Source organism: Halalkalibacter oceani (genome assembly GCF_023715705.1).
Classification (GTDB): domain Bacteria; phylum Bacillota; class Bacilli; order Bacillales; family Bacillaceae_D; genus Halalkalibacter; species Halalkalibacter oceani_A.
The window spans coordinates 230,686-277,450 of sequence record NZ_JAMBOS010000004.1; the positions used below are offsets into that span (position 1 = coordinate 230,686).

The 46,765-nt window shown below is 47.8% G+C and carries 45 protein-coding genes; 11 read left to right on the plus strand and 34 right to left on the minus strand.

Going from position 1 to position 46,765, the window contains the following annotated elements:
• Window positions 1-96: 96 nt before the first annotated feature.
• The gene (locus M3212_RS06195) at window positions 97-306 is read left to right on the plus strand and encodes a YqzH family protein (RefSeq protein ID WP_251193086.1); all 210 of its coding nucleotides are present in this window, start codon (window positions 97-99) and stop codon (window positions 304-306) included.
• Here M3212_RS06195 and M3212_RS06200 read toward each other — a convergent pair.
• The gene (locus M3212_RS06200) at window positions 294-482 is read right to left on the minus strand and encodes a hypothetical protein (RefSeq protein WP_251193087.1); all 189 of its coding nucleotides are present in this window, start codon (window positions 480-482) and stop codon (window positions 294-296) included. The genes M3212_RS06195 and M3212_RS06200 overlap by 13 nt on opposite strands.
• Before the next feature lie 14 nt (window positions 483-496).
• The gene (locus tag M3212_RS06205) at window positions 497-1,276 is read right to left on the minus strand and encodes an SDR family NAD(P)-dependent oxidoreductase (protein ID WP_251193088.1); all 780 of its coding nucleotides are present in this window, start codon (window positions 1,274-1,276) and stop codon (window positions 497-499) included.
• Between the two features lie 438 nt (window positions 1,277-1,714).
• On the opposite strand from M3212_RS06205, the gene proB reads away from it, so the two are divergent.
• Genes proB through proC form a run of 3 tightly spaced genes read left to right on the plus strand, consistent with a single transcriptional unit; the run spans window position 1,715 to window position 4,917 of the window.
• Window positions 1,715-2,836 (plus strand): glutamate 5-kinase, encoded by a 1,122-nt coding sequence (proB, locus tag M3212_RS06210; RefSeq protein ID WP_251193089.1) that lies wholly within the window; start codon window positions 1,715-1,717, stop codon window positions 2,834-2,836.
• Complete coding sequence (locus M3212_RS06215) at window positions 2,833-4,080, plus strand: glutamate-5-semialdehyde dehydrogenase (protein WP_251193090.1); 1,248 nt, start codon at window positions 2,833-2,835, stop codon at window positions 4,078-4,080. Before proB ends, M3212_RS06215 begins: the two co-directional genes overlap by 4 nt.
• 9 nt (window positions 4,081-4,089) lie before the next feature.
• Window positions 4,090-4,917, plus strand: coding sequence for a pyrroline-5-carboxylate reductase (gene proC, locus M3212_RS06220; RefSeq protein ID WP_251193091.1), 828 nt, complete (start codon window positions 4,090-4,092; stop codon window positions 4,915-4,917).
• A 177-nt stretch (window positions 4,918-5,094) separates the two neighbouring features.
• On the opposite strand, the gene M3212_RS06225 is transcribed toward proC, so the two are convergent.
• Window positions 5,095-6,060, minus strand: a complete 966-nt coding sequence (locus tag M3212_RS06225; RefSeq protein ID WP_251193092.1) for an iron-hydroxamate ABC transporter substrate-binding protein — start codon at window positions 6,058-6,060, stop codon at window positions 5,095-5,097.
• Window positions 6,061-6,251: 191 nt separating this feature from the next.
• On the opposite strand from M3212_RS06225, the gene M3212_RS06230 reads away from it, so the two are divergent.
• On the plus strand, window positions 6,252-7,067 hold the full coding sequence (locus M3212_RS06230; protein ID WP_251193093.1) for an ion transporter: 816 nt from the start codon (window positions 6,252-6,254) through the stop codon (window positions 7,065-7,067).
• Between the two features lie 115 nt (window positions 7,068-7,182).
• Here M3212_RS06230 and M3212_RS06235 read toward each other — a convergent pair whose 3' ends face one another.
• Window positions 7,183-8,553 carry an aspartate kinase gene (locus M3212_RS06235; RefSeq protein ID WP_251193094.1) on the minus strand — a complete coding sequence of 457 codons (1,371 nt, stop codon included), beginning with the start codon at window positions 8,551-8,553 and terminating at the stop codon, window positions 7,183-7,185.
• Between the two features lie 201 nt (window positions 8,554-8,754).
• Window positions 8,755-9,042: a hypothetical protein gene (locus M3212_RS06240; RefSeq protein WP_251193095.1), complete on the minus strand. Its 288-nt coding sequence runs from the start codon at window positions 9,040-9,042 to the stop codon at window positions 8,755-8,757.
• A 179-nt stretch (window positions 9,043-9,221) separates the two neighbouring features.
• On the opposite strand from M3212_RS06240, the gene folE2 reads away from it, so the two are divergent.
• Entirely contained in the window at window positions 9,222-10,106 is an 885-nt protein-coding gene (gene folE2 / locus M3212_RS06245) for a GTP cyclohydrolase FolE2 (protein ID WP_251193096.1), read from the plus strand.
• 218 nt (window positions 10,107-10,324) lie between these two features.
• On the opposite strand, the gene M3212_RS06250 is transcribed toward folE2, so the two are convergent.
• The 19 genes from M3212_RS06250 to cobA form a co-directional block, all read right to left on the minus strand.
• Window positions 10,325-11,347: an NAD-dependent epimerase/dehydratase family protein gene (locus tag M3212_RS06250; RefSeq protein ID WP_251193097.1), complete on the minus strand. Its 1,023-nt coding sequence runs from the start codon at window positions 11,345-11,347 to the stop codon at window positions 10,325-10,327.
• A 30-nt stretch (window positions 11,348-11,377) separates the two neighbouring features.
• On the minus strand, window positions 11,378-12,262 hold the full coding sequence (locus tag M3212_RS06255) for an NAD(P)-dependent oxidoreductase (protein ID WP_251193098.1): 885 nt from the start codon (window positions 12,260-12,262) through the stop codon (window positions 11,378-11,380).
• Window positions 12,263-12,350: 88 nt separating this feature from the next.
• Entirely contained in the window at window positions 12,351-13,412 is a 1,062-nt protein-coding gene (locus M3212_RS06260; RefSeq protein ID WP_251193099.1) for a TRAP transporter substrate-binding protein, read from the minus strand.
• A 107-nt stretch (window positions 13,413-13,519) separates the two neighbouring features.
• Entirely contained in the window at window positions 13,520-14,791 is a 1,272-nt protein-coding gene (locus tag M3212_RS06265) for a TRAP transporter large permease (RefSeq protein ID WP_251193100.1), read from the minus strand.
• 1 nt (window position 14,792) lies between these two features.
• The gene (locus M3212_RS06270; RefSeq protein ID WP_251193101.1) at window positions 14,793-15,287 is read right to left on the minus strand and encodes a TRAP transporter small permease; all 495 of its coding nucleotides are present in this window, start codon (window positions 15,285-15,287) and stop codon (window positions 14,793-14,795) included.
• A gap of 217 nt (window positions 15,288-15,504) precedes the next feature.
• A complete protein-coding gene (locus M3212_RS06275) occupies window positions 15,505-16,731 on the minus strand; it encodes a mandelate racemase/muconate lactonizing enzyme family protein (protein WP_251193102.1) in 1,227 nt (408 codons plus the stop codon).
• 22 nt (window positions 16,732-16,753) lie between these two features.
• Complete coding sequence (locus tag M3212_RS06280; protein WP_251193103.1) at window positions 16,754-17,698, minus strand: D-2-hydroxyacid dehydrogenase; 945 nt, start codon at window positions 17,696-17,698, stop codon at window positions 16,754-16,756.
• 17 nt (window positions 17,699-17,715) lie between these two features.
• A complete protein-coding gene (locus M3212_RS06285; RefSeq protein WP_251193104.1) occupies window positions 17,716-19,017 on the minus strand; it encodes a DUF362 domain-containing protein in 1,302 nt (433 codons plus the stop codon).
• 63 nt (window positions 19,018-19,080) lie between these two features.
• Window positions 19,081-19,764, minus strand: coding sequence for a GntR family transcriptional regulator (locus M3212_RS06290; RefSeq protein ID WP_251193105.1), 684 nt, complete (start codon window positions 19,762-19,764; stop codon window positions 19,081-19,083).
• A gap of 238 nt (window positions 19,765-20,002) precedes the next feature.
• Window positions 20,003-21,205 (minus strand): NAD(P)-dependent malic enzyme, encoded by a 1,203-nt coding sequence (locus M3212_RS06295; RefSeq protein ID WP_251193106.1) that lies wholly within the window; start codon window positions 21,203-21,205, stop codon window positions 20,003-20,005.
• A gap of 76 nt (window positions 21,206-21,281) precedes the next feature.
• Window positions 21,282-23,471, minus strand: coding sequence for a malate synthase G (locus M3212_RS06300; RefSeq protein ID WP_251193107.1), 2,190 nt, complete (start codon window positions 23,469-23,471; stop codon window positions 21,282-21,284).
• 291 nt (window positions 23,472-23,762) lie between these two features.
• Window positions 23,763-24,515 carry an IclR family transcriptional regulator gene (locus tag M3212_RS06305; protein ID WP_251193108.1) on the minus strand — a complete coding sequence of 251 codons (753 nt, stop codon included), beginning with the start codon at window positions 24,513-24,515 and terminating at the stop codon, window positions 23,763-23,765.
• A 98-nt stretch (window positions 24,516-24,613) separates the two neighbouring features.
• Window positions 24,614-26,071 carry an FAD-linked oxidase C-terminal domain-containing protein gene (locus M3212_RS06310; RefSeq protein ID WP_251193109.1) on the minus strand — a complete coding sequence of 486 codons (1,458 nt, stop codon included), beginning with the start codon at window positions 26,069-26,071 and terminating at the stop codon, window positions 24,614-24,616.
• Window positions 26,064-27,428, minus strand: coding sequence for a (Fe-S)-binding protein (locus M3212_RS06315; RefSeq protein ID WP_251193110.1), 1,365 nt, complete (start codon window positions 27,426-27,428; stop codon window positions 26,064-26,066). The genes M3212_RS06310 and M3212_RS06315 overlap by 8 nt, the downstream gene beginning before the upstream one ends.
• A gap of 1 nt (window position 27,429) precedes the next feature.
• On the minus strand, window positions 27,430-28,755 hold the full coding sequence (locus M3212_RS06320; RefSeq protein ID WP_251193111.1) for an FAD-binding oxidoreductase: 1,326 nt from the start codon (window positions 28,753-28,755) through the stop codon (window positions 27,430-27,432).
• Window positions 28,756-29,142: 387 nt separating this feature from the next.
• A complete protein-coding gene (cobT, locus tag M3212_RS06325; protein ID WP_251193112.1) occupies window positions 29,143-30,162 on the minus strand; it encodes a nicotinate-nucleotide--dimethylbenzimidazole phosphoribosyltransferase in 1,020 nt (339 codons plus the stop codon).
• A 15-nt stretch (window positions 30,163-30,177) separates the two neighbouring features.
• Complete coding sequence (locus M3212_RS06330) at window positions 30,178-30,804, minus strand: precorrin-2 dehydrogenase/sirohydrochlorin ferrochelatase family protein (protein WP_251193113.1); 627 nt, start codon at window positions 30,802-30,804, stop codon at window positions 30,178-30,180.
• Complete coding sequence (locus tag M3212_RS06335) at window positions 30,801-31,613, minus strand: sirohydrochlorin chelatase (protein WP_251193114.1); 813 nt, start codon at window positions 31,611-31,613, stop codon at window positions 30,801-30,803. Before M3212_RS06335 ends, M3212_RS06330 begins: the two co-directional genes overlap by 4 nt.
• A gap of 1 nt (window position 31,614) precedes the next feature.
• Entirely contained in the window at window positions 31,615-33,087 is a 1,473-nt protein-coding gene (cobA, locus tag M3212_RS06340) for a uroporphyrinogen-III C-methyltransferase (RefSeq protein ID WP_251193115.1), read from the minus strand.
• A gap of 239 nt (window positions 33,088-33,326) precedes the next feature.
• On the opposite strand from cobA, the gene M3212_RS06345 reads away from it, so the two are divergent.
• From M3212_RS06345 to M3212_RS06360, 4 genes are all read left to right on the plus strand, one after another.
• On the plus strand, window positions 33,327-33,629 hold the full coding sequence (locus M3212_RS06345) for a MerR family transcriptional regulator (RefSeq protein ID WP_251193116.1): 303 nt from the start codon (window positions 33,327-33,329) through the stop codon (window positions 33,627-33,629).
• 175 nt (window positions 33,630-33,804) lie between these two features.
• Window positions 33,805-34,617, plus strand: a complete 813-nt coding sequence (locus M3212_RS06350; RefSeq protein WP_251193117.1) for a divergent polysaccharide deacetylase family protein — start codon at window positions 33,805-33,807, stop codon at window positions 34,615-34,617.
• Between the two features lie 3 nt (window positions 34,618-34,620).
• The gene (locus M3212_RS06355) at window positions 34,621-35,193 is read left to right on the plus strand and encodes a GNAT family N-acetyltransferase (protein WP_251193118.1); all 573 of its coding nucleotides are present in this window, start codon (window positions 34,621-34,623) and stop codon (window positions 35,191-35,193) included.
• 38 nt (window positions 35,194-35,231) lie between these two features.
• Window positions 35,232-37,049, plus strand: a complete 1,818-nt coding sequence (locus M3212_RS06360; RefSeq protein WP_251193119.1) for a S8 family peptidase — start codon at window positions 35,232-35,234, stop codon at window positions 37,047-37,049.
• Between the two features lie 303 nt (window positions 37,050-37,352).
• On the opposite strand, the gene M3212_RS06365 is transcribed toward M3212_RS06360, so the two are convergent.
• The 10 genes from M3212_RS06365 to M3212_RS06410 all read right to left on the minus strand — a co-directional run bounded on the left by M3212_RS06365 (window position 37,353) and on the right by M3212_RS06410 (window position 45,850).
• Complete coding sequence (locus M3212_RS06365; protein WP_251193120.1) at window positions 37,353-37,550, minus strand: DUF3906 family protein; 198 nt, start codon at window positions 37,548-37,550, stop codon at window positions 37,353-37,355.
• Window positions 37,550-39,172, minus strand: a complete 1,623-nt coding sequence (locus M3212_RS06370; RefSeq protein WP_251193121.1) for a nitrite/sulfite reductase — start codon at window positions 39,170-39,172, stop codon at window positions 37,550-37,552. The genes M3212_RS06365 and M3212_RS06370 overlap by 1 nt, the downstream gene beginning before the upstream one ends.
• Window positions 39,173-39,185: 13 nt before the next feature.
• Window positions 39,186-39,791: an adenylyl-sulfate kinase gene (gene cysC, locus M3212_RS06375; RefSeq protein WP_251193122.1), complete on the minus strand. Its 606-nt coding sequence runs from the start codon at window positions 39,789-39,791 to the stop codon at window positions 39,186-39,188.
• 29 nt (window positions 39,792-39,820) lie between these two features.
• Entirely contained in the window at window positions 39,821-40,897 is a 1,077-nt protein-coding gene (locus M3212_RS06380) for an inorganic phosphate transporter (protein ID WP_251193123.1), read from the minus strand.
• Between the two features lie 71 nt (window positions 40,898-40,968).
• A complete protein-coding gene (gene sat, locus M3212_RS06385; protein ID WP_251193124.1) occupies window positions 40,969-42,108 on the minus strand; it encodes a sulfate adenylyltransferase in 1,140 nt (379 codons plus the stop codon).
• A gap of 337 nt (window positions 42,109-42,445) precedes the next feature.
• Complete coding sequence (locus M3212_RS06390; protein WP_251193125.1) at window positions 42,446-43,156, minus strand: phosphoadenylyl-sulfate reductase; 711 nt, start codon at window positions 43,154-43,156, stop codon at window positions 42,446-42,448.
• A 105-nt stretch (window positions 43,157-43,261) separates the two neighbouring features.
• Window positions 43,262-43,405 (minus strand): YezD family protein, encoded by a 144-nt coding sequence (locus M3212_RS06395; protein ID WP_251193126.1) that lies wholly within the window; start codon window positions 43,403-43,405, stop codon window positions 43,262-43,264.
• A 191-nt stretch (window positions 43,406-43,596) separates the two neighbouring features.
• Window positions 43,597-44,379 (minus strand): DUF4097 family beta strand repeat-containing protein, encoded by a 783-nt coding sequence (locus tag M3212_RS06400; RefSeq protein WP_251193127.1) that lies wholly within the window; start codon window positions 44,377-44,379, stop codon window positions 43,597-43,599.
• A gap of 143 nt (window positions 44,380-44,522) precedes the next feature.
• Window positions 44,523-44,798 carry a hypothetical protein gene (locus M3212_RS06405; RefSeq protein WP_251193128.1) on the minus strand — a complete coding sequence of 92 codons (276 nt, stop codon included), beginning with the start codon at window positions 44,796-44,798 and terminating at the stop codon, window positions 44,523-44,525.
• Between the two features lie 128 nt (window positions 44,799-44,926).
• The gene (locus tag M3212_RS06410; protein ID WP_251193129.1) at window positions 44,927-45,850 is read right to left on the minus strand and encodes a TraB/GumN family protein; all 924 of its coding nucleotides are present in this window, start codon (window positions 45,848-45,850) and stop codon (window positions 44,927-44,929) included.
• Between the two features lie 287 nt (window positions 45,851-46,137).
• Here M3212_RS06410 and M3212_RS06415 point away from each other — a divergent pair, with 287 nt between their 5' ends.
• A complete protein-coding gene (locus M3212_RS06415) occupies window positions 46,138-46,533 on the plus strand; it encodes a hypothetical protein (protein ID WP_251193130.1) in 396 nt (131 codons plus the stop codon).
• Window positions 46,534-46,765: the final 232 nt, after the last annotated feature.

The window sequence follows — 46,765 nt, forward strand, 5'->3', positions numbered from 1 at the left end:
AAATGTCCGCAGTTTCTTATTTTGCTTGATTGAACAGCTGGAATCGCTTTATGATGAGGAAAGATAAGCAGACGAAATGGAGAGGATTGGCACGAGATGAAGCCGGAAAAAGCATTTCTTAAAAAGCAAATACGGTCCGTCGCCCGGACGAACACAAATAGTGAAATCGATCTGCCGTTCACTGAAGAGGAAGAAGCGCAGCTCCTGTACCGGATTGGCCAAAAGCTTGAAGCTGAGCCGGCAATGGAGCTGCGCGAGGTGGTGCATGATGTCGTCTATCGTTTTTTTGCTGATCAGGAGGAGTAAAGCCCTTCTTTTTTCATTAACTGTTTGACCTTTACCGTTGGCTCCCAGCATGTAAAGGTGTAGAACGGTTTTGTCTCATAGCCGAGACGAACACAGCGGTAGGCCATGCCACCCTCCTCCTTTTTTTCGGCAGAAAAATGAATACAGGTTGCACAACAATGAAAGCGGTTCTTCATCCTTGCCCCCTCCTTTATTTTTGCCTAAATTGTTTGCCAGCGACCTTCTCGATAAAGCCTGGCATCAGCTGGTAAGCAACCGCTCCCCAATTCATCCAGGCCGGCAAATTCCGCTCGCGCCGCGGCTTATCAAGAAGCTGAAGCGTCGCCTTTGCGACTTCTTCCGGCTTCAGGATCCATTTGTCTATTTTGGCGAGATAGCTGCCTTGCTCGTCAGCCCGGGTAAAGAAAGGCGTCTTGATCGGTCCAGGGTTGACCGCGCTGACCTTAATATTCGTCTCGCTCAGCTCCAGCCGCATTGCATTCGTAAAGCCGAGCACAGCATGCTTCGTGGCTGCATAGACGCTCGCTTTCGCTGTCGCCAGCTTGCCCGCCTGCGAGGCGATATTGATGATATGTCCACGGTTTGCTTCCAGCATAAAAGGAAGCACTGACTTCGTGAACGTAATTAATCCCGTCACATTGACGGCAAACATTTCCTCGATCGTTTCAACTGAAGTATCAGTTAATTCAGCAAATATTCCGAAGCCAGCATTGTTAATCAGGACATCAATTCCCCCGACCTCTTTTATCATATGCGGAATTTGGGCCTCGGTTGTTGACAGGTCGCTTACATCCAGCTGAAAAGCAGCTGCGCTTCCGCCGAGCGCCTCGATCTCTGCTTTTACTTCATTCAGCCGTGTTTCATTTCTGGCCAGCAGGACAACATGCGCCCCGCGTCTTGCTGCGGCAAGAGCCAGCTCCCGTCCGAGTCCGCTTGACGCCCCTGTAATCCAAATCGTTTCTCTCTTCATTTTGATAGTCCGCCTCCTGTTCTTTCCTTTATACTGTTCATCTTACTGGAAATTGAGTTAGACCGCTATTCTGAACCTTATGAATGAGGAAAGGGATAGATAGTAGTTGACTGACAGCTTGTCTTGCTTTTATAATAAATGATAATATCATGTGGCGTTGAAAGAGATTAGTAAATATTGCTCATGTGAACAGAGAGTGACCTCACCGGCTGCAAGGGTCATCACCGCTGACAATATTGAACCTGCTCCAGAGCCTGTCAGCCCGATTGTCCAAGTCGGAAAACGCTGGCCGTCCCCCACGATACGGGTGTAAAGTGGACATGAACAATGTCAACAAAGGTGGTACCGCGGATGAAGCTCTTCCGTCCTTTTTCAGGACGAAGGAGCTTTTTTATTTTTCATTTGTTCAAAAATCGAGCCAGAAACGAGGTGAGCAAGATGAGCAGGCAACGTGTCGTTGTGAAGATTGGCAGCAGTTCATTAACAACGAAGACAGGTGCACTTAGCCTGAAGAAGGTTTCGATGTTTGTCGAGGCCGTCGCCAAACTGAAGCTTGCCGGACATGAAGTGGCCGTGATTTCCTCCGGTGCGGTGGCAGCCGGCTTCTCGGCCATCGGTTACCCGACCCGTCCGGTGACAATTGCCGGCAAGCAAGCAGCGGCCGCCGTCGGGCAGGCGCTGTTGATGCAGGCGTATATCGAGCAATTTTCCAAGTATGAGCTTATTCCCGCCCAGCTATTGTTAACACGCGAGGATTTCGCCGATCAATCCCGTTACAGCAACGCCTATTCAACATTAAATGAATTGCTGAAGCGCGGCGCTATTCCGATCATCAATGAAAATGATTCAATTTCAATTGCCGAACTGACCTTTGGGGATAATGACATGCTGTCGGCCCTCGTCAGCGGCATGATCCACGCCAACACACTTTGTATGCTGACGGATGTCAATGGCTTGTACGATGCCAACCCGAAACTGGAGCCAAATGCAAAGAAAATTCATTATTTGCCGGCGTTGACAGAGGAGCTGATTGCCCTTGCCGGAGAATCAACCTCCAAGGTCGGGACCGGCGGAATGAAATCAAAGGTCAGTGCGGCACAAACCGCCCTGTCGCTTGGCGTCAATGTTTTTATCGGCAAGGCGGATACGAGCGAAACCTTTCTCGATATTCTCGCCGGCAAAGGGGACGGCACCTATATCGGAACCTTCCTGCACGAGCCGGTCATGCCGACGAATAAGCAGTGGATCGCTCTTCATTCACGCTCGATCGCTAAGGTGACAGTCGATCAAGGGGCCGAGGCCGCCCTGCTGATGCGCGGCAAAAGCCTTTTACCCGTCGGTATTACGAGCGTAGAAGGAAGCTTTTCTGTCGGCGATGTCATTGAAGTGTACGGCGAAGATGAAAAGCTGCTCGGCAAAGGAAAAGCGAGCATGACGGTTCACGAGCTAGAGAAATTCCGGGCCGAGAGTCAAAAGGATAAAGAAAGTCGATACAAGCATCCCGTCGTCATTCACCGTGATGATTGGGTACCGTTAAAAAAGGAGATGATGAAGCGATGAGTGAACTTCTTACAAAAGCAAAAGCAGCGCAGGAATGCGCGCGCACATTAAGTCAAAAGACAACTGAACAAAAAAATCAGGCATTGCTCGTGATGGCCGAGCAGCTGCTGGCCGAAAAGGATTATTTGCTTGCGGAAAATGCCAAGGATCTTGAAACAGCCCGGTCTAATGGAACGAGTGCGAGTTTACTGGACCGCCTTACCCTGACAGCACAGCGTCTTGATGAGATGGCAACGGGCCTGAAACAGGTTGCCGAGCTTCCTGATCCAATCGGTGAAAGCCTGAGCACCCATACGCGGCCGAACGGCTTGCACATTGAAAAGGTCCGCGTCCCGCTCGGTGTCATTGGCATGATCTATGAGGCTCGTCCAAATGTAACAGTCGATGCGTCAAGCCTTTGCTTAAAAACCGGCAACGCCGTCCTCTTACGGGGAAGCTCTTCGGCGATTCACTCCAACATCGCGCTCGTTGCCGTACTGCAGCGCGCTTTGGAAAAAGCCGGACTTCCAATTGAGGCGATTCAGCTTCTTGAAGATACGAGCCGCGAAACAGCCTCAGAGATGTTTACCTTAAATGAATATTTGGATGTGCTTATCCCACGTGGAGGGGCGTCATTAATCCAGTCAGTTATTAAAAATGCCTCTGTTCCTGTGCTGGAAACAGGAACCGGCAATTGCCATCTGTTTATTGACCGCAGCGCCCGGCCGGAAATGGCGATTTCGGTTGCTGTCAATGCGAAAACACAAAGACCGTCTGTGTGCAATGCGATTGAGACCATTTTAGTTGAAAAGCAATGGGCCGCTGAGCATGGGACAGAGCTGATTCAGGCGCTCTTTGCTAAAAATGTCACGATTGTCGGCGACAAACATGCTCAGGCCTTTGATAGCCGGATCACTCCAGCCAGTGAAGAAGACTGGGAAACTGAATTTAACGATTTGAATGTCGCCTTGAAGATTGTCAACAGCTGCGAGGAAGCGATTGCCCATATTTATCAGTATGGGACGAAGCATTCGGAAGCGATCATTAGTGAGGATGCGGCAAATGTTGCGCTCTTCCTTAATGAAGTCGACGCGGCGGCCGTTTACCATAACGCCTCCACCCGCTTTACTGATGGTTTCGAATTCGGATTCGGAGCCGAAATCGGGATCAGCACCCAGAAATTACATGCCCGCGGTCCAATGGGACTTGAAGCGCTGACGTCAACAAAATATCTTGTTCGCGGGAATGGTCAGGTGAAAGGCTAGGTGACAGACATGCTCGAACAAAAAACGATCACATTTCTTGGCGCCGGTTCGATGGCGGAGGCGATTCTTGGTGGCCTGATCAGCAAACAAATCGTCGAGCCTGGGCAAATGATCGTCACGAACTTGCAGGATCAGCAAAAGCTTGCCCGGCTCGCCGACACTTATCACGTACACACGACACCGGATCGACTCGATGCTGTCAGACGCGCTGATATTATTATTTTGGCGATGAAGCCGAAGCATGTGAAAGAAGCGCTTGAAGAGGTTCAGACGGCGACTCACCCGGATCAGCTGTTTGTCTCAGTGCTCGCTGGGATTCCAACAGACTATATGGAAAGCCTGCTGCCAGGAAAAGCCAGTGTGATCCGGACAATGCCGAATACGTCGGCGAAGGTCGGAGCATCGGCTACCGCGATTAGCAAAGGCGCCTACGCGAATGACAAGCAGCTTCAAGTCGTCGAGGCTTTATTTGCGGCGATCGGTACAGTCACTGTCGTCAAGGAGGAAAAGCTCGATGCTGTAACCGGCCTTGCCGGAAGTGGTCCCGCCTACTTCTATTATCTGATTGAAGCAATGGAAAAAGCGGCGGTCGACAACGGACTAACAAAGGAAGAAGCGTCCGCGCTGATTACCCAGACTGTTATCGGAGTCGGACAACGTCTGCAAAAAACAGAAAAATCCGCCAAAGAGCTTTATGAAGAAGTCATGAGTCCAAATGGGACGACAGAAGCCGGAATCGGGGTATTACGTGAATATCATATGCAGGACGTGATGGAAAAAGCAATTGCCCAAGCAATTGCCCGTTCCAAAGAATTAGGCGTCGTCTTTCATAATTAAAGGAGGCTGGGACAAAAGGTTGGGTTGTTTTTTTACCTTTTGCCCAGCCTTTAAGCAGTGAGTGGAACCGCCACGATCTTTTAAAGTCCGTTGTGAGTGGATTTCTCACAACGGGCTTGTGGCGTGTGAAGCCATTGCCAAAAGGTCCAAAGCTAGTTTTGTCTCAAGCTCTATTCTTTACTGAGCTGTATCAAGCAGCATCTCAACAATCAGATCGATTTGACCCTTGACCGCGATTGGATCGTACCGGTAAAAGGTATCGAAGTCATTATAAAATAACGTTTCATTTTGCACGGCATCAAGGCTGTTCCAGACGGCCGAGCTTTGCAATTCAGCAAGCGCCTCGCCTTTTTTCTCCGGATCATACGTTGTTAAAAACATATAATCGGCTGCGTATTCAGGTAGAACTTCAAGCGAAATTTGTCCCGTGCCGCTCTTTTCGACTTCCGCTTTAATTTTCTCCTGCATCTTGAGACCTAACGCATGATAGACGGCTTGGCCCGCACGGCCTGCATTCTCGCCAAATACCCACAAGTCGCCTTTATCTGTCAATTCATAAAGGCCAAATGTTGCGTCTTCCTCAATGACGCCTGCCAAACGCTCACGACCTTCTGCTGCCGCTTGCTCAAATTCTTCGAGGAATTGCTCCCCATGCTCTTCGTTACCGACAATATCGGCGAACAGCTTGACTGTCTCTTCAATATTGGTCGCCGTGCCGTACGGGATGTGAATCGTCGGCGCGATTTTTGCTAAATCCTCATAATTATCATCGTACATGACAACAATGAGATCAGGCTGTAGCTCCAGCGTTTTTTCGGCATTTACAGGATAACCGACCTCAACCGTTTCCGTTAAATAGTCTGTCAAAAAAGGATTATCAAATGTCGTCGGCTCCACACCAACAACATTTCCGCCAACAGCGAGAAGCTCCCCGCCGTAATAATCTGTGACAATTCGCTGCGGCTCGCTCGGAATCTCCACCGATCCTTTTACCGTTTCGAAGCTGCGCATGTTGCTGTCGGCAGCCGGGTTTTCTAAAGCATCCTCGTCAGCGGCTTGAGGCTGTTCTGTGTCATCAGAGCCACAAGCGACAACGAGCATCGTCAGCAGCATAAATAAAGCAAGCTGTATGATACGTTTCATTCTCCTGGTCCTCCCCCAATAATCGATAATGGTTCTCATTATCACTAATTGTAGCAATCCCTCTACGGATTCGTCAATCCTTAATAAAAATTCGCGGGATTGCAACACTCGCGGAGAAGAAAAGGTTTTTCCTTCCTGCAATATCTTGTAGAATAAGAACTAGCTTAAAGGAGAAGGAGCTTAATCATCCCATGAGTGAATTATCGTCAACGCCTTTCATTAGAACGATTCAGCAAATCGTTCACCACCGCTTCTTTACAGGAACGATTATTACGTTGATCATGATTAACGCAATTGTCGTCGGGCTGGAAACCTACCCGGCTTTATACAGTCAGTATAAAGAGCTGTTTTTTGCCATTGATTATGTTTTATTATGGATTTTTACGATCGAAATTCTCATGCGTTTGCTGGCGGCCAGACCGACTTCCTCATTTTTCAAAAACAGCTGGAATTGGTTTGATTTAATTATCGTCGCCTCCAGCCATATTTTTATCGGTGCGCACTTTATTACGGTGCTGCGGATTCTCCGCGTTCTCCGTGTGCTCCGGGCGATTTCCGTTATCCCGTCACTGCGCCGGTTAGTCGATGCTTTGCTGCTGACGATTCCATCTCTCGGGAACATTATGATTCTGATGGGGATTGTTTTCTACATTTTTGCCGTGATGGGAACAATGCTTTTCGCTTCGATCGCCCCTGAGTATTTCGGCAATCTTCAGCTGTCCCTGTTAACGCTTTTTCAGGTCGTGACACTTGAATCGTGGGCCAGCGGCGTCATGCGGCCGATTTTCGCGGAGGCATGGTGGTCATGGATTTACTTTGTCCTCTTTATTCTTGTCGGGACCTTTATCATCTTCAACCTGTTTATCGGGGTCATCGTCAATAATGTCGAAAAAGCAAACGAAGAGGAAAAAGCTGCAGAAACAAACAGTGAACTAACAGCCCTCCGCCAGGAAGTCGCCGAATTAAAAACGATGCTGCAAGCCTTAACGAAGGAGAAGAAAGAGTAGAAAGAAGGCCTGTCCAAATGGACAGGCCTTCTCGAATGAAGCAAACTCAAGGATGGCAACGGTTCCGTACTGCGCGCAGACTCCACTCGTTGCTTCTAGGTTGTGTGAATACAACCTATTGCACTGTCTCCCCCGCTCCGGCGAAGAATTCTTCGTAGAGAGCGCGTACAGCACGGTCGGCATCCTCCTGATGGACGCCGAGCACGAGACTGACTTCGGAAGAGCCCTGGTTGATCATCTCGATATTGACATTGGCCCGGGCCAATGCTGCCGTTGCTCTGGCGGAGACACCAACGGTATTATGCATCCCTTCACCGACGATCATCACCATCGCAAAATCCTTCTCGACATACACATCATCGACGCAAAGCTCTTCGCGAATCCGCTTGATGATGCGCGCTTCCATATCGGGCGTCAGCTGATTCTGACGAAGGATGACGGACGTATCATCAATCCCGGAAGGAATATGCTCATAGGACAGGCATTCATCCTCCAAAATTTGCAGCAGTTTACGGCCAAAGCCGACTTCCCGGTTCATCAGGTACTTGCGCACATAAATCGTGGAGAAGCCTTCATCCGCCGCTATGCCGATGACCGGATTCAAAAAATATTCCCGCTCTGAAATAATCATCGTACCGGAGGAAGATGGATTATTCGTATTTTTCACGCAAACCGGAATCCGTTTGCGGAAGGCTGGAATCAGCGCCTCGTCATGAAAGACGGAAAATCCGGCATAGGACAGCTCACGCATTTCGCGATAGGTCATCCGCTTAATCTTGACCGGGTTGGCGACCACATTCGGATTGGCCGCAAAAACCGAATCAACATCGGTGAAATTTTCGTATAGATCAGCTTCCACTCCGGCTGCGAGGATCGAACCGGTAATGTCTGAACCGCCGCGCGGGAACGTGACCAGCTTACCTTCCTTCGAGTACCCGAAAAAGCCGGGAAATACGATGATTTCCTTCGTATCACGCAGCTTCGCCAAATGATCAAACGCTTCCGGCAACACCTGGGCATTGCCTGGCTCGTCACTGACATATAAGCCGGCTTCCTGCGGATTCAAATAAACCGCATTCAGGCCGAGACTTTGAAAATAATTGGCAATCAATTTCGCATTATTGTCTTCACCGCTTGCTTTGATCAAATCCATGAACGATTCCGGCTGATTGCGGTCAAACTCAAGACGCTTTCTCAAATCGGCTTCGATTGTTGCGACAATATCATCGCCCACTCCTAAGCCTGTCGCAATGTCCGCATAACGCGCCACGACAGCCTCCAGCGCGTCCTCCGTATCCCCCTGGCTCAACGCCTCCTCAGCAAGACGTATCAGCAGATCCGTTACTTTCGTATCGGCACTGCTCCGCTTTCCTGGAGCAGAAACGACGATAATTTTTCGCTCTTTATCAGCAGCAACGATATCGGCAACTTTCTTTATTTGCTCCGCGCTCGCAACAGAGGTACCCCCAAATTTTGCTACTTTCATGTTTGCTCTCCAGCTCCTTATTTCAGCATTTCTCTCTACTATCAGTTATTAGAACATTCCAACTATACCATATGTAGATTATCCCGAAAAGACCCACATAATCGATTTTTGCAAGAGATCCAAGGCTCACTGGGCATCAGTACAGATGACATCTTTCTTCCATACAATTAGCTCTTCTGGATAGAGGATACGTACCGATCTCTACTGAAAGATCGCAATCAAAAACGGCTTTCGTTCGGTCGCCAATTCCTGATCCGTACAACTTGATTCACTAAGATAAGATAATTGGCGGGCCTGGGCAAGCGTTGTTTCTTCCAGATTATTGGTCAAATCAGCCTGATCAAAGCAAGCAGGGGCACTATACACTTTTTTTGTATGATCAATGACGACCCGCGCATCCTCTGACGGACCGACTGATACCGGAATCACAAAGCCGAGAATGAGCAACACGACAGCTCCACCTATTAACGCAATTGTCCCTTTTTTCATATTAAACCTACTTTCTTGTCTCTTTTTCCCTTTGTAGTGTAATATGGAGGGAGCGTCAATGCAATACTATTGACTTACTTAGCCGTCTTTCTTACTATTTGAATATTGGATAGAAAAAAAGCGAGGAAACATAAGCTAGGTCCAGATAGAAAACATGAATTTTCAGGAGTGATGAGTAGATGAAACGTTCGTTACCACCAAAGGCTGAGCGTCATCGTCACTTTGGTTCTGTCGATCCGATTGTCGGCAGCAAGCCAACGGACAAAGAGAAGATGCCAGACCTTCAAAATAAACCAGATGATTTTTATTTTCCGATTCAACAGGTTGGCATTTCCAACGTTAAATATCCGGTGATGATTGAAGCGGAGCTTGCACCGACGACGCAGACAACAACGGCGGAGTTCGCATTGACAACAAGCCTCGAACAGGATTTTAAAGGAATTAATATGAGCCGTTTAACCGAACAGCTCCATCTCTTTTTCCAAACCCACCTGCTTTCGGTTGAAACGCTGCGCGAGTTTACAGCGATTTTAGCGAAGGAAATGAAGCAGTCGAGCTCGAACGTTCGCGTGACGTTTCCGTGGTTCTTTACGAAATCAAGTCCCGCTCTGCAAAAGGAAGGGATGGCTCACGCCGACGTGACCTATGATGTCACCTATGATGAAAAACAGGGCTATCAATCGACGATTACCTTAACAGCCGCTGTCACCACGCTCTGTCCGTGCTCGAAGGAGATCAGTGAGTACAGTGCCCATAATCAACGTGGCTTTGTCACCATGACGGTGACGGTCGACGAGGCAGTGGAAACTGACTGGAAGACGGTTTTATTAGAAGCGGCGGAAACAAATGCCAGCTCGATTCTCTATCCAGTGCTGAAGCGTCCTGATGAAAAGGCCGTAACCGAGCACGCTTATGAAAACCCGCGCTTTGTCGAAGATCTGGCTCGTCTTGTCGCCGCCGACCTTTATGAGCACGAGGCGGTAAAAGCTTTTGAAATCGAATGCCGCAATGAGGAATCGATCCATCAGCATGACGCGATTGCCCGGTTATCGTTTGTAAAATAAAAGATCCCCACACAGGGGGACAATGTCATTATATGAATAAAGCAGGAAGGCAGTGTTCCTTTCCTGCTTTATTCAGGTTGAAAATTCGGTTCACCACCGCTCCGCTAACAACCGTATTGCTTTCCTTCCTTCATCCCGATTCGACATTCGGCAATACTTCACTGTCTTTTTCTCTATTTACTCCTCTGTCGGTAGGCTTTCGACCTTCCTTTAGGCTTTCACTGTGTTCCTTTCATTTTTCGAACAGCAGCCAACTTGCTTTCATGCCGGTCGGCATTGACTTCATTTCTCTTTTTCAATTCAGTTTTCAGCCAGGTGAAATACGCTTCGAGTGACTCCCTGAAGTCGGCAGACGGCTTGTAACCGATCTGCTCTTTATAAATGGAAACAAGCGGCCCCCTGATTGGCGCCTGAAGCACGAATGGCTCTGCTCCTTTGCCGACGCGGATGTTGCTTTCGGGACATTTTTGCTGAAGAAATTCAATAATCTCCTGATTGCCGTATAATTGTTCACTGCTTAAATGCACGCATGGAGGTGCCTCATCTGTTTCGAGCAGGCGGACGATCCCTTCCGTCACATCATCAACATAGGTGAAATTGGCGATGAAATCCCGACCTGTGCGCTCTTCTAATTGATTTTCAGTTAGAACTTTATATGTGTAATAAGCAATTGGTCCATTGCTCCAGCGTGGCTCTTTCACTGTCGGTAATGGGCCGAACACCCAGGAGACGCGAATGTTGATCGTTTCCATACCATAATTTACACGGTAGCAATGCAGCAATTCTTCGCTTAGCCGCTTCGTTGTGGCGTACGTATTCATCGGTGTCGCCGGCACCGTTTCATCAATTGGATCGGTTGATGTCTGTTTCCCGAAGACCGAACCGGAGCCGATATAAATGAACTTTTGAATGTGATGAATTCTCGCCAGCTCCAATAAGGTTAATGTGCCGATTGTGTTCGTCTCCACGGCATCAGTGGGATGAGCTTTGCAATACATTCCATTTAAATTAGCCGCTGAATGGATGATCGCATCAAAGCGATGCTTCGCAAAAAGCTCGGTAACAGTAAAATGGTTTGTCACATCCCCTTCTTCAAATTCAATCGAATCACTCCCGTCAAAGAAATCCGTTTCCCGCTCAATCGTTTTATCGAACAGCACGACCTGATGCCCTTCGTGCGCCAGCCTTTTTACCGCATTCGCTCCGATTAGGCCGAATCCGCCCGTAACTAAAATTTTCATCTGTCAAGCTCCTCTCTGTATACGTCTTTATTACTCCACCTCTTCAATATCAGCGCAAATTTGTTTGAAAATAGCCGTATAATCAATGCCTCCCCCGTATTGATCAACCAATCGGGCAAACATCTCTTCTGTTTTCCGTAAAAGCGGCAAATCGAGCCCTTCCTCCTGCGCTTTATCGACAGCAAGACGGACATCCTTCAGCAGCAGCTCTGCCTTAAAGCTTGGAGAGTAGTCACCAGCGATCATTCCAGCTGCCTTATGCTCCAAATGCCAGCAGTTCGCTCCTCCCGACTGCAAAACATCACGCACATGATAAAGGTCGAGCTCTTCCTTTTTGGCAACCGCCAGCGCCTCACTCATCGTCGTCACCGTACCGGCGACCATGATTTGGTTACAAATTTTCGTTGTTTGTCCGGCACCGCTTCCTCCCATATAAGTAACCCTTCCCCCTAATACGTCGAGGACATCCTTCACTGCATCAAAATGAGGCCGATCGCCCCCAACCATAATGGATAAGGTGCCTGCTTCCGCTCCCGTCCGGCCCCCGCTCACCGGGGCATCGATAAAGCCGACTCCTTTTTCCTGGAAAGCCTCGTGGATTTCTTTCGTGACCTTTGGCGAGATACTGCTCATATCAATCACGATCGTCCCCGGTGCTGCATAGTGAATCACCGCCTCTGCGCCATCTGTTAAAGCTGCTTTGACATGAGGAGAATTCGGAAGCATCGTAATCACAATCTCATTTCGTTCGACCAGCTGTTCAATCGTCTGCGCTTCTTTCGCACCTTGTCTGACCATTTCCCTGACCGGCGATTCCACCAAATCAAAAACGGTTACATCATAGCCAGCTTGTATTAAATTACCTGCCATTGGTTTTCCCATAATCCCCAATCCGATAAACGCGATTTTCTTCATGCCCTCTCTCCTTGTCTCTTCGTTTTACAGAAGAAAGCCAGAAGTCACAATTTCTCTCACTTCCAGCCTTTTCTTCTTATCAGAGCCGCTACTCCGCCGCTCGAATCCGCTCGACGAGGTCCGGTGCCCACTCACCTTCAAATTGTTCTACGATGTTGCTCTCCTCAAGCTTTCTGGCGAAAGCATCACGGTCAACGTCATCAATAATCGTCGTTCCGTCATCGATGATCTGCTGTCTGTAGACTTCCTCGTTTTCTTTGACGAGCTGCTTCTGATAAGTACCGGCTTCTTCAATTGCTTCAACGACCTGCGCCTGCATCTCTTCAGGGAAGCTTTCAAACGTATCATTGTTGATGACAACGACCATCGGCGCAATTAAATGCTGCGTCGTCATCACATAATTTTGCACCTCATGCAGCTTCGATGTATAAATCATATCGAGCGGGTTTTCCTGGCCGTCAACTGTTCTTTGCTCGAGCGCCACGTACAATTGATCAAATGCCATCGGCGTCGGGTTGGCGCCAAGAATTTTCCACGCTTCCACCACTAATGGAATTTCGGGAACTCTCAGTTTCATTCCATTTAAATCTTCCGGCGACCGGATTTCCATATTGGCCGTCAAGTTCCGCGGCCCGCGGTGCCAGTAATCCAAAATGCTCGAATTAAGTGACTCGTTGATCGCTGCATTAATTTCATCGCCGACTTCTCCGTCAAGCACGCGATCCAAATGGTCGGTGTCCTTAATTAAAAACGGCAATGACAAACCGCTGTATTCCGGAGCGAACATCCCGAAGATCGCATCGCCGGTGATGACCATATCGACGGTTTGCAGCGACATCCCCTCAAGCAAATCGCGTTCACCGCCGAGCTGGGCATTGGCGAAAATGTTTACCGTCAGCTCCCCACCCGTTTTTTCTTCAATCAGTTCCTTGAACTTCCGCGCGCCTAAATCCGTCTCACTGTCCGTCGCGTTAATATAGCCGATATCAATCGAGTAACTGCCGCCGCCTTCAGCCGGTGCTTCCTCTCCCTGATCACCGCTGCCCGCACCTGGCTCCGCTTCCGTCTGAGTGTCGGAGCTTCCGCCACAGGCAGCAAGCAGCAAGGCAAAGAGCAAGGCCATACCAATAAAGAAAAATTTCGCTTTCATCATGAACCCTCCTTAAATTGTATAAGCAGCAAGGAATAAGCGCAGTGAGATGACTTCACAAAACCCGGCACCCCTCCTTTCAATAGCAGGTCTTCGTAAGTTTAGTTTTACAGAAGGTTCGGCAGCCAAAGACTAATCACCGGTAAAAACGTTAATATGAGCAGGTTAATAATCAGGACGAGTAAGAAAGGCAAAATCCCTTTCGTAATTTCTTCGAGTGAAATCCCGGCGATCCGGCTTGAGATGAACAAATTGACGCCAACTGGCGGTGTCACCATTCCCATCGCTAAATTGACGATCATAATAATGCCGAAGTGAACCGGGTCGACGCCAAACGTTAATGCAACCGGCAAAAGAATCGGCGCTAATATAATAATCGCCGCACTCGTCTCAAAGAACATACCGATAAAAAAGAGAAACAGATTGACGAGCAGAAGGAAGATAACTTTACTAGTCGTGAAATCGGTAATAAGCGAAGCCGCTTGCTGCGGAATCATCCCCTTTGTCATAATCCAGCCAAACAGTCCGGCAGCCGAAACAATGATCATAATAATTGCTGATAGAACAGCTGATTCTCCGAGGATTGGCAGGAGATCCTTCAATTTAATTTCTTTATAAATCCATAAGCCGACGATCAGGGCATAGACAACTGATACGGCCGCAGCTTCTGTCGGTGTGAAGATTCCTCCATAGATCCCGCCTAAAATAATGACAGGCATCAGCAAGGCCAGCGTCGACTCCTTCAAAGCGACCCATTTATCCTTCCATGTCGTCTTGACATCGTTCGGATAGCCTTTGATTTTGGCAAGGATCGTAACGGTAATCACGAGCAGCAGCCCGATAATCAGCCCGGGAATAATCCCGGCCAGAAACATTGCACCAATCGACGTTCCGGTTGACACCCCGTAGAGAATCATCGGAATACTCGGCGGAATAATGACGCCCAGCTCCCCGGAAACGGCCTGGGATGCGGCGGCAAACCGCTTGCTGTAGCCCTTCTTGATCATCGCCGGGATAAGAATCGCTCCTAAGGCGGCAACAGTTGCCGCACTGGAGCCGGAAATCGCCCCAAAGAGCATCGAGGCGACGATTGTCACGACTGCCAATCCACCTGACAGATGCCCGATAAACGCTGATGCCAGATTGACGAGACGCCGTGAAATTCCTCCGGTCCCCATGATTTTTCCGGCCAATACGAAAAAGGGCACCGCCAGCAGCGCAAAGGAATCAATCGAAGTAAACATCCGCTGAATTAATAATTCAAACGGCAGGTTTCCATCAATAAGAATCGCGACGATAGAAGAGAGGCCAAGGGAAAAAGCGATCGGGACACTCAGCAGCATCAGCACAAGCAAAGTAATAAACATAAAGAGCGCCATCTCACTCTCCCCTTTCTTCTACTTGAAACGTGCGGATCAGCACACTGAATAAGTTCAATAAAATCAGAAATCCACCGACCGGAATCGCTGCATACGGGATCCACATCGGAAGCCGCAATGCTGTCGAGCGCTGAACAGCGACTTCCTGAACCATGCTGAAGCCATAAATGATTAAATAGAGACAAAAAACAATTGAGAAAAAGAGAACCATGACTCGGAAAGCCTTTTCGATTTTTTCCGGAATGAGCTGCATAATCGCCTCAACAGAGATCAGCTCCCGTCTGCCTGCCGCAATGCTCGCTCCGAGAAAGACAGACCAGATGCTAATATATTTCGTCGCCTCTTCAGTCCAGCTTAACGATTGGTTGAGCGCGTATCGGTAAAAAACTTGCGTACAAATAAAAAGCGTCATCACGCCAAGTAAAATCCCGACAAAGATCAGCATCCATTTGTTCAGACGCTCCATAAAACTGACATACGGTTTTAACAGCTGCATCTTCACCACTCCCCTTCTCTAAATTCTCCCAATGGTCCAGGCCGCCAGCAACAAGGAAGGCGCTTACTTTGCGAGGAACACGATCTACTACCATACTACTTGTATCTATATGCACCCTTGGGCGAAATCTTTCAAAAAATCGATTCGCCAAAAAAAAGACCGTTAGAAGTAGGAAGATGATGTAATTGTCTATTATTTCCATCTATTCATTGCCAGATTATGTGCTAATAAGCGGTGTTTGATAGCGTGATACTCTCTTTGTCATATCCTCACGTTCAAACACTTCCGGACGTAACGCGGTCCCGAGACCAGGCCCTTCCAGCGGGTAAACATAGCCGGCCTTGACGACAGGGACTTCCGTAACCAGCTCCTTATACCAGCCTGAATAAAATGCACGCACGCATTCCTGGACAAAGGCGTTTGGCGCATTAATCGTTAAATGGACATCGACGGCAAAGGAGACCGGACCGACACAATCATGCGGGGTAACGGGAACTTCATACGTCTCGGCAAGTGTCGCGATCCGTTTCCCTTCTGAAATCCCCCCGGTAAACGTTGGATCAAAAATGATGACGCCCGCTGCATTCCGCTCTAAAATATCGCGGAATGCCCAACGCGTTCCGAGCGTTTCACTCGCCGCTGTCCGCACCCGCGTCGAGCGGGCAAACTCCTGCAGCGCATCAAGATTATCCATGTTAATCGGGTCCTCATACCAGAACGGCTCAAATTCCTCAAGCGCTTGCGCGATCTGCTTCGCTGTCGGCAAATCCCATAACGAGTGCAACTCCACCATAATTTCGATTTTGTTGCCGACCCGTTCCCGTATTTGCCTGAAAGGCTCGAGTGCTTTGTTTAAGTCGGCCGGAGAAATATAACGGCCTTTCGTTGCTTCCGCATATAAATCGAACGGCCAGATTTTCATTCCCATAAACCCTTCCTCAACTAGACTTTCAGCTAAGTCCCCGGCATGATAGAGAAAGCCGTCAAGATCCTCATATGGCCCTTGTGCATCACCGACCCCCCAGTTATCAACCGGAAGACTGGCGTGCTTCGGGCGCTTGCGCGTATAATGATAGCCGGCACACGTATTGTAGGCTTTGATTTTCTCGCGGCATTTCCCGCCAAGCAGCTGATAGATTGGCTGCTTCGTGACCTGGCCGAAAATATCCCAAAGCGCAATATCCAACGCAGACCGTCCGCGATTTTCGACTCCGGTGCTGCGGGAGCCGATAAAACCAACCATCGACTGCCAATGCCGCTCAATCGTCAGCGGGTCTTTTCCAAGAAGTACAGGCGCACCCGCTTCGTGAATCCAGGCTTCAACTGCTTCTGCGGCAAAATACGTTTCCCCAAGCCCGATGTGACCTTGATCGGTGTGAACCTGGACAAAACAAATATTCGGAAACTCTTCTAAACGGATCGTTTCAATCTGAGTAATTTTCATTTTTTCCTCCGCTTTCTTATATTTAATAGTTTGCTTTCAGATCAACCTGATTTTTTAACGGTTTGTTCGCAAGGAAGTTCGCAACATTTTCAAGCACAATCCGAAACACCCTCTCCATATAATGATCGGAATTTCCGGCAATATGGGGCGTAAGAAAGACATGCTTCATCTCCCACAACGGACTTTCAGGCTCAAGCGGCTCCTTTTCAAATACGTCTAATGCAGCTCCGCCGATTTGGCCGCTTTCCAGCGCGGTGATTAAATCCGCTTCCTTCACAACAGAACCGCGCGCCAAATTGATGAAAAAGCAGTCCTGTGGCATCGCAGCAAAATGCTCTTGGTGGATAAAATGCTTCGTCCGAGGGGTCAATGGCAGCAGGACAATGACAAACGAACTCTCCGTCAAGAGCGCCTCCCATTCCCTCTTGACGATCCGATCAAAATTCGGCTTGCTTAAGCCGCTGCGGCTGGCTCCATAAACGTTCATCCCGAATACTTTACACATTTCAGCAATCGCAGACCCAATTGCCCCGGCGCCAACAATCGTCACCGTTTTCCCGGCTAATTCTCCACCAATGAACCCTCCTTCCCACTGATGCTTTTTCTGCAGCTCCCGGTAGTGTAATAGCTTGCGGGTATGGGCGAGCATCATGCCAAGTGCGTATTCTCCCATTTGTGAGCCGTGGATTCCCTTCGCATTCGTAACGGTGATTCCTCTTTCGGCTAATTCAGCGAACGGAATATTTTCAACTCCGGCGGTCGTAAGCTGAAGCCATTTCAGCCTCGGTGCTTTTTCGATTGACTCAGGGGTGAAGTTCAAATGATCAGACAGCACAATGTCAGCCTCCTCTAAATAGGACTGCGCCTCCTTTTCTGAGTGACAATGACAAATTGTGATATCAGGATAGGAATCTCTTAATTGATTCAGTTGTGTTTCCGGAATATGGATCGTCGTGACAAGTTTCATAGGTCCCTCCTTCGGCGTTAATTGATTAGATTTCCAGTCTGGTCGAATGTCCAGGAAGCAGCTGCCCCTGCTACTTCCATCTGTGGGTGATTTTTCGCCTCTTCGACTAAATTCTCTGAAATGAAAATCCGGTCAAGCTCCAGCGTATTTTTAATGCGGACTACTTTTACATCCTCGATTTGTCTCCGTCCGGCCGTCCGGATCGCTGTTACAATCGCTTTTTGATCAGTGGCGAGTATGACCGGCAGCTTGGCGCCGTTAATTTCGACCGCTGTCGTTGAATTGGCATACAGCGCGGAAAAATCAATGCTTTCGACCGTCCGGACGGTTGTATAGTCCGCGAGGCCAATTCCGGAGGCGTTGCCTTTTGTTTCTTTCGTTATATTCAGAACGACAATTTTACTGATTGGCGGAGCATCGAATACTTCCGACTGATTACAGGAGGACCGTCCAATAATATTCGAATCCATCCCGCTACCGCTTATGTTCTTACCGATTTCATCGACGATCAACACATCGATTTCCTCACATAGCAGCTTCGGCATTAACCGCTTCGCTTCAACTAACAGTTCTTTTTCCCGTTCTGGCAACTGTTCTTTTAGCACGACTTCGACATGGGCGGTTTCGTGACATGAATTTTCAATAATGCCGACGCCAAAAAGAAACGGCGTCCGTTCGATAATGTGGCGCCCGACGGCTGGAATCAGCTCGGCGAAGTCTCCCATCCCCCCTTTATGCAGATAGCTCGCCCCTTTATGCTTGCCGAGGCCAATGCCAAGCATCTTCATGATACCGCTTTCAATTTCACCTTTAAAATCTGTATGCGGCTTAATTCTCGCAATGACGATAATTCCTTCCGCGTCTTCATACGCCAGTCGATCGAAGTACACCTCGACGTCGCCATAGGCTTTGCCAAGATAGACGGTATCCATACTTGCTCTGACCGGGGCGCCGACTTCCGCTTCCGTAATCCCATACCCCGCTAAAATTTTCGCCTGGCCCTCGGCTTTTCCCGCGCCGTGACTTCCCATTGCCGGCACAATAAACGGCTCTGCTCCTAGTGCTTTTAACTCGGTGATTGTCGCTTTGACAATCGCCTGCAAATTTGTAATCCCTCTGCTGCCGACGCCGACTGCAATTTTCATCCCCGGCTTGATTTTTGCCACGAGCTGCTTCCGCTGACACTCCTCGTGAATCAGTGCTGGAATCGACTGCACCTCGATTTTCGTCATAGCAAACGTCTGCCGCACCGGATACATCGTCGGTAATTCCAGCTCAAACCCGCCTTCTAGTTGAAAATCTTCAATTTTAAGCTCCATCTGCTGACTCCTTTCTATCTGAAAAAAGATGCCTTAAAAAGTGGACATCTTCCCCAATAACCTTTATGATTTCGAAAAAAGTTCACTATATTTCTCCTTATACAGTTCAATGATTTCTACCGTGCTCTCTTTAATATGTTTGCTTAATTTATAGTGGGCCAGCTCGACATCCTTTGCGATGACCGCATTCAAAATCTCTTCGTGCTCCTCAATCAGTTTGCTCGTCTTTCTAGTCGCCAGCAGACTGAGATAGCGAACACGATCAAGGTGCAGCTTTTCTGCCTGAATTACGGACCAGACATTTTGATAGCCGCTGATTTCAATTAGCCTCTCGTGGTATCTTTCATCAAAGTGATAGAAGGTTTCGCGCATCTTTTCATCCCGAAACTCCTTTTGTTTGGCAATCAATGCCTGTAATGCATCGATATCATCCTCGTTCAATCGGATAATGCTTTGATGAAGAGCAGCGCATTCTAGCGATTCCCTGACAAAGAGTGACTCTTTCACTTTATCAATGTCGATATACGAGACAAACGTCCCCCTTTGCGGATAAATTTCGAGCAGACCTTTTTCCGAGAGTCTAATGAATGCTTCCCTGATCGGCGTTCTGCTCACTTCCAGCAGCGCCGACAGCTCTTTCTCCGATAAACGCTGTCCTGGCAAAAATTCCAACGAAATAATCGCTTCTTTGATTACTTCATAGACTTGAGAATGAATTGATTTTGTTTTATCAATGGTTATTTTCATTAGGATCACCTTTTATACTAATATGGTAGTATGTTATGTTTTATGCCAAGAACGTTTTGCTTTACATGAATTTTCTGTTTTTCAAAGAATAAAAAAAAGCCTGGAATAAAGGCAGGTTTCACCTTTTCCAGACTAAAAGCAAGGCGCAGGACTATTTTTCCTCCCACACACCTATTCGTTTAATTAACATTATCTTCCTACTCGTCTCTCCCTCAAACCTGTCAAGTTTAGCTGCATTTCACTTTCCAACAGGTGTACGTCTCATAGAGTGTCTTGCTACATTTGTTTTCATTGCCGCATTGGCAACCGCTCCTGCGACAGATTCCACCACACGCTTATCAAAGGCATTTGGAATAATGTACTCTGGTGTCAATTCTTCACTTGTTATTAAATTAGCAATGGCATAAACAGCTGCTATTTTCATTTCCTCATTAATTTCTGATGCTCGAACCTCGAGAGCTCCTTTGAAGATACCAGGAAAAGCAAGAACATTATTCACTTGATTCGGAAGATCGGACCGTCCTGTTCCAATAATGACTGCTCCCGCTTCCTTTGCTTGCTCAGGCATAATTTCCGGCTCTGGATTTGCCATCGCAAAAATAATTGCATCTCTCTCCATAGATCGCACCATTTCCTGTGTTAATGCTCCTGCCACGGAAACACCGATAAACACATCGGCACCCCGAACAGCCTCGGCCAGTTTACCTGCTTTTGCTTGCTTATTTGTCCTCTTGGCAACCGCCGTTTTCATCTCGTTTAAATTCTGCCGTCCAGGCTCGATAATTCCTTTTGAGTCACATAAAATCAGGTCGCCAATCCCAAGGTTCAACAATAAATTTGTAATCGCAATCCCCGCTGCCCCTGCCCCATTGACGACCACGGTGACATCTTCTAATTGTTTGTTCACATACTTCAAAGCATTTATTAATCCGGCTGCGGAAACGATCGCCGTACCATGTTGATCATCATGGAAGACTGGAATGTTCATTTCCTCCTTCAGACGTTCCTCAATGAGAAAGCAATTAGGAGCTGAAATATCCTCCAGGTTGATACCGCCAAATGTGGGCTCCATTGCTTTGACCGCTGCAATAATTTGCTCCGGATCCTGCACATTTAAACAAATTGGAAAGGCATCAATGTCTGCAAACGCTTTGAATAAAGCCGCCTTACCTTCCATGACCGGCATTGATGCTCCACCGCCGATATTGCCTAACCCAAGAACTGAGCTTCCATCAGAGATGACACCAACAAGGTTTCCTTTAATCGTATACTCATATATCTTCTCTTCATCAAGATGGATTTCCTTACAAGGCTCGGCAACGCCGGGAGAATACGCCAGACTAAGGTCATCCATACTTTCCAATGCGACCTTTAAATTGACATCCAGCTTCCCTCTCGTTTGTTTATGCAAATCTAAAGCTCTTTCTCTGATGGATTGCATTCAATCAGCTCCTCAATCTTTTTATTAACAACGCTTGATTCGAAAATCAAGACCCTTCAAGCGTGAGGTAAGCTTTTTACTGCTTACTATATAGCTGTTGGGCAGCTTTTTGCTTGAACTCAATCCGACGACGATGCAAAATCGGTTCTGTGTAACCGCTCGGCTGTTCTTTACCGAGGAAAATCAAATCTTTTGCTGCTTGAAAGGCAATCGACTGATCAAAATTAGCTGACATTGGACGATACGCCGGGTCACCGGCATTTTGCTCGTCAACAACCTTTGCCATCCGCTCTAATGTTTCATTTACTTGCGCCTCTGTGCAAATACCGTGGTGAAGCCAATTGGCAACATGCTGGCTCGAGATACGTAATGTCGCACGATCCTCCATTAATCCTATATCATTAATATCCGGCACCTTCGAGCAACCAACGCCTTGTTCAACCCAACGAACAACATAGCCCAGAATACCTTGTGCGTTATTATCCAGCTCTTCTTGAATTTGTTCCGGGCTCCAATTTGTTTCTTCCGCGAGCGGAATTGTCAGAATCTCATCTGCATAATTTCCGTTTTGTATTTTTAATTCATTTTGAATCTCAACAACATTTATTTCGTGATAATGAAGCGCATGAAGCGTTGCTGCTGTAGGAGAAGGAACCCAGGCTGTATTGGCACCAGCTTTGATTTGCCCGCCTTTTTGTTCAAGCATGGCCTTCATTAAATCAGGCATTGCCCACATTCCTTTTCCAATTTGGGCCTTTCCTTGTAACCCCGCCTTCAAACCAATTTGGACATTTGATTTCTCATATGCTTGCAGCCAAGCTGAAGATTTCATATCATTTTTACGGACCATCGTTCCAGCTTCCATCGATGTATGAATTTCATCACCCGTACGATCCAAGAAGCCTGTATTAATAAAAACTACCCGTTCTTTTACTTCATAGATACAATTCTTTAAGTTAAGTGACGTCCGTCGTTCTTCATCCATGACGCCAATTTTCAAGGTGAAGCGCTCCAGCCCTAACAAATCTTCCACACGTGCGAATAATTTATTGGCAAATGCCACTTCTTTAGAGCCGTGCATTTTTGGTTTTACGATGTAAATCGAACCTGTTGTTGAATTTTGATACTTGCCATTGCCGAGCAATGTATGTTTAGCGATTAAACTCGTTACAACCGCATCCAAAATTCCTTCAGGGACTTCATTTCCATCCTTATCAAGTACAGCGTTGATTGTCATCAAATGCCCAACGTTACGGACAAGCATCAGCGAGCGACCACGAAGCGTTAATGTCCCGCCATTCGCGGTTGAATAAACCCGATCTGGATTTAATGTTCGCGTCACTGTTTTTCCGGCCTTTTCAAATGATGCTGATAGATCGCCTCTCATTAATCCAAGCCAGTTGCGATAGACGATCACTTTATCCTCAGCATCAACCGCTGTAACCGAATCTTCACAATCCATGATGGTTGTGATCGCCGCTTCGACAAGAATATCTTTCACACCGGCTTTATCCGTTTTACCGATCGGGTGACTGCGATCAAGCTGAATGTCAACATGAAGACCATGATTGTTTAATAAAATCGCGGTCACCTCACCCTCTTTTTCTTGAAAACCTCTGTATTTTTCGGCGGCTTGTAATGTCGTTTCTTCACCGCTTGCCAGTGTTGCCGTAAATTCTGCACCAGCCTTGTATTCTGTCACATCATGATGCGATCCCGTTTGAAGCGGGAATGTTTTATCAAGAAAGTCCTTCGCAAAGGAGATGACTTTATTCCCACGAACTTCATTGTAGGTAGCCAAGCGTTCCGCTCCGTCTTCTTCAGCTATCACATCCGTCCCGTATAAAGCATCATACAGACTTCCCCAGCGCGCGTTCGCGGCATTAATGGCATAACGCGCATTGTTCACCGGAACAACTAATTGTGGACCAGCTTGTTGTCTAAATTCTAAATCGACATGATCCGTCCTAACCTGATAATCTTCTTTCTCAGCCTCCAGATAGTTGATGTCTTTTAAAAACTTTTTGTAAGCAGCAGGATCAAAAGAGCCTTGATGCTGCTTATGCCATTGATCAATTTGCTGCTGGATTCGATCACGCTCTGCCAACAAAGCTTTATTTTCTGGTGCAAGCTCCTCAATAAGTCTCGAAAAACCATCCCAGAACTGCTGCTGATCAATCCCACTCTCCGGCAAAGCCTCTTGATTAATAAACTCAAATAACTCCGTCGCGACTTTTAATTGACCTACTTTTTCATACTGTTGCATCGGTTCGTCCTCCTTATTTTTGAGTTGAACATTACTTTACCTATGTTTCTTATTAGGAAACAGTGTTTCTATTTAATTCAATCATAGCACACCATCCAAAGAGTTTCCAATTACTTTTTCATTAATTTTAATTTTTAGATAATATTACAAAACGGTGTGCGGACCATTACCACCTTTTGAGGGCGGCTGAAAGTGGGGGCCTGCAGATTGACGTGTCATGGGCAAAGCCGGCTCCCCCTTGAGTAAGCTCCCAGCCCCTTGAGAATTAGCTTTTCTAAATCAAAGGTTGTCTTACTCCGTATAACCTAATCTGGCTGATATTTTCTTTCCAATTTTTTTGATCAATTCCTCTAAATCATGTAAACGTTCAGCCGTCATTCGAAGGGTTGGACCTGAAATACTTACAGCTGCTGTCACCCTTCCGAGATGATCAAAAATCGGCGCGGCGATACAGCTAATCCCGGCTTCATTTTCCTCTATTTCAACCGCATAGCCCTGTTTGTAGATTTTCTGCAATTCTTCAAGAAACGCTGCTTTGTCTGTAATTGTGTTTTCCGTATGTTTCGGTAAGCCATGCCTTTGAATGATGGCCTCAACCTCCTGTTCGGTCAAATGGGCAAGGATCACTTTCCCGACACTCGTGCAATGAATGGGAGCTCTGCGTCCAATCTTCGAGTGCGTCCGAAGCGTTTCATTCCCTTCCAATTTCTCAATGTAATACACTTCACCTTGATCAAAAACGACCAGATGGATAACCTCATTTGTCTGACGCTCTAATTCCTCTAAATAGACACGTGCTTGACTGCGCAGATCAATAGAATCCAGCAATAATGAGCCGAGCTCCAAATATTTATAGCCTAAGCGATACTTTTTGGTCGTTTGATCTTGTTCAATAAATCCATGACTAACAAGTGTGCTCAAAATTTTGTAGATCGAGCTTTTATTTAATTCGATCTGAGATGCCAATTCTGTTACACCTAGTCCGTCTTTATTTTGACTCACTAAGCTGATAATTCTTAGTGCTCGGTCTACAGACTTAACCATACTTAACCTCCATTACGCTGCTTCATTAGTAGGGACATTATACCATAAGATAGCATCTCCGATTAGAGTACGGAGGTCGATATGGTCATTTTCCTTCGTCACATCGTTGAGACCTTTTCTGCCTGTTTAGCCAGCTTGACTTCCACACATCTTCCCGGCGAAGGAAACAGCTTCCCGTCGTTGAGCAGGCGATCCGGGTTGAAAACCTCTCGAATATCCGTCTGGGCAGAAATTTCTTCTTCTGAGAAAATATAGCGCATCTCATTCATCTTCTCAATCCCGACACCATGTTCACCGGTGATCGAGCCCCCGACATCTGCACATACCTTCAGGCAAGCACTTCCTACTTCTAATGCTTTTTCAGCTTGACCGGGAATCCGCGCGTCAAACAAAATGAGCGGGTGGAGATTTCCGTCTCCAGCATGAAAAATATTAGCAATTCGCAAACCACTCTCTTTGCTAATTTGATTGATTCGCGTTAGCACCTCTGGCAGCTTGCTCCGGGGAATGACTCCGTCCTGGACGAGATAATCAGCGGAAATCGCCCCCATCGCGCCAAAACCTGTTTTACGATTAGCCCACCATCGCGCCCGTTCTCCCTCATCCTGTGCCACCTTCACTTCACGAACATGATGCTGTTGACAAACGGTGAGAATATGGTCAATTTGCTCCTGGATCCCGGCAGAAATCCCGTCTACCTCAATCAAAAGAAGCGCTTCTATATCAAGCGGGTGCCCGACCGGAAATGCAGCTGACTCAACACCTTCAATCGCCGTTTTATCCATCATTTCTAGCGCAGCCGGCACAATCCCGGCAGAAATAATATCGGATACAGCCTGGCTCCCATCCTCAACCTTATCAAAATACGCCAGCACGGTCTGCTTTGCTTCAGGATTTTTAAGAATCCGCACCGTAATCTTCGTCACAATCCCAAGTGTCCCTTCCGAACCGGTGAATAAGCCTAATAAATCATAGCCGGGTGCATCCGGAATGCCTTCCGCTCCAATTTCAATAATGTCTCCATTCGGCAGGACAACCTCAAGTCCAAGGATATGATTCGTTGTCACCCCGTATTTCAGGCAATGAGCACCGCCGGCGTTTTCAGCGACATTGCCGCCAATCGTACAGCAGGATTGACTGGAAGGATCCGGCGCATAATAATACCCTTTATCGGAGATGGAATTGGTTAGTTTAAGATTAATATAGCCCGGTTCGACAACAGCGCGCCGATTTTCTACATCCACTTCCAAAAGCCGCTTCATTTTCACGAGACTGATAATCACTTCCCCATTTACCGGAATTGCCCCTCCACTTAGTCCTGTGCCGGCTCCGCGCGCTAAAAACGGCAGCCGATGGCGTGCGCAGTAACGCACAATCGCAGCGACCTCCTCTGTCGTATTGGGAAAGACGACAGCTTTCGGCAAATGCTTATGAATCGTAAACCCGTCGCAATCATACGCTAATAAATCCTCACGTTCATAAAGAATGGAGTAAGGACCTGATACGAGCGCTGCCAGTCCACGAATATGGGGATCTTTTATTTTCAGTTTACTCATTCTTTTGACCCTCCTGCTCATCTTCTTTTTGATACGCCCAATCCAAGAGTTGTACGGTGTGAACAACCTTCTGATTTCGACCATATTTTTCAACGCCAATGGCCATTTGCAGCATACAGCCTGGATTTCCCATCGAAATCATTTCGACATCCTCAGGAACATTGGACATCTTTGAATCCAAAACAGCGCTTGCCATCTCAGGGTTTGTAATATTGTAGACACCCGCGCTCCCACAACAACGATCCGCGTTTGTCATATGAACCATCTCGACACCGGGAATATCGAGTAATAAATCACGCGGCTCCTGCCGAACACCTTGACCATGAGCGAGATGGCAGGCATCGTGATACGTAATTCTAGCATTCAGCTTTGCTTTTGGTTTTTCGTAGCCTGTGTCGTGTAAATGCTTTGATATATCTTCTACCTTTTCAGCAAAGCGTTCCGCTCTTTCATACCATTCTGTGTCAACCTCTTTAAAAAGCTCTCCATATTCTTGAAGCATACATCCACAACCAGCCGCATTGACAATGACCTTATCAGCTTGCTCAAATGCTTCAATATTTTGCTTCGCCAGCTTCCGCCCCATCTCACGATCCCCGGCATGGACATGCAAAGCACCACAGCACGTTTGATTTTTAGGAATGGTGACTTCGTTGCCATTTCTCGTTAGTACATTAATCGTTGCCTGATTAATATCGCTGAACATTACATCCATGACACAGCCTGTTAAAAAAGCCACCTCCTGCTTTTTTTCACCTTTGGCAGGAATTGTTTCCTGGTTCTTATAACGTTTCATCACAGGTTTGCCAATGGTCGGCATAACCGCTTCCATTTGTGCCAAATGCTTAGGCATTATTTTTGTCAAACCTGTTTTTCGAACAACGCTTTGAACACCTGTTTTCTGATAGAGCTTCAGCAGTTGACCAAGCGAGTGAAGCCGACTTTGATGCGGAAAAATACCTTGCAAAAACAATTTGCTTACTTGGCCTTTCCACCCTGTTAATGGCATCGCCTGGCGAATCTGTCCACGCGCCTCTTCAATTAGACCACCTACATCAACATCGGCTGGACAAGCAGTCGTACAGGCTCGACAATCCAAACAAGCAAACACCGGATCGGAAAATTGCTCATTTACGACCAGCTTTCCTTCGGCAACCGACTTAATTAAATGAACGCGCCCGCGCGGCGAATGCTGTTCCTGACCTGTTAGTTCATAGGTCGGACATGATTCTAAGCACATCCCGCAATGAACACAATCAGCCCACTTGTTTTCATCCGGTTGATCTTTCCATAAATAATTGTTCTTGCTGCTCGTGCACGGAGGCTCTTGCTTTGGCTTTACTTCAACTGTACTCATCTTACATCCCTCCCACAAAGCGCTTATGATTGAGAATCTTATTCGGATCAATCTTCGCTTTAATTCCTTCTAGTAGAAAGAAATACGATGGCTCCTCGCCCCAAACGGATATGTTTTTTCGAATCGACAGCGGGAGATGCTTGACAATCACATAACCGGATAATGCGGTTACAGCCTGCTGAACAGCATCGATTGCCGTGATCACATTTTTTGCCGTCCCTTTTAGCACCACTTGACTTAATCCGTGCCCTAAGCCTCCATGCGCTGCAATTTCGATATGATGTGACTCCTCCAGCATATGGCAGCTGCGGATAACTTGCAGAACATCGAGGTTTTTGACGCCTATTTTTAAGATGGCTTCTGTTTCATGCTCCTCCGGTTGCCCTAAACCATTAGGGGGAAGCTCGTAAAAGCGCTTCCAAAAGTTCCTTGCTTCTTCGCCTGCCAAAACCCGCAGCTCTGCGCCAGCAGGCTTAAGCTGCTTTGTAAACTCCTCCTGATAACGGACAGAGCTCTTCACATCTTCATAGCCAATCGCCAATGTATATCTCTCATTTCCAGTCAATGCTTTCGCAAGGGTTGGGTTGAAAAGCTCAAGCGCAACCGGCTCTAAAGCTGAATCCAAAAAACGAACGGCAAATGAGTGAACTTCTTCTACTTGTTCCTGGGCAAAGGAAAGCAAAACGAGACTTTGTTCCTTCGGAATTGGACTGAGCTTAAATGTGATTTCCGAAATTACAGCAAGCGTTCCCATTGACCCGATAAATAATTTGTTCATATCATAGCCTGCAACGTTTTTGACGACCTTTCCACCTGCGCGGATTACCTTCCCATCTGGATAAATCAATTTCATGCCGATAACAGCATCCCTTGCAGAACCATAGCCAAGGCGCTTTGGTCCGCTGTCATTTGCTGCTACAATACCACCAATCGTCGCTGAATCAGGCCAGAATGGATCAAGTGGAATCATTTGTTGATGGGTAGCGAGGTAATCCTGAATGTCTTGAAAACGGGTGCCCGCCCTTACCGTCAATGTCATATTGCCGACTGTATGCTCAATGATCCCGGTATAGTTTTCCAATGAAAGCAGAAGATCGGATTGTGCGACCACCCCACCAAAGGCTTTTTTTGTGCCTTTACCGGCTACAGTTACGCTCTTATTATTGGCATTGGCATAAGTGAGGACGCTTACAATTTCCTGCTCTGTTTTTGGATAGACAGCCACCCGCCCTTCGTTCCCAAATAGACTTTGTTCTTCCCTTTTTTCTTCAATCTGCTGTTCCGGCACTAGTGCCTTTAACTCCTTGAATACTTCTGAAACAATCATGCTATCACCTCTTTTTGTTTCTTATTAGGAAACGCAGTTTCTCAAAAACCTAAAAGAAGCTGCAAAAATTTTCACTTTTAGTAATATTCCTCATTTTATGCGAATGTCCTTCTTTATAATACAATTTTTTCGTTTTTTTTCATTAGGATTTTTTCACTTTGAAAATTGTTGGTGTATGAAGGTTGAGGCGGAGCCTACTTCGAAGTTAAAAAAGGGACAATACTGCTCAGAAGCACACCGCAGAAGTCCTTTCTTGCTAGTAAGGCGCGGAGCCATTGACTATTAACTCGCTAAGCAAGCCTGTCTTTTTTAAAAAGGATTTTCATATCTCATCTCGATACGAAAATCCTCTTTTTATTATTGCTTAGTTGTCTTGGTACAGCTCTTCTACATGCCGATATCCTTAAAGGTTGCCATTTCTCTCATCATTCGCGATGCGGCCTCGACAATCGGATAGGCGAGTGCCGCTCCTGTGCCTTCGCCAAGACGCAGATCGAGCTGGAGCAACGGCTTGCTCTGTAAATAAGCGGTAACAATGCGGTGACCATCTTCAACAGATTGGTGAGCGATCATTAAATAAGGATGGACTTCCGGTTCAAGCTTGGCAGCAACAAGCGCCGCGGCTGAAGAAATGAAGCCGTCGATCAGGACAGGCACCCGCCGTGCCGCGCCTTCCAGTATAACACCAGCGAGCGTCGCGATTTCCAGGCCACCGACTTTCGCCAAAATGGATAGCGGCGGGGTTTGCGCGGTAATACCACGGTTTGTGAGCGCTTTTTCGATAATCGCAATTTTCTGCCGCTTCGTCTCCTGATTAATGCCGGTGCCGTATCCGACGACATCCTCGACCTTACTTCCGGTCATCGCGGCAGTTAACGCGCTTGAGGCCGACGTGTTGCCGATCCCCATCTCGCCGGTAATTAACAGGCGGTGACCTTGTTCAATTTGTGAAATAGCCAGCTGACGTCCGATCTTCAATGCGGAAGTGGCTTCCTCCTCCGTCATCGCATCCTCATGAAGGAAATTCCCCGTGCCATAACGGATTTTATGATGGGCAATCGGCTGGTTGCCAAGGTCTTGATTTACACCGACATCGGCTACGGTAACGGTTGCGCCGATTTGACGGGCGAACACATTGATCGCCGCTCCCCCTTTCACAAAATTATCAATCATCAGCGCAGTTACTTCCTGTGGATACGCCGATACTCCTTCACTTACGATCCCATGGTCGGCCGCGGCGACGATAATCGCCGGTTTTTCGATCACAGGTTGAACCTCGCCGGTAATCCCGGCCAGCTGCACGGCCAGCTCCTCCACCCGGCCAAGGCTGCCAAGCGGCTTTGTCAGCTGATCAAGATGCGCCTTCGCCTGCTCGATTATTGCAAGATCAAATGGTTGAATCGTCATCATATCTTCCTCTTTTCAGTTGTTTCTTATCGCTTCTTCCAGCAGCAGTGTGAAGGAGCGTTCCCGTTCCGGCTGGCGGAGGAACTCTTCAGACGCCGCCTGTTGTAGGAGCCTTTTTCGCACTGACGCCGGAAGCCGACTGGAGAGCACCCGCTCGCGGACAGCCTCCAAAAAGGCTAAATCCTGTTCACTGTCCTCGGGGAGAGCCGCAACCAGCTTCTGTTTTATCTGCTTTGCATAGGTTGGACTGATTCCGCTTGTCGAAAGAGTAATCAGCAGCTTTCCTTTTTTCACGGTTAATGGAAACGTAAAGTCACTTAAAGCCGGGTCCGTGGCGACATACACCCATTGAGACTGCCGACGGTTTCGATAGAGAGCTTGATGGAGAGAATGGTCATCACTCGTCAGCAGCAGCAGGTCGGTTGAAAAGCTTTCTTCAGCGCTTACCGTTCTTTCAATCCAAGTAACTTCGCTGTGCTCAAGATAGCCAGTCAGGTCCGGATCAAGGCGCGGTGAATAGATCACCACCTCAGTCACCCCTGCAGCCAGTAATTTCGGTAGATGCCGTGCCGCCACTTTTCCTGCACCGACAACAGTCACGCTTTTTCCTGTTAGATTGATCATCACCGGCAGCTGGTTCATTGTTGCAGCCACTGCCTGTTCAGGTTTTCAGCCGGAAACGGCTCTGCCTCCAGCGCTTCTTGAACACGCTCGGCCAGCACATCAACCAGCCTGTCGTCAAAGCCAAGATAGTCACAAAGAATAAAGGACTTTTCCGTCCTTTTCGACCACTGCGCAAGCTGCTTTTCCAGCGTTTCCATCAACACGCCGGTAAATAGCAAATAAGGGATGACGTAAACCGTTTCATTCGGCAGACGAGTAACACGGGCAAGCCCTTCTTCGACATTCGGGTGCGTCGCCGCCATAAAGCACACCTCCACGTCTGTTACCGGCGTAAATTCCCACACAAGCCTGGCAATCTTCATCAAATCGCTCGTCGCCTCCGGATCACTGCTCCCCCTGCCGACAAGCAAGAGCGAGACCGGCTGCCGTTCCTCATAGCGCGGCCGCGCCGCTGTCAGACTCATTCCGGCTTTTTTAAGGCGTGCTTTAATAATTTCAATAATCGTCGCCTCAATTCCCATCGGCCGACCATATGTAAAACTCACATCCGGATATTGCGCGCGCTGGCGTTCGATTTCCTGCGGAATATCAACTTTGGCGTGCATCGCTGTTAATAAAAGAACAGGGACGACAGCAATCCTCGTTGCCCCTTGCTTTATACAGGTCCGCACTCCTTCCGTGATATCCGGGTCAGCCAGTTCCAAAAAACAGCATTCCTGGATGGCGACCTGCGGATGTGCCGCTTTTGTTTTTTCCACAAAATTACGTAACTCATCATTTCCTGCCTGCACACGGCTTCCATGTCCGATATAAAGAATCGCCTGCATTCTACACCCTTCCTTTTGCCAATTGAGCCTTCATTAATGCTTCGCGCAAAGCTTCCCGCGCCGGCTCCTGTAACGTTTCCGTAATCTCATATCCTAAACGCTGCGCCTCGTTTGCCGAAGCCGGTCCGAAGCAAATCACCGCCGCCCGCGAAGAGAGGCTTGCCGGCGTCTGCGAGCACGCTTTGATTTCTTCCGTCACGACGCGAACCGCTTCGGCGCTCGGGAACACGATCGTATCAATCCGGTCTTCCTCCAGTAAGCGTCGGCACGTCATATGCGATTGCGCGACGACGGTTTCACGGTGGGAGCGGCAAAATTGATAGCTTCCGTAATCGGGGAGCAGTCTCTCCCCAACCTTTTTTTCGCCAATGACCAGCCGTTTTCCTTGCTGGTGAGGAGTCAGCTTAGTTACAGGATAAGCGAGACAGGCATAACTTTCAATTGCTTTCACCGACTTTCCGGAAGCCCCGTACAAGTCAGCCGTTAAAGAACGAATATCGACCCGCTGCTCCTTCAGCCTCGCGAAGAACCAGTGGACACTGGCCGGCGAATGAAAGATGATCTCCTGAAACTCTGCGAATGAAGGAACAGGCGCCGATTCCCAGATCGTTTGGAAGCGTGGGTATTCAAACACCGTCGCCCCGAGCCCGGTTAATTGCGCGGCAATTTCGCTTTTTCCCCCACCTGTTCGCGCAAACAGAATATGCATACCGAAGAGGGGCTGTCGTTCAAACCAGCTCTCCTTCGTCCGCAGCTTGGCAACATCGCCGATTAACGTAATCGCCGGATTGGAAAAGCCGACGCGACGAGCCTCGTCGCTAATCGTCGCAATCGTCCCCTCAAGCACCTTCTGCTTTCCAAGCGTCCCCCATTGAATGAGCAGAACCGGCGTTTGTCCAGGCTTTCCATGTGCGAGTAGCTGCTCGCAAATATAAGGCAGGTTTTTCACCCCCATATAAAAGGCAATTGTATCGATTGTCGCCAGCCCACGCCAATCGAGCAATGGCTGACCATTGTCCGATTTATCATGGCCGGTAACCATCGCGAACGATGCTCCATGATCACGGTGGGTAACCGGAACACCGGCATATGTCGCCGCGCCAATCCCCGCCGTAATACCCGGAACAATTTCATATGGAATCCCGGCCTGCTCCAGCGCCTGCACTTCCTCCCCGACCCGGCCGAACACACTCGGATCTCCTCCCTTTAGACGGACGACCCGCTTTCCAGCCTGACTGTATGTGACAAGCAGCTCATTGATGGACTCCTGGCGAAGCAAATGGCGATCAGGCAGCTTGCCGCAATAGACAAACTCAGCTTCCGGCTTGGCGAGCTCGAGCAAAAGCGGATTGACGAGGCGGTCGTACAAAATGACATCCGCTTCTTTGATAACCTGTTCGCCTTTTAGCGTCAGAAGCCTTACATCTCCCGGTCCTGCACCGACTAAAAACACATAGCCTTTTTGCTCTCCCATTTCCAACTCCTCATTTCTGTATGAAATCTTTGATAAGTCCGACTTTTTTTATAAGTTTTATCAAGTATAATACAACAAATGGATAATCACAATACAGGAATTGAACAAAAATCACCTTCTAAAAAAAATGTAAGATTATCTAACATGGATGAACACTTCTTTACACTCAATGTGATATGATATGGCAAAAGGTCCGAACATTCCAACGAGAAAAACAGCAGATGGCGGGGGTGGTGACAATGTCCTACAAAGATAAAAAGGTAATTACGATTGGGATGGTGAGTGAGTTAACCGGACTGTCTGAGCGTAAGATCCGCTACTACGAGGAGCGAAAATTAATTTATCCCGAGCGTTCCAAAGGCGGAACGAGAAAATACTCTTTCCTTGATGTCGAAAGACTCGTTGATATTGCCAATAAGATGGAAGATGGCATGCAGACATTTGAAATTAGACGTATGGAGCAAAAACAGATGCAAAAGCAGGAAGTACGGGAAAGAATGTTGCGTGGTCAGTTGAATGCTGCGTTCAACATGCGAAAATAAAATACGCTAGAGAGGGTGCCGTAAAAGTGTCGACTTTTACGGCACCCTCTCTTTGTGCGCCAGGGCGCGCCAAAAGGAAATACAATCCATTTGGCGCGCCCTTACTTTTTCACTCATAGAAAAAAGTCTCCTATGGCAAACTAGCCAAAAGATCAAGAAATGAGGGACTTTTGAAATGCCACGTCTGATACAGGTTACCTTGCTCTTGTTTGCCCTATTGACCGTCTGCTATATGCCTTTGCCGCTTTCCGTCGCGGAACAGAACCAGGTTGCGATTATTATTGATGATTTCGGCGGGAACGTGAAGGGAGTCGACGATTTTCTGACAGGAGAGATTCCGATCACTGCGGCGATTATGCCGTTTCAGCCCTTTTCGACTGAGCAGGCGGAGCGGGCCCATCAAGCCGGGCTTGAGGTGATTATTCATATGCCGATGGAGCCAAAAAGAGGAAAAGCCTCCTGGCTCGGTCCGAAGGCGATCACCAGTCAATTATCCGATGATGAAATTCGCATCCGTGTCCGTGAAGCGATTGCCGATATCCCCCATGCAAAAGGGATCAACAATCATATGGGTTCTAAAATCGTCGAAAATGAACATATCGTCAGGGTCATCCTCGAAGAAGCGAAAGCCCATAATCTCTATGTCATTGACAGCGGGACAAGTCCTCGTTCAATGATTCCCAAAGTAGCCGAGGAGCTGGGCATCCCTTATGCAACGCGGCATATTTTTCTCGATGATACGATGTCCTCCCGCGTTCATGTCCGTAAACAGATGACCTCGCTTCTCAAGGTCGTGGAAAAGCAGCATAAGGCGATCGGCATTGGTCATGTCGGCATAAAAGGAAACGAGACATTTGCCGGCATCAGTCATGCCCTTCCGATCTTTAAAGAAAACAGGGTCGACATCGTCCCCGCCTCCCACCTGCTTGATTCACCAATTGATAAAGACTATCAATTTTTTTGGCAACAGCAATTGAAGGAGGAATAGCAGATGGCAAATCAACTTAAAGACAAGCCTCTGATCTGGTCTTTTGCGGCAAACGATCAGACGGAGGTGACCCTGCGCCCTGTCGAGAAAAGCGATGCCGGTGCGATCATCGCTTCAGCCGCCGGAATCGTGTCACAGGGCACCTATCTTCAAAAGGAGCGTGTCCACACCCTTGCCGAAGAGGAAGCCTTTATTGAGCAAATTGTCCGAAAAGACAATATGTATATCGTCGTTGAGATTGCCGAAACGGTACAGGGTGTCGCCCGCGTATTGCGGGGGGAACTGGCGATGAAGCGGCATACGGGCCTGTATCGGATGTGGCTTGACGACGGCGCCCAAGGAAAAGGAATTGGAAAGAAGGTATTGGAATATACACTAGCCTGGTGCCGGCTGCACCGGCTTCATAAGCTTTGTCTGACTGTCTTTTCCACAAATGAAGTCGCCAAACGATTGTATGAAAAAGCCGGCTTTATCACGGAAGGCGTGCAGAAGGAACAAGTATGGCTTGGAGAACAGTTTGCTGATGAAATTTTTATGGCCTATTTTTTTGACGAAGGCTCGACTACTTTTGAATAAATCACCGGGAAAGGATGACAACAGGAATGATGTGGCGAATGGCAAAAACTGTACTTATTGTTGGAATTATTGGACTTGGCCTGGCGATCATCGGCAGAACGCTAATTGCCGATAATCAATACTCGATCCAAACAAAGGATATACCGCAAACGCTTGAAAACACAGCGATGGATAAGCTGATGGCTGAGGATCTGGCGATGACAACCTCGCTCTTTTTGAAGCAGCTGTCCGCACAAATGCAGCGCTGGGCGGATTCTAGTCAAAAGGATGAATTACCGGAAAAATTCTCAGAGGAAATTAACGAGCACCCCCATTTCCACGGCTTTGCAATTTTAGACGAGAAAGACGTAGAGGTCGAGGTTGGCGAGATTGAGCGCCTTGACGCCTCAAAGCTGACGCATACTCATATGAACAGCCGCTTCTCAGACCCTTATTCAGTAGACGGCAAACAGTATATGCTGATGGGAGAAAAGCTTCAGGATGGGCGGACGGTGCTTGGTGAAATTGATCTCACCTTCGTCCAACAGTTCGTTAAGGATTTGGCATTTGTCGCCGACGCGAACGGCAGCTTTTTCGTTTCCGGAGCCGACCCTGATATCGGCTGGAAGACAACCGATGACATGCCGGAGAACTTGCAGGCCGAAATCGTTCCCGAACTTGGCTGGCAAATCGTCGTCCAGTCTGATAACCAAAAGCCTGAACATTTACAGCATACCTATCACGAAAATCAGGCCGTCATTAAATTCAAGCGGCCTTTGGCAGCGGCGGACTGGTTTGCCGCCCAGGAAAATTTAATTGTGAAAGAAAACCATGATCCCTTCTATGTCGTCGAATCGCCGACTGAATCGACCGAGGAATTAATCGGCCGGCTTCGACGCGAATACGATTTAGAAATCGCTGAACCGAATTATATTTTTACCAAGCAAAACCTTTTGCTTTCAACGGTCCCGGAGAAGGAAGAGCCGGCAAGACCGAGACAGCGGGTCGCGGCTGAAGGTGCGGTGCCGAATGATGAATTTTTCCAGCCTTATCAATGGAACCTGAATCAAATTTATGCAAGCCAGGGCTGGAATCTGTCAGGCGGCGAGGATGTCACGATTGCCGTGCTCGATACCGGTGTTGACCCGAACCATCTTGATTTAAAGGATAAGCTTTTACCTGGCTTCAATGCCTTTGATGAAAGTGACGATGTTTCCGACAGTCACGGCCATGGCACCCATGTCGCCGGAATTGCTGCGGCTCTCACGAACAACGTAACCGGTATCGCCGGCGTTTCCTGGAAAAGTCAAATTCTCCCTGTGAAAGTGTTAAACGAAAAAGGGGAAGGCTCCTCGTTCGAGGTGGCGAAAGGGATTTATTGGGCGGTTGACCACGGGGCCGATGTCATTAATATGAGCCTCGGTGACTATTATGACTCCGAGGCGCTACATGACGCGATTCGATACGCTTATGAACAGGACGTTGTATTAATCACTGCTTCGGGAAATGACAATGTCGAAGACCCGATGTATCCATCACGCTACGATGAAGTACTGACTGTAGCGGCTGTTGATGATACGCGAAACCGAGCCTTCTTTTCGAATTACGGTCAGCACGTCGATGTCGCCGCGCCCGGGGAGCATATCCCTAGCCTGTTTCCAGACAATAACTATACGGTCATGTCAGGAACGTCGATGGCAGCGCCGCATGTCGCCGGACTGGCCGGCCTCATCCGCGCCTTGCGTCCGGACCTGACGAATCAGGAAGTGTATGATGTGATCACTTCCACCGCCGAGGATCTCGGCACCGCAGGCCATGATCCATATTACGGCTTCGGTGAAATCAATATCGTCGCAGCGCTCGAATCGGTTTCTTAAGATAAGTGTCAAAAAAAGAAGCTGCTGAAAAAGTGAAAATCTCCTTTTTCAGCAGCTTTGTCAGCCTCCAAACCCTTGCAGCGGCTCCGTTCTGCGCCAATCCCCAACCGAAGAAACGGTTGGGGATTTTAAAAGAGGCCCAGACTTCGCACCCTGCTTCGAGCTTAAGAATTAACTTCTATACTATTGGCAATCGCTCCGCACGCTGCCCGTCTGTTAGGAAAAATCCGCTCCTAACAGACTTCAAACCCTTGCAGCGGCTCCGCTAATTGCTTATAAGGTTGTGCCCGTTCGGGCACAACCTTATACCATAAACGCGGCTGTTTTGCGTAGTGGCTTTTTTTCGAGCAGGGTAATTTCCCCAATCTCCGGGAGCTTGAGGAAGCATTTTTCGACTTCCTGTTCAGCGGCGGTAAAGGCCGCTTCCTCGGAGTCCGCGGCGACGATCACTGTTACGCTTTTGTCTGCAAGATCGACTTCAAATTTATAAAGGTAGCGCATCAGGAGGCCACACCGAGAATTTCGTCGAGCGCGTTTTGCAGGGCATCATGACCGACACGTTGGTAAAAATCAAAGAACAGTTCATTCGGTTCTTTATTTTCTTCAAAATAGCGCAAAAGCGAGGTTAAAGCAGGCGCCAATTCCTCTGCTTCGACCTTTCCTTTCAGCTTATGATTGAATTGGGCGTGTTCTGTTTCCAACGTGCCACCAACATAAAACTCAAACGCTTCCACCATCTGTTTATCCTTTGTCTTCATCTTTACCCCTTGGAGTCCGATATCGGCAATTTGCCGTTGTCCGCATGCATTTGGGCAGCCAATCATATGAATCCGGACAGGAACGTCGACTGAAATATGCTCATCTAAATATTCCGCTACGCGCCGCATCCGCTCTTTCGTCTCAACAAGCGCCAGGTTGCAATATTCAATTCCGGTACAGGAGACGGAATAGCCAATAAAATGCTTCGGCTCTAGCTTAATCCGCTCAAATAACGGCTCCGCCAACAGTTCTTCCACTTTCTCATTTGCGACATTCGGAATGATGATGTTTTGTGAATTACACGTGCGAATTTCACCATTTCCATAGGCTTTGGCGATCCGGGCCAGTTCAAACCATTCGGCTGAGTTCATTCTTCCAACTGGCACATTAAAGCCGACATAGCTGAGACCGTCCTGCTTTTGCGGATGAACGCCATAGAAGTAGCCGCCATTCCATTTTTCAAGCTTGCACGTTCCCTTTGACGGTAGCTCTCCTGTGTATTCAAGCAGCTTCTCTTTAAAGCGGTCGACGCCCCAGTCAGCAACGAGGAACTTCAAGCGCGCCCGGTGGCGTTTTTCCCGGTAGCCGTAATCGCGGTAAATCGTTGTAATCGCCACCGCCACTTCCTTTACCCGTTCCGGCCGGACAAACACATCAAGCTCTTCAGCCAAATAAGGCTTTGCTGACAGGCCGCCGCCGACCTTGACATGGAACCCGACGACTTCCTCGCCATCCATTTTCTTCACAGCAGGTGTAAAGGCAACGCAGTTAATCCGGTCGTGCCCGGCGTTGTGAATGTTGGCCGAGATCGACATTTTAAATTTACGCGGCAAGTTGGAAAACTCCGGATTACGCTGGAAATACCAGTAGACATCCTCGACAATCTCGCGCGTATCAAGCAGCTCATTCGCGTCAATTCCGGCAAGCGGATTGCCGACAATCGTCCGCGGGATGTCGCCACATGCACCGACAGAAGATAAACCGACTGATTCGAGCCGCTTGAAAATATCCGGCATATGCTCAATCTGTAGCCAGTGATATTGAATCGCCTGACGCGTCGTAATATCAATCACATCGCGGCCGTAATCTCTCCCGATTCCAGCAATCACCTCGGCCTGTTCATTTGTGATGACGCCGCTCGGAATGTTGACGCGCATCATGAAATAACCGTCTTCCTTTGGCCTCTGCAAATAAAGTCCTGCCCATTTAAACAGGCTCCAGTCCTCTTTCGGAATCGACTCAAACCCTTCCTTCGCGTAGCGCTCGATATCCTGTAAAATTTCAAGTCCGTCCTTCTCCAGCTTGCGCAGCTCATCCTTATTCAACTTATCAGGCTCTTTTGCCCAAATCTTTTCGTATGCCATCGCTATCGCCTCCTTAGATGATCGCTCTCTTTTTCAAATAATCGACTATTTCGTCGACGGACTGTTCCACTGTTTTTTTATCGGAATCAATAATCAGCTCCGATGCTTCCGGCTCCTCATAAGGTGAGCTGATCCCGGTGAAGAACGGAATCTCCCCTGCACGCGCTTTTTGGTAAAGTCCTTTCGGATCACGCGCTTCACACTCTTCAAGCGAGCAGCGGACATAAATTTCAACAAACTCACCTGCTTCAACGAGCTCGCGAACCTGCCGGCGATCCTCTCTGAACGGCGAAATGAATGCCGTACAAACGATCGTTCCCGCGTCGACAAACAGCTTGGCAACCTCGCCAATTCTGCGGATGTTTTCTTTCCGGTCCTCATCGCTAAAGCCAAGTCCTTTATTCAGCCCATGTCGGATATTATCTCCGTCTAACACATAGCTGCGTGTTCCTTGCTCAAACAGCCTCTTTTCCAAAGCATTGGCGAGCGTCGACTTTCCCGCTCCAGATAAGCCGGTGAACCATAGGATCGCACTTTTATGTCCACTCTGCTCCCAGCGTTCCTCCTTGCTTACCGCCGCCTCGTGCCAGACAAGCTGTACCTCTTTTGATTGAGTCATCTTTTTCCCTCCAGCTCGTTCTCTATCTTTTAGATTCCTGCCCCATCATCATATGTCGTTCTTCGATCCTGCTGAACCGATTTGTAAAGGCTATAGGTTCCCACGGTCGCGATAAAGACACTGAGCAGCATAAACAGCGAATAGTAATCACTCTTCCTGAACAGTAAAACAAGTAAGTATGACAAAACGAGTGAAAACACCGGGGAAACAACCCACACCTTGATAATTTGTTTAAGAATATTTTTCTGCCAGAGTCGGAAGCCTCTTTCCACCGTCCCCATTCCAATAATCGCAGAAGTCGTAACCTGTGTCAGCGGGACGGGCAGCCCGAAGATCGAGGCGATAATGACAAGCGTGCCGCCAATCCCGGAGACCGCGCTCCCCTGAAGGAGGCTGAGGCTCGTGATTCGTTTACCATTCGTTTCCAGAACTTTCCCACCGAGCACGAACGCTCCAAGGGCGACAAAAGCGCCCCCCAGCAAAATCCCCTCCTGTATCCCGATCACTCCCGCTCCGACTAACGGACCAATCGCGTTGGCGACATTGTTCATACCCGCCGCGAACGCCTCCATACAGCCGCTAATAATCAGCAGAATCACAAGCGGCTTGCGCCATTTTCCTTTTCCTTTCAAAAACGTATATTTCCGCTCGCCGGAACGGATCAATGTCCCGACAGCAAGCGACAGCGTGAAGGCGACGACAGGAACGATCACCCAAAACATCACAATTACGAGCAGCGTTTCAAAATAAAGCGATTGATAGGCGATGCCAGCCCCAACAATCGCGCCGACAACGACCTCACTCGTTGACAGTGGAATTCCGATTAGATTTGCAATGAAAAGCGAAAGACAGGCGGCGGCGAGGATAATCACGACAAGTTCCACATCAACAATCTCCGTTGAAATGATCCCGCTGCCGATCGTTCGGACAACTTCTCCCCCGGCCAACGCCCCACAAAAGGCAAATACGCCGACCAACAGCATGGCTACTCGTTTTCTTGGCAGTGCTCCACTGCCATAGGCGGGTCCCATAGCCGCAGCCGTGCCACTTGCCCCAATATTCATTGCAAAGAAACAAGCAATCACGATGGCTATGATTGAAAGCATCAGGCTCATCCCCTCTTTCTTGTAAATCAATCATTTCTGACGGACCAGCCTAATGACAGTTTTCGATTCTTTTAGGCATGCACCTGTTTTTGGAGTCCGCGAATCAACACTTCAACCACTTCCGCCCGGCTAAATTCAGGTGGAGGCGTAATTCCTTCACTGAGCATCTTTCGCACCTTCGTCCCCGATAAAATCACATGCTGCTCCTTCGGATGAGGGCATGTTTTCGTTGAAGCCATGTTCCCGCATGCCTGGCAATAGAAGCTATGTTCAAAAAAGAGCGGGGTAATCTCAAGCTCCCCTTCATTTAGATCCTGAAAGATAAGCTGGGCGTCATACGTGCCGTAATAATCGCCAACCCCGGCGTGATCACGGCCAACAATGAAATGCGTGCAGCCGTAGTTTTGCCGGACGATTGCATGGAAAATCGCTTCACGCGGACCGGCATAGCGCATTGCCGCCGGAAAAACGGCAAGAAAGACGCGGTCCTTTGGATAATACTTCTCCAGCAGTACCTCATAGCTTTCCAGCCGGACATCAGCTGGAATATCATCTGATTTTGTCTCACCGACAAGAGGATTTAAAAACAGGCCATCGACAATTTCCAGCGCTGACTTTTGAATGTACTCATGGGCCCGGTGGACAGGATTGCGTGTCTGAAAGCCGACAATCCGCTTCCAGCCAAGCTCTTCAAAGGTGCGGCGCGTTTCGGCCGGATCAAGATAATAGCTTTGAAACCGGTCGCGTTCGACACGCTTAACGAGCGTCACCGCACCGGCGACATACACATCAGGTCGCTCATACAGCTTTTGTACGCCGGGATGAGCTTCGTCTGTTGTCCGATAAACATGGAGAGCCTCTTTCTCCTTATCAGCCTTGTACAGCTCGGTGATCTCAATCACACCATATGTTTCTCCGTTGAACGTCAGCCGGGCCTGCTCTCCACCGGTCAATGTCGCGGCCTTTTCCTCTGTAACCGGCAACGTAATCGGGATGCTCCAGACCGAACCATTTGCCAGGCGCATCGACGTCACGACAGACTCATAGTCGGCCTTTCCTAAAAAACCGGTCAGTGGACTGAAGCCGCCAATTGCAATTAATTCAAGGTCTGATAAAGCAAATGAATCCAGTTCAATCTCTTTTTCGATTGCTTCCACCGACAAGCTCGGATCAAAGCGTTGAACGAGTGTTCCACCATGCGGGTTTATCATCTTCTTCATCCTTTCTATATAAGAAAATTGCGTAGCGATTTTCTTAGAAGCGGCGTGCGGAGCCGTTACCAGGGTTTAAGACTGGCGAAAAACGACTTTCTTTTCGACTGGCGCGTAACGCGTGGAGCCGCCGCCCTTCCTCGAATCCTCCCACTCTTCCCTTTTTAAAAATTGCGAAGCGATTTTCTTAGAAGCGGCGGGCGGAGCCGTTACCAGGGTTTAAGACTGGCGAAAAACGACTTTCTTTTCGACTGCGCGTAACGCGCGGAGCCGCCGCCCCTCCTCGAATTCTCCCACTCTTCCCTTTTTAAAAATTGCGCAGCGATTTTCTTCGATGCTAGCCTTGATGGAGACCGCATTCGGTTTTGTTAAAATTGGACCAGCGGCCGCTACGTGAATCCTCACCCGCCGCAACCGGCTTTGTACAGTGCTCGCAGCCGATACTCGGATAGTTCTGATCGTGAAGCTCATTGTAAGGCAGCTGATGAAGCTTGATGTACATCCAGATTTCCTCTTCTGTCCAATGAATCAACGGACATATTTTGATGGATTGAAAGCGCGCGTCACGATTGACAAACTGCGTATGAGCCCGTGACGGCGACTGCTCCCGCCTTAGCCCTGAAATCCATGCGCGGTAGCGGCTCAGCTCATTTTCCAGCGGAACGAGTTTGCGGATTTTACAGCATGCATCGGGATCCCGTTCCCATAAACGTTCTCCGTAGGAAGCCGCCTGTTCTTCCGGGCTAAGCTCCGGGCGAACAAGCTTGATTTGGAGCAGTGGATACTTTTTCTGTACTCGTTCAATCAGGTCATAGGTTTCTGCAAAGTGAAAATCGGTATCTAAAAAGACGATCGCCGCATCCTGCTTTACCTTGCTGATCAAATCGATTAATACCATCCCTTCTGCTCCGAAGCTACAGGCATAGACCAGCTCATCGCCAAACGTCCGATAAGCCCATTTGAGTACCTCAATCGAATCCTTCTTTTTCAATTGTTCATTAAGTCGCGCATAATCGTCCTCTGCTAATTGCTGATATGAAAAGATCATCCAATCCCTCCTTTGATCCATGCTTGCAGCTATGCAAAAAAGGCGATCAAAGAACATATTGCTTTTGTTCCTTGATCGCCTCTAGTTGACTAGTCAGCTTCATGGTTATTTCAACCGCACCTTTTCATTTTTTTCCATCTGAATAATTTTTCCGTCCTGAATAATCAGGGTAACAGAACCAAACTTTAATCCGCTTAACAGTTCCCTCAATCTTTCTGTTACTTTTTCAAATTCTTGATCATTCGACATCTTGGACCTCCTCAATTTTTCAGTAGTTGGAAGAGGAAGTTAATCCCTTGTAATTTTATAAGAATTATTAGTTTAATAGTATTCTATCCATCATTCCCCAAATTGTCAATCACTGATTTAGAAAAAAATGAAAATAGGCGCTATTTGCATTTTCCATTAAATCACAATAAAAAAAGAAGAGCGCCCTCAGGCTACCCTTCTTGTCCAGGTTCGGTAATCGTTCCGCTTATATTGTCCAATGTCAATGTGCCTTCACGATTTTCCAAAATCGTCACGTCGCCGCTCACTGTATCAATCGTCACGTTTCCTGAACCACTACGCACCGAAACAGATCCTTCCTGATTCGAAACGTCCACATCTCCCGAGCCGGCAATCAACTTTACATCGCCAACCGAGTCGGCGATTTTTATCGTGCCGGCATTGGCATTAATCGACAAGTCTCCAGCCAATTCAACGATATCAATCGTTCCGGCACCATCGCTTATCGTCACATTCCCCTGTATACGCTCAAGCTTCATTGCTCCGCGGCCGTGTTGAATCTCCAGGTCGCCCGTTACATCGGTTATACTCATCTCGCCTTCATGTTGTTTATACTGGATCATCAGCTCTTGCGGCACCTCGATCGTCAAATGCTGCCCGCCTTGTGCCGCTTGATTTTCCTGGTGGACCTCCGTCGTCAAGTAACCGGTTGTTCCCTCACTCGACAATTCGAGAGAAAGATTGCGCTCGGCAAATTGCTCAGCCTGCTCCATCTCTTCACTCGTCACCGCCACATGAGAGGTCACCGTGATCTCCGCTGTTTCCGCGACACCGACGATCGTCACATCTCCCTGATCCTGATCAATCACGAATGTTTCCAATTCGCCTGCATCCAAAGTGTAGACCTGCTGATCCTCATATGTCACTAAATTGCAAGCGGACAAAATCCCAATAAGTCCGGCACCGGCGATCATTTTTATCAAAGCTTGTTTCATTTTTCTTCTCTCCCGTCTTTTCGCTAACCCATTCCTTTAGTTTACCTAAACGAACGAAAGAAACCAACTCCAAACTCCCCGTTCACCTATTGTTCAAAATATAGAAGCGCCAACGATATGCCGATGCCTGCTTCTTCATCGCGTTACGAAAAAGGACGTTTTTCAGTGGCCTCCTTCATTTCACCCCTTCTAAAGGGCAAAATCAGCGCAGGTTGCTTTGTTTCATTAATATACTCAACCTTATACCCTTCTTTTTCCCGCCTTTTAAAGGTCCTTTCCGAAATCGGACGCGGTGTCGACCAGCTTAGGGATTCAAGCTGCTCCCATGAAGCATGAGTAATCAGCTCGGTTTTAAAATAATAGCAATTTCCTGATTGATACGTACGACAAAGATATTTGACTGTCTGCTTCGAATGCATCATGCACCTCCTCGTTAGTAGCTATCTCCATCTCACGGAAGGCTTAACCATGCAAAAAAGAAAGAAGCGTCAAAAAGTTAGCTTCCTTTTTGACACTTCTTCCCTATACTTATATGGACAAAACAGACTTAATAAATATGGTTGACCTCAAACCCGCTATCCTCCAGAAGCGATACGATACTTGGCTCCTCAACGAAATGCATCGCCCCAACAATGACAAAATACGTCTGATCAGCGCCATTCTCTAGTAGCTCAACAAGCTGCTCAGCCATTTTTATATTACGGACTTCATTAATTTCGTACATAAATTGTTCCAAAAATTCAACGTCCTCCGTCTCATTTACCTCTACAAGCCCCTCCAAATCGCCTTCCTTCCAGACCTCTACAATCTGATGTGTTTCTTCTTCCAGCTGATCACGCCCGGAAAGCATGTATTCCAAGGAGCGGATCTGATGCTCTTCGGAAAACCCGGCGAGCATTGTTAACTGGTCTTCATACGTTTCCAACGCGACGACTTCTTTTTGATCTTCTTCTGCCCGGTCCAAAAAGTAAGTATCGACCGCATAATCAAATGAGTAACCGGCTTGCCCCGTGTACAACTCCGTTAATAACAGCTCGAAGAACCACGGCTTATACATCTCAAGCATCATCATCTCCATCCCAAATTCACCCACTGCGGCAGACAGTTCCGCATAAAGCTCCGCCGGAATATGATCCTGGATTGTCGTTCCGTCATCATAAATCGCCAGCTCCATTGTGGCAGCCTGCACGGCTTCCTCATCAAGGTTGTTCAGATCAACCTCTGGCAGGACAACATCGGCCGCCTCATAGGCTTCCTCACTATAGCCATTTAACGGGAAAAAATCTTCTTCCCCGATATGGATCGTCCCTTGCAAATACATTTTCGTATCCCCATTTTCCACTTCCCATAAAAAGCCGCCAGGTCCTGCCATCGCTTCCTGATCAGCACCTTCGTCCTGACAGCCGCTTATCATAAAAAGCGCCAGAATAAAAGCAAGGAGCAGACCGCTTCTGTTGATTGTCTCTCTCATTTTTTTCTCCTTTTTTCTCCAAGATACCTTGCAAATTTATCTTATCCCTAGCTCGTCCTTTACTATTCCTGTTTTCGATTTACACCATATACGAACCGGCTGAAGAAAAGGTTTCACCTGGTAAAAAAATCGTTTACAAAACAGGCTGAGGTAAAACTAGCCTCAAAAAGCGTCAAGAAAAACATATGTTTAATAAGTAGTGGGATTTTTGAACACATCCTCAGTCGACACAACTAAAATGTATGTTATGATTTATTTGCTTTCACATGAACGTAGGAGGCTTATACATGAAAAAGTTGATGACAATAGGATTCGTTCTGTTATTGCTTTTTGGATGCAGTGAAAAAACGGCTGAAAAACACGGTGAAGGAATTTCGATCGAATTTGGCGTTGTTGGCAATATTCATTATGTCGGAATAAATCTTTATGTCGATGAGTTGATTTTTAGCCGTGAGTCCACGTATAAGGAAGAAGAGGGTTCTTTCCAACCGGGCGAAATTATTTGGTTTCATGGTCCTGTTATTCAAAGTAATCATATTCAAGAAGTCGAAGTCGTTTACAGCAGCAATAAAGATGGAAGCGACGCTAAAACGACGAATATGATTGATATTACCGAGGCAAAAGAATGGGTAAATACAAAATTAAATCATGAGTTAGAATTGGAGTTATTAACATTTAAGTAACAAACTGGCTACCAAGGGAAACATGCGAGTAACAAGTCACCCAAATAGAAAAATACACGTTGGTGACAAACAACAAATTGCTTAAAGAGGCTGGGACAAAAGGTTGTTTTTTTTCTTAGACGGAATAAACAACACCAATCGCAAAAGTGCGTTATAATAGACGTATAAACTATATTGGTTGGTGTTTATTTATGCGTACAAAGAATAGATTAAATCCGGATGAGTCTCAGTA

What these genes read in the sequence shown, in the direction of transcription:
- M3212_RS06195 (WP_251193086.1), top strand. Translation starts at nt 97, where the DNA reads ATGAAGCCGGAAAAAGCATTTCTTAAAAAGCAAATACGGTCCGTCGCC.
- M3212_RS06200 (WP_251193087.1), bottom strand. Translation starts at nt 482, where the DNA reads ATGAAGAACCGCTTTCATTGTTGTGCAACCTGTATTCATTTTTCTGCC.
- M3212_RS06205 (WP_251193088.1), bottom strand. Translation starts at nt 1,276, where the DNA reads ATGAAGAGAGAAACGATTTGGATTACAGGGGCGTCAAGCGGACTCGGA.
- proB (WP_251193089.1), top strand. Translation starts at nt 1,715, where the DNA reads ATGAGCAGGCAACGTGTCGTTGTGAAGATTGGCAGCAGTTCATTAACA.
- M3212_RS06215 (WP_251193090.1), top strand. Translation starts at nt 2,833, where the DNA reads ATGAGTGAACTTCTTACAAAAGCAAAAGCAGCGCAGGAATGCGCGCGC.
- proC (WP_251193091.1), top strand. Translation starts at nt 4,090, where the DNA reads ATGCTCGAACAAAAAACGATCACATTTCTTGGCGCCGGTTCGATGGCG.
- M3212_RS06225 (WP_251193092.1), bottom strand. Translation starts at nt 6,060, where the DNA reads ATGAAACGTATCATACAGCTTGCTTTATTTATGCTGCTGACGATGCTC.
- M3212_RS06230 (WP_251193093.1), top strand. Translation starts at nt 6,252, where the DNA reads ATGAGTGAATTATCGTCAACGCCTTTCATTAGAACGATTCAGCAAATC.
- M3212_RS06235 (WP_251193094.1), bottom strand. Translation starts at nt 8,553, where the DNA reads ATGAAAGTAGCAAAATTTGGGGGTACCTCTGTTGCGAGCGCGGAGCAA.
- M3212_RS06240 (WP_251193095.1), bottom strand. Translation starts at nt 9,042, where the DNA reads ATGAAAAAAGGGACAATTGCGTTAATAGGTGGAGCTGTCGTGTTGCTC.
- folE2 (WP_251193096.1), top strand. Translation starts at nt 9,222, where the DNA reads ATGAAACGTTCGTTACCACCAAAGGCTGAGCGTCATCGTCACTTTGGT.
- M3212_RS06250 (WP_251193097.1), bottom strand. Translation starts at nt 11,347, where the DNA reads ATGAAAATTTTAGTTACGGGCGGATTCGGCCTAATCGGAGCGAATGCG.
- M3212_RS06255 (WP_251193098.1), bottom strand. Translation starts at nt 12,262, where the DNA reads ATGAAGAAAATCGCGTTTATCGGATTGGGGATTATGGGAAAACCAATG.
- M3212_RS06260 (WP_251193099.1), bottom strand. Translation starts at nt 13,412, where the DNA reads ATGAAAGCGAAATTTTTCTTTATTGGTATGGCCTTGCTCTTTGCCTTG.
- M3212_RS06265 (WP_251193100.1), bottom strand. Translation starts at nt 14,791, where the DNA reads ATGGCGCTCTTTATGTTTATTACTTTGCTTGTGCTGATGCTGCTGAGT.
- M3212_RS06270 (WP_251193101.1), bottom strand. Translation starts at nt 15,287, where the DNA reads ATGCAGCTGTTAAAACCGTATGTCAGTTTTATGGAGCGTCTGAACAAA.
- M3212_RS06275 (WP_251193102.1), bottom strand. Translation starts at nt 16,731, where the DNA reads ATGAAAATTACTCAGATTGAAACGATCCGTTTAGAAGAGTTTCCGAAT.
- M3212_RS06280 (WP_251193103.1), bottom strand. Translation starts at nt 17,698, where the DNA reads ATGAAACTTGTCACGACGATCCATATTCCGGAAACACAACTGAATCAA.
- M3212_RS06285 (WP_251193104.1), bottom strand. Translation starts at nt 19,017, where the DNA reads ATGGAGCTTAAAATTGAAGATTTTCAACTAGAAGGCGGGTTTGAGCTG.
- M3212_RS06290 (WP_251193105.1), bottom strand. Translation starts at nt 19,764, where the DNA reads ATGAAAATAACCATTGATAAAACAAAATCAATTCATTCTCAAGTCTAT.
- M3212_RS06295 (WP_251193106.1), bottom strand. Translation starts at nt 21,205, where the DNA reads ATGCAATCCATCAGAGAAAGAGCTTTAGATTTGCATAAACAAACGAGA.
- M3212_RS06300 (WP_251193107.1), bottom strand. Translation starts at nt 23,471, where the DNA reads ATGCAACAGTATGAAAAAGTAGGTCAATTAAAAGTCGCGACGGAGTTA.
- M3212_RS06305 (WP_251193108.1), bottom strand. Translation starts at nt 24,515, where the DNA reads ATGGTTAAGTCTGTAGACCGAGCACTAAGAATTATCAGCTTAGTGAGT.
- M3212_RS06310 (WP_251193109.1), bottom strand. Translation starts at nt 26,071, where the DNA reads ATGAGTAAACTGAAAATAAAAGATCCCCATATTCGTGGACTGGCAGCG.
- M3212_RS06315 (WP_251193110.1), bottom strand. Translation starts at nt 27,428, where the DNA reads ATGAGTACAGTTGAAGTAAAGCCAAAGCAAGAGCCTCCGTGCACGAGC.
- M3212_RS06320 (WP_251193111.1), bottom strand. Translation starts at nt 28,755, where the DNA reads ATGATTGTTTCAGAAGTATTCAAGGAGTTAAAGGCACTAGTGCCGGAA.
- cobT (WP_251193112.1), bottom strand. Translation starts at nt 30,162, where the DNA reads ATGACGATTCAACCATTTGATCTTGCAATAATCGAGCAGGCGAAGGCG.
- M3212_RS06330 (WP_251193113.1), bottom strand. Translation starts at nt 30,804, where the DNA reads ATGAACCAGCTGCCGGTGATGATCAATCTAACAGGAAAAAGCGTGACT.
- M3212_RS06335 (WP_251193114.1), bottom strand. Translation starts at nt 31,613, where the DNA reads ATGCAGGCGATTCTTTATATCGGACATGGAAGCCGTGTGCAGGCAGGA.
- cobA (WP_251193115.1), bottom strand. Translation starts at nt 33,087, where the DNA reads ATGGGAGAGCAAAAAGGCTATGTGTTTTTAGTCGGTGCAGGACCGGGA.
- M3212_RS06345 (WP_251193116.1), top strand. Translation starts at nt 33,327, where the DNA reads ATGTCCTACAAAGATAAAAAGGTAATTACGATTGGGATGGTGAGTGAG.
- M3212_RS06350 (WP_251193117.1), top strand. Translation starts at nt 33,805, where the DNA reads ATGCCACGTCTGATACAGGTTACCTTGCTCTTGTTTGCCCTATTGACC.
- M3212_RS06355 (WP_251193118.1), top strand. Translation starts at nt 34,621, where the DNA reads ATGGCAAATCAACTTAAAGACAAGCCTCTGATCTGGTCTTTTGCGGCA.
- M3212_RS06360 (WP_251193119.1), top strand. Translation starts at nt 35,232, where the DNA reads ATGGCAAAAACTGTACTTATTGTTGGAATTATTGGACTTGGCCTGGCG.
- M3212_RS06365 (WP_251193120.1), bottom strand. Translation starts at nt 37,550, where the DNA reads ATGCGCTACCTTTATAAATTTGAAGTCGATCTTGCAGACAAAAGCGTA.
- M3212_RS06370 (WP_251193121.1), bottom strand. Translation starts at nt 39,172, where the DNA reads ATGGCATACGAAAAGATTTGGGCAAAAGAGCCTGATAAGTTGAATAAG.
- cysC (WP_251193122.1), bottom strand. Translation starts at nt 39,791, where the DNA reads ATGACTCAATCAAAAGAGGTACAGCTTGTCTGGCACGAGGCGGCGGTA.
- M3212_RS06380 (WP_251193123.1), bottom strand. Translation starts at nt 40,897, where the DNA reads ATGCTTTCAATCATAGCCATCGTGATTGCTTGTTTCTTTGCAATGAAT.
- sat (WP_251193124.1), bottom strand. Translation starts at nt 42,108, where the DNA reads ATGATAAACCCGCATGGTGGAACACTCGTTCAACGCTTTGATCCGAGC.
- M3212_RS06390 (WP_251193125.1), bottom strand. Translation starts at nt 43,156, where the DNA reads ATGATCTTTTCATATCAGCAATTAGCAGAGGACGATTATGCGCGACTT.
- M3212_RS06395 (WP_251193126.1), bottom strand. Translation starts at nt 43,405, where the DNA reads ATGTCGAATGATCAAGAATTTGAAAAAGTAACAGAAAGATTGAGGGAA.
- M3212_RS06400 (WP_251193127.1), bottom strand. Translation starts at nt 44,379, where the DNA reads ATGAAACAAGCTTTGATAAAAATGATCGCCGGTGCCGGACTTATTGGG.
- M3212_RS06405 (WP_251193128.1), bottom strand. Translation starts at nt 44,798, where the DNA reads ATGCATTCGAAGCAGACAGTCAAATATCTTTGTCGTACGTATCAATCA.
- M3212_RS06410 (WP_251193129.1), bottom strand. Translation starts at nt 45,850, where the DNA reads ATGAGAGAGACAATCAACAGAAGCGGTCTGCTCCTTGCTTTTATTCTG.
- M3212_RS06415 (WP_251193130.1), top strand. Translation starts at nt 46,138, where the DNA reads ATGAAAAAGTTGATGACAATAGGATTCGTTCTGTTATTGCTTTTTGGA.